This window comes from Streptococcus sp. 27098_8_73 (assembly GCF_041432495.1).
In the GTDB taxonomy this organism is placed as follows: domain Bacteria; phylum Bacillota; class Bacilli; order Lactobacillales; family Streptococcaceae; genus Streptococcus.
Genome location: NZ_JAPVZT010000001.1, coordinates 56,277 through 113,947, shown reverse-complemented (window position 1 = coordinate 113,947; position 57,671 = coordinate 56,277). Strand labels below are relative to the sequence as shown.

The window sequence follows — 57,671 nt, the reverse complement described above, 5'->3', positions numbered from 1 at the left end:
GCATAGCAAAATCAAAGGTATCCACTGAACGATCAATATCATTCATTGTTCCGATGATGTAGACATTCTCAGGAATATAAAACTTGTCATCAGTCTCATGTAAATTAGAATACTGGGTAGAAACACTCCCCATTTCACCACGATAACCTGGGTCAATAGAGAAAAAGAGTTCACCAAAAATCTTAGAAATCTCCCCACGATTGATTTCATCGATGATGAATACGAATTTCTTGTCTGTGTCAATCGTTGGAGATATATAATCGCATAATCCATAACTTTCTTTCATATGATCCAAAACAATTTTTTGATAAGTTTCGTACTTTAAATTAGTATCTTCACCCTTGTACAAAAGATACACTTTTTCTTTGGTAGCAACAGGAGAATCAAACTTCACATTCCCTTGACTGTTTAAACTGGCTGGAACCGAACTACGAGGGAAGAAGTATTGTCCTTGCTTTTCATTGATAGCATCCGTTAATTTACCCCACGTTTCCTCAAAATTATCTTGTCCACCAGTTTTCTGAGCTTCTTTCGCTCTCTGACAGAACTTCTTAAAAATACCATCTTGTAATCTAAACTCAATAGCTCTATCCACATTTGAAACTGGTCTCAGCCCCTCTACAAAATCTGTATAGTCATAAGACGGGTGAAACTGTACAAAGCCGATTTGGTCTTCGTTGCTACCCGTTATTTCTTTGGCAATTTCTTTAGCAAGATAGGTTTTACCTGTACCAGGAGCGCCACGGAGAATAATATTTTTGGATGAAAGTAATATATTTTTATATTTATCAATATTTTCTGGCATTTTTATCTCCTTCTCCTTAGAGCCCTCACCTTCAATAAATAAATACGATTTATTTATATAGGGTAAAATTTCATTAAACTTTTCTTCACTAGTAATCACATATTCAGCATCTAGTGTCCAACGATGAGTAGCTGGTTTCTTGTCAAACTTCGATAATTCTGATTTATTCAGGCACTTTGATATGATACCTATTTTAATTCCTTCTTTTTGAAAATGAATTTCTATAAAATTTTGTAATTTTCCATTTGAGTTCTTTTTTACCTGAAAAGATGTATAACTCTTTGTTTCATTCTTTTGAGCATCTGGAAATTCTTTATTCATTCTTTTTAGAAACTCTTCTTTTTTCATCATATAGACTGTATTTCCTTTTCTTTAACGTTATAGCCATAAGACGATTTAACTATTAATATATTCTATATCATAGCATAATTATAGGAAAAATAAAAGAAATTATAAACTAAAAAGCCCAGTGTAAAGAGGAAATCCCTCTCCCACACTGAGCTTATTTTTATCTTAGTAATATTCACCCTGACGGTAATCCCATGAGTTAAAGGTATCTGACAGGTGCATCATGATTTTGTCGATGTCCAAGCCTTTGCGGATGACCACTGGTGCTGGTGAGATGGAACGTTGCCCACCTTGTTCTGGAATCAGTTTTCCATCTTTATCCACCATAGAGACCATAACGCCTTGCTCGTAGCGAGTTTCAATGGTCTTGTCTGGCTGGATAGAGGCTACATAGTCATCTGCTTCAATAACCAAATCAACAGCATTTTCGATGCGCTCTCCAATTCCTTCTACCTTGCCGCGGTTTCCTTTACCGGATGGGTTGGCTGAGGAAGCATAGACCATCTTACCTTCTTCCCAAAGCTTAGCTGCCAGCTGCTCGCCCGCCTTACCAAACTTAATAACAAAACAGCTAGTGCCACGAACATCTGTCATCAACTCTTCCCGACCGTCGCCATAGGCTTTGAGCTTTTCAAAAGCTTCCGGCTTCCATGGAAGGATACAGCCCAAGAGGATGTCTTCATCCCAATGCTTTTGGTAAAAAGCTTCAATTTCCGGATTGAGTTGTGCTAAAGCGCGAAGCTCATCCATACTGCCACAGAGGACAACACCTGGCTTATTACGGTTACGTGCCTTAGCTTCGAACTTACGCTCCAAGCCAGCTTTATCGCTGGTCATGATGATGTAACCCACCTTGGTCGGGCAAACGATGCAGCCGCCATCGCCTTTCAAGATGTCATAGCCTTCTTGTGAAAGAGTTCCGTTCCATTGAATGTGTTTTGTCATAAGTTTCTTCCTTTTCTATTAAATTAAGATTTATTTTACCATATATTTTTATCGGAGACAAGATTTTTTCAGAATTTTCTCAATATATCGAAAATAATTTTACTGCCAATAAGATGGACGATTTTTTTCATATTCTGCGATCAAATCCTCATACTGCAAGGTAATACCGATGTCATCCAGACCGTTGAGGAGCTTGTGCTTCCATTCTCCATCAATGTCAAAGGAGAATTCTCCCACCGGTGAAAAAATCTTCTGCTGCTCCAAATCCACCGTCACTTCATCCGTCGGCTTCAGATTAGCTAAGGCTTGCCGCACTTCCAGTGGCTGGACGATAGGCAGCATACCGTTATTCAGCTCGTTATTGTAGTGAATATCCCCGAAAGATCCGGCAATGACTACCTTGAAGCCATAGTCAGCCAAGGCCCAGGCGGCGTGCTCCCGAGAGGAACCCGCTCCGAAATTATCCCCTGAAATTAGAATAGTCGCCTTGCGGTACTCTGGTCTATTAAAAACGAAATCAGGATCTTCGGTGTACTGATTGTCCAGATAGCGCCATGCGTACATGAGATACTTGCCAAAGCCTTTTTTATCAATCAACTTGAGAAACTGCTTGGGCAAAATTTGGTCCGTATCAATATTATCGTTCATGAGGGGGACTGTTGTCCCTGTGTAGATTGTAAATTTTTCCATAAAACTTCCTTACTGGACCTCCGGTAGTTGGCGTACGTCTACGAAGTGCCCGGCAATAGCTGCCGCTGCTGCCATGGCAGGACTGCAAAGATGGGTTTTAGCACCAAATCCCTGACGATCCTCAAAATTCCGATTACTGGTCGAGGCACAGTGAACTCCGTCTGGCACCTTGTCTGGATTCATCCCCAGACACATGGAACAACCCGGATCGCGCCACTCAAAGCCTGCATCCATGAAAATTTTATCCAGTCCCATCTTTTCAGCAGCCCGCTTGACCGGACGAGAGCCTGGTACGACGATAGCTGTTAGATTGGGAGCAATGTGCTTACCAGCGACGAACTTAGCTGCCAGCTGCAAATCGCTGAGTCTGGCATTGGTACAGGATCCGATAAAGATATAACCTAGGTCAATATCTTCTGCTTTCTTACCCGGAGAGAGGTCCATGTAATTATAGGCCCGCTCGTCGTTCATATCGCGAATTTCTGGGAAAGCCGCGCCAAACTCTACTCCCATAGAAGGATTGGTTCCCCAAGTTACCATAGGTGCCAACTGGGAAACATCCATCTCAATGACCTTATCATAGACAGCATCAGAATCACTGACCAGAGTCTTCCAATCAGCCACTGCCGCCTCAAAGTCCTTGGGAGCGCCCGGCCGTCCTTGAACGTAATCATAGGTCTTCTGGTCGGGATTCATAATGCCCATCTTGGAGCCAAACTCAATGGACATATTGCAGATAGTCATGCGCTCTTCCATGGTCAAATGATCAATGGCATCACCAGTATATTCGACCACATAGCCAACACCCGCAGCTACACCGTATTTGGCAATCAGAGCGAGGATAAAATCCTTGGAATAGACACCTTTAGGTGGCACTCCGGTAAATTTGACCAACATTTTCTTAGGCTTGACCTGCCAAATGGTCTGCGTGGCAAAAACGTGCTCTACCTCTGAAGTACCGATTCCAAAAGCAATGGCACCAAAAGCACCGTGAGTGGCCGTGTGACTGTCACCGCAGACGATGAATTTGCCCGGCTGAGTCTTGCCCGTTTCCGGTCCAACCATATGGACAATCCCCTGCAGTTCCGATCCGTGAGCCGCATGCTCGATGCCAAAATCCTTGACATTCTCAGAAAGCTTATCTATCTGAGCCTTGGAAATCACATCCCGAATATCATAAATATTGACCGTAGGAACATTATGGTCAAAAGTTCCAAAGGTCAAGTCCGGTCGTCTAACCTTGCGACCTGCATCTCGAAGTCCTTGAAAAGCCTGAGGGCTGGTTACTTCATGAATATAATGCTGATCCACATACATAAGCTGGGGTTGACCTTCTTGGCCTGTTATTACGTGTCTTTCCCAAATCTTATCAAAAATTGATTTTCCAGCCATACTAGCTTCTCCATATGTAATACAAAATTCCAATTTCCACTATTATTCCGCCAATCCAAGCCAGCCAGAAATACCATTTTCTGGTCTTGTGATGAAAGAGGCGACCACCTAAGAAAGCGCCCAAACCTCCGGCTGCCAATGCTGACAATAGCAAGGTATTCTCTGGAATGCGGTATTGATTTTTCTTAGCCTTTCGCTTATCCCAGCCATAAAGCAGGAAAACGATAAGGTTCCATAGCAGGCAAATACCCGTTAATATACATTTCATAAGTTATTGATAATGGCCTCCGTCATTTGAGCTGTCCCTGCCTGACCACCCAGATCTCGGGTTAGAATCCCTTGAGCCAAAGTCTTCTCAACCGCTGCTTCAATCGCTTCTGCCGCTTCTAGCTCTGAAAAACTATCTCGCAGCATCATGGCTACAGAAAGGATCATACTGATAGGATTGGCAATGCCTTGCCCTGCAATATCTGGAGCAGAACCATGGATAGGTTCGTAAAGACTAGGCCCAGCTGCCGAATGGCTGGCCGATGGCATAACTCCCAGCGTCCCTGACAAGACACTGGACTCGTCTGAGAGAATATCGCCGAAGAGATTTTCCGTTACAACAACATCAAACTTAGCAGGATTGGTGATCATGAGCATAGCAGCGCTATCTACCAGTTGGTGCTCTAAGGTCACATCTGGATAATCCTTGGCCACCTCATCCGCTACTCTACGCCAGAGTTTGGATGTCGCTAGCACATTTTGCTTATCAATACTGGTCACGCGCTTTCTGCGACCATGCGCAATGTCAAAGGCTTTACGGACAATTCGCTCCACCTCTTCATAGCTGTAGTCGTTAATATCCCGAGCAGATCTGTCCTCCAAAATATGCTCACCAAAGTAAATCCCGCCAGTCAGCTCACGCACGACCACGAAATCCACACCAGCAATTCGCTCCGCCTTCAAAGGCGACAAATGCTTCAAAGCATCGAAAATCTTAACTGGGCGGATATTGGCATAGAGTTCAAGTTCCTTGCGCAGAGCGAGCAATCCTTGCTCAGGACGAACTGGAGCATTATCATACTGGGGACTGCCGATAGCTGCTAGGAGAATAGCATCCGCCTCCTTGGCCGCTTCTAGAGTTGACTGAGGCAGAGGATGACCTTCCGCATCGATACCAGCACCCCCAAAAGCCTTCTCCGTGATATGATACCTAAAACCGAACTTGTCCGCAACAGCAGCAAGTACATGGAGACCGGCTTCCATGATTTCTGGGCCGATACCGTCACCCGCCAGAGCTACAATTTCTTTTATCATAGTCGCTTCCTTCTAATTATTTGCAGGCAGATCGCGGTAAGATACCTGATGGCCGATTTCACCTGCATTTTCCTTTTGCACAAAGGTATTGGCATGGATATAGGCAATGGCGCTGGCCTTAAGAACATCAAAGTCAATACCAGAGGAGTTGAAAATCGTATCTGTATCTGTATTTTCAACAGCTACCAAAACACGAGCCTGAGAGTCAATACCGTCCGTCACGGCCTCAATATTATATGCTAAAAGTTGAACTGACTGGTTAAAGAATTGGTCGATGGCGTTAAAGATGGCTTCGACACTTCCCTTGCCTTCTGCCACACAGTTGACTGTCTCGCCGTCGCCATTAACCAGCTGCACATCTGCTGTGATGGTATGATCGTCATTGGTCGTCAGCTGCAGATCATTAAAGTGGAAGCCTTCAGGATTTTCGACGGTTGTTCCGGCAATCAGAGCCCGAATATCAGCGTCTGTGACTTCATTTTTCTTATCAGCCAAGACCTTAAACTTAGCAAAGAGATCATTGATTTCAGATTCCGCAAAGTCCAGAGCCAGTTCTTTGAGTTTTTCGACAAAGGCATGGCGGCCAGACAGTTTGCCAAGCGGCAGTGAATTGCTCTTGACTCCAACCAGCTCAGGTGTGATGATTTCATAGGTCAGTGGATTCTTAAGAACGCCATCCTGATGGATACCGGACTCATGAGAGAAGGCATTGCCACCAACAACCGCCTTGTTCTTAGGCACTGGAATACCTGAGAAGCGGGACACCAACTCAGAAGTGTTGATGGTTTCATTAAGGACAATGTCTGTCTCAACTTGGTAATAATCCTTGCGAATTTCCAAGGCAACCGCTACTTCTTCCAACGCAGCATTACCAGCACGCTCACCAATACCATTAATAGTGCCCTCCACCCGTCTAGCTCCGTATTTGACTGCAGACAGGCTGTTGGCTACTGCCATTCCCAAATCATCGTGACAGTGAGGACTGTAGATAATCTCACGATCCGTTTGGACATTGTCAATCAGATACTTGAAGATATTGCCAAATTCTTCTGGCGTGGTAAAGCCGACTGTGTCTGGAATGTTGATGTAGCTAGCACCTGCATCAACTGCTGTCTGGACAACTTGAAGCAGAAAATCCAGCTCGGTCCGTGTTGCGTCCTCAGGTGAAAACTCGACAATCTCAAACTTGGAGCGAGCATAGGAAACGTGCTCCTTAATGGCTTCTAAAATCTCTTCCTTGGACTTTTTCAGCTTGAACTCTCTGTGGATGGGACTGGTCGCAATGAAAACGTGAATCTGCGGATGTTTGGCATCCTTGAGTGCCTCGTAGCAAGCATCGATGTCAGACTTAACCGAACGCGCCAAGCCAGTGACAGAAGCTTTAGTGATGACTTTAGCAATCTCTTGCACTGCCGCAAATGAATCTGGACTAGCAGCTGGGAAACCAGCTTCAATAGCGGAAATTCCCCATTTTTCTAGTTGTTTAGCAATGGCAACCTTTTCCTTAATAGAAAAATTCACTCCCGGTGTCTGCTCACCATCCCGAAGGCTGGTATCAAGAAACTCAACTTTTTGCATAGACTTTCCTCTTTCTTTATCGTTTAAAATAGCTATAAAAATCAATGAGAGATACAACTATGAAATGAACTTTTAGTTCGCTATTCTCAGTATATCCTAGCAAAGATTTTCGTGAAGAATAAAATAAAAACATCTCGCTGGAAACCAAGCGAGATGTTGATTTACTCCCGCTTGGTAAGCCAAACAGGACTAATGCTTTCGCACTAGCCCGAGTAACGCAACAACAAAGCAAAGTTTGAAAATTGAGTTGACTTCATGTTTGACTGACTCCTTTTGAAATGTTATTGATTAGTATTTTAGCACAGTATCATTCAGCTGTCAACAGATAATTCGTTATTTTCTGAAAATTTTTAATATACTGGATTATTTTGTGGCTTTATTACTATAAATGCGAGAAAGAAAAAGAAGCAGGTCAACTCCTTCTTCTAGTATTATATTATTTCTCTCATTTCTCTTCTTTTAATAATTTACTAATCATGCTTCGTCTTTATCTTCGTACATACTGAACCAAGCGGAACATCATGAAGGTAAATAGAATTCCTGCAACGATCCAAATGGTTCGTAAGGCGTAAAATTGGAGCAGGTAGGTAGAAATAATGGCTCCGATGACAAAGCTTCCTAACAAAGCAACAAAGAAAACGCCCTCTTTCAAGTATGGTTTTTCCTGTGTTCGAACAAAATTTCCAAAAGCCACCATCGTTTTCTTGATATTTCCTGTCATAAAGGAATTATTGTAGACTATGCCATCTACTTCGCCAAAAGCTGTCGCAACGACCCCCATACAGAAAGCAATCGGAGGAACGATCAGCATATTTGGCACAGTACTTGGCATAAAACCTACCAGAGTACAGATGAGCACCATTGGTGAAATGCTACTTACTCGCCATATTGACTGCTCAAAAAAAGGTCGAAAAATTGTTATCAGAAAAATTCCCAACATAAAGGCTAACATGGTAGCTAGTTTGACTTCAATCTCTCCAGTCTTATGATGAATCAGCTCAACGGACAAAAAGACGACGTTTCCTGTCTGGCCAGCAACCAATGTACCCCCGCGTTCCATAAAAGTGTAAGCATCCACAAAACCTGCGCAAAAGGTCAGCAAACAGGCAAAAAACTTTGATCGAGAATGGAATTCCCTTTTGACGAACTTTCTCATAATTTACCCAAAAAGTCCAGTGTAACACCAGACTTCCTTTCTATCCTTCTCTAGCTTCCTCCAAAATCTTTTCAATTTTGGTGGTAATCAAATCAATCGCCACTTTATTAGAAGCGCCCTCTGGAATAATGACATCCGCATAGCGCTTGGTTGGCTCGATAAACTGATGGTACATAGGCTTGACGACACCCAGATACTGCTCAATGACACTATCCAAACTGCGTCCGCGCTCTTCCATGTCCCGCTTAATCCGACGAATGATCCGCACATCATCATCAGTATCGACGAAAATCTTGATGTCCATCAAATCGCGGAGGCGTTGATCTTCCAAGACCAAAATTCCCTCTACAATGAAGACATCCTGCGGTTCCTGACGATAGGTTTTATTGCTGCGCGTGTGCTCCGTATAGTCATAGGTCGGGATGTCCACTGGACGGCCAGCCAAAAGCTCCTTGATCTGCTCAATCATGAGGTCTGTATCAAAAGCAAAAGGATGATCATAGTTGGTCTTAACCCGCTCCTCAAAGGTCAAATGAGACTGATCCTTGTAGTAAGAATCATGTTCAATCATGGAAATCTTTTCATTAGGAAAATGATCTAAAATCGCCCGAGATACACTGGTTTTTCCCCCACCAGATCCACCTGTAACACCGATAATAATAGGTCTGTTTTGCATTGTTTTCTCCATTACTTGTTATCTTATCTATTTTACCTTAATTCATGATATAATGAAAGGGTGAATCAAGAAAAATTCAGGAAAATCATTTTAAAGGAGAAAGTATGTTACAACTCGGAATCATCGGTACGGGAACCATTTCCCATGAGTTTATCAAGGCAGCCCAACTGAGTGGTGAGTATCAGTTAACCGCTGTTTACTCGCGCACCTTGAGTTCTGCGGAGCGTTTTGCACAAGATTATAAAAACGTCGCACTCTATACAGATATGATTGAATTCTTATCTGCCGGCCTAGATGTGGTTTACATCGCTAGTCCCAATAGCCTCCACTTCAACCATGCCAAGGTAGCCATTTTGGCTCGAAAACATGTCATCGTTGAAAAGCCGGCTGTATCAAGGCCTGAAGAATGGCAAGAATTGGTCAAGCTGGCAGCTGAGCATCAGGTTTATATCTTTGAGGCAGCCAGAAACTACTACGAAGCAGCTTTTGCAGTCATTCGTGACTTTCTAAAGGACAAGAAAATCTGGGGAGCTAATTTCACCTATGCTAAATACTCCTCCAAGATGGGAGCCCTACTGAGTGGACAAGAACCCAATGTTTTTTCTGCTAAATTCTCAGGCGGTGCTCTAATGGATCTGGGTGTTTATACGCTTTATGCAGCTGTCCGTCTGTTTGGTGCTCCACAAAGCGTTTGCTATACAGCTCAACAACTGCCAAATAGCGTTGACCTCAACGGTTCAGGCAGTCTGATTTATCCTGATTTTCAGGTTCGTATCCAAGCTGGAAAAAACATTCATAGCCAGCTGCCAGCTGAAATCTACACGGACCAAGGCACTCTGACCTTAGATGGTATCGAGTTTATCCGCTCTGCCATTTTCCAAAAGCTGACTGGAGAGACGGAAAGTCTAGCTATCCACCAAGCAGAGCACCAAATGCTGGAAGAGGCTCAGGCTTTTGCTCGTGTGCTTAAAGGCGGCCAAGAAGAGCTTTATAGCGACTACCTGCAGGCTGCTACTGCTGTGCATGAGTGTCTGTTTGCCATGAGAAAAGATGTTGGCATTAGATTTGAGGTTGATCATGATTAAAGAAACATTTCCAACAGTCTGGCAGGAACAGCTAAATCAGCTCGGTTTTGCTGAACTGACTGCCATCCAAGAAAAAATATTCCAGCCTATTTCTCAGGGAGAGTCGGTGCTAGGCATCAGTCCGACCGGTACGGGCAAGACATTGGCCTATCTCTTTCCTAGCTTATTGAAATTGAAGCCTAAAAAAGCGCAGCAGCTTTTAATTTTAGCTCCAAATACAGAGCTGGCGGGACAGATTTTTGATGTTTGTAAGTCTTGGGCGGAGCCTTTGGGCTTGAGCAGTCAACTCCTACTCTCTGGTAATAGCCAGAAAAGGCAGATTGAGCGGCTCAAAAAAGGGCCGGAGATCCTAATTGGTACACCTGGTCGGATTTTTGAGCTCATTAAGCTCAAGAAAATCAAGATGATGAGTGTTGACACTATTATCCTAGATGAATTTGATCAACTTCTCAGTGATTCCCAGTATGCGTTTGTTGATAAGATTCTGCATTATGCACCGCGTGACCACCAGCTGATTTACATGAGTGCTACAGCTAAATTTGACCAAGAGAAGATCGCTGAAAATACTCTGCGCATCAGCATTGACGACCAGACTTTGGACAATATCCAGCACTTCTATATGCAGGTGGAAAAGCGTGACAAGGTTGAACTCTTGCGCAAGCTATCCAATGTAGAAGAATTTCGTGGACTAGTTTTTTTCAACAGCTTGTCAGATTTGGGCAGCGCCGAAGAAAAGCTTCAGTATCGAGGAGCTAGTGCGGTCTCTCTAGCCAGCGATGTCAATGTAAAATTCCGCAAGGTCATTCTTGAGAAATTTAAAGATTACGATATCACACTCTTACTGGCGACTGACATAGTTGCACGTGGCATTGATATTGATTCTCTAGAGTGCGTAGTCAACTACGAAGTGCCGCGCGATCTGGAAACCTACACCCACCGTTCTGGCCGAACGGGTCGCATGGGCAAGGAAGGCTATGTCATCACCTTCATCAGCCACCCAGAAGAATTAAAAGCTCTCAAAAAATATGCCTCTGTCCGCGAAATCATCTTGAAAAAACAAGAACTGTATGTGTGTCCTTAAGCGAGAATTACGGTAATCAATATTCTTATTTGATGATGGCAAAGCAAAAAGCATTGGAAATATTAAATTTCCAATGCTTTTTTTAATTTCTGCTGTAATAAATCTGATGTGGTTGAAGCTGATTTTCTAATAGTTCATCAACTGTCACCAGAGTATAGCCGTTGTTCTTCAGATAGTCAAGGACGCTTGGCAGGGCATCGATGGACGTCTGATGAATATCATGCATGAGGATAATAGATCCCGGCTGGGTCTTCACGATCTCCTGCATAATAGCCTTTGTATTACGTGTTTTCCAATCGAGACTGTCCACGCTCCACATAATAAAGGACTGATCTACAGCATTTTGAACCGTAGAGTTGATGGCTCCGTAAGGCGGTCTTGTGATCATAGGTCGGATACCAGTCGCCTTATAAATGGCTTCCTGAGTGTCTAAGATTTCCTTTTTGGATTGATTCAGAGGTAACTTGGTCAAATCCGGATGGCTCCATGTATGGATTCCGAGCTGATGGCCTTCATCAAGGACACGTTTAGCCAGTTCTGGATTGGCAGCAACATTTTGTCCCACCATAAAGAAGGTTGCCTTAGCATTGTAGCGTTTCAGAATTTCCAAGGCCTGAGGAGTCGTTTTACTGTCGGGACCGTCATCAAAGGTCAGGGCAACCATTTTCTCATGCCGCTTGGTTTCATACTGCTGGTAAGCTTCCAAATCAGCTCCCTGCAAATATTCTGGACGGATTAGGTCATAAAAACTAGACAGAGGCACTGTCAAGCTCGTCACACCGTTGATTTCTTTGGGCAGATGAATGGAAAATAAACTATCCTCGTAATGAAAATTCCACTGGCTCAGCTCTATTTCACGTAGAACATTCAAAGCTGCTGTTTGCTGACTTTCCTCCACCTGTCTAAAGGTCAGCTGACTGGTCAACTCCTTCAGGAAAATTTCCTTGGCAGCTTCTGGATTTTGAAACAGCTTGTCCAAAGTGACCGCTGCGCCTTCCTGATTGATATAAGTCGAGGCTACTTCTCTTGCCTCTTCAGACTTGATGTCTCTTTTTGAGATGCTGTAATTTTTTCGCTGAATGACTACTTCCTTGGTATTGGCCAGACTAGTAGACTTCTCCTCCGTATAGTAAAAGGTCAAAGCCGTCAAGTTTTCCTTCTGCTTTTTGTTATCAGAAATGCTCTGACTGTCCTGCAAGATTTTATCTTTGACACTTTGAAGCGGTTGCCCCTTCATCAGAGGATAAAAAGCTGCCACATAATGGCTGCCAATCCTACCAGCCTGCTTTTCGGTATTGTCATCATGCTCTTGCTCTTCCTTGGCAATCACTTCTGTAACCTTTTTCTGGAACTCCCTTTCCTGAAACATTTCATGGATTCGCAGTCCACCAAAAATAAGAAGTCCTAAAAGAAGCAGATTCAGAAGACTGAGAACCAGTCTATATTTTCGTCTACGCTTCCTTCCATGTTGTCTTTTCATCTATTATCCCCTAAACTATTGTCCTAAAATAATTTTAATGTTAAAAAACTTGTATCTTACAAGTGCTAAAATACAAGTTTAATTATTTTTTAAAGACTTCTTTCTCGAATCACTTCGACCTTGTAACCATCAGGATCTTTGATGAAATAATAATTTGGTGGGTTTCCAGGCAGACCTTTGGGCTCGGTCACTTCGTAGCCCTTGGCAGCATGCTCAGCGTGCAAACCTTCCAAATCAGGTGTGCTAAGAGCAATATGAGCAAAGCCGTCACCGATTACATAAGGTCCGTGGTCGTAATTATAAGTCAATTCAAGCTCATAATCATCGCCATCCAAACCAAGATAAACAATTGTAAAAGCATGCTCTGGAAAGTCCTTACGGCGCAATTCCTTAAAACCAAATGCATCTTCATAAAAGGCAATCGAAGCCTCTAAATTTTCCACTCGTAAACAAGTATGCAACATTTTTGATGTCATAGTTTTACCTCTCTCATTTCTTTCTTTTATTATACCGCAAAAGCAGTCAAATTTGAAATAATATGAAAAGTTTTTCAGCTTTTGCTGATTCGTTTTCTAATATCTGACCTAAGAGGAACTTTGATTTCAAAGATGGTTCCACGCGGTTTGTTGTCTTTGACTGTGATGGTTCCTTTTAAGGCGTCGACGATTTGTTTCGCCAAGGAAAGTCCTAGTCCAAATCCACCTTTTTGACGAGTCCGTGCCTTATCCACCCGATAAAAACGATCGAAGACTTTTTTCTTGTCATCGCCCGCAATCCCTGGGCCATTGTCAGAAATCCGCAAGGTCAAGCTCCGATCATTGGCGGAGGCTACAAAGTAGATCTCTCCATCTTCCTCTGTGTATTTGATGGCATTATCAAAAAGGATGGTCATGACCTGCTTGAGCAAGACCTTGTCTGTCGTGATTGATTTTGAAACAAGATTTTTGAAATCAAAGACCTTGTCGCTCTCCTCTGCAATAATAGCATAGTTAGAAAAAGCTGTTGTGAAGAAGTCTGGCGTGACCTCACCGTATTCTGGCTTGATACCGTCATCGCGCCGAGCTAGGTTGAGTAAGTTGGTGGTCAACAGACGCATATTTCGCACTTCCTCTAAACTAGATGCGATGCTCTCACTAGACTCCATAATCGTGGCTTCAGGCTTGCGGAAGAGAGATTCCAGACGATTTTGCAGAACGGCCAGAGGCGTCCGCAATTCGTGGCTGGCATTTTCAACAAAAGACTTCTGCTTTTGCATGCTGTCCAAGAGAGGCTTGACACTCATCCGCGCCAGATAGATACTGGCAATCAAGGAAATACCCCAGAAACTAATCATGACAATAGCAATCAGCTTTTCATGCTTTTCGCTAGTCTGCTCCAGTTGGCTGATACTGGTCATGACAACCGCGTACTTGACATTTTCAATTTCATCATTTGGATCAATGTCAAACATGTAGGCTCTATAACTCTCAACCTGTCCATAGCTATTAGTTAGTTGTATTTGCTTGATCTGATTAAGAAAGCGTTTGTTAAATTTAATCGCATCAAAGTTTAAAAAACTATTTTTTGCCGATACATTCTGATAATCATCATTCAAAAGAATGGCTGAGGTATTGGCACTGACATTGACCCTGCCCGGTTCCTCAATCTTGATATCATGAGCTTGCACAGACTCTGAATCTTTGTGCTCTGAATCCTTGTTCTCTGGCTCTTGGTATTGCCGCCCCGTCGTCCGATAGGCTAGATTGGCTACCCAGGCGGGATTTTGACTGAGACTTTTGAGATTATCGTCAACGGTCGTGTAAAGGCTGGAGCGCATGACTTGGATAATAATGAGCGTCATGGCCGAGAAAATCAGGGTGAACACACCAAAATAGCGAATGAAATAAGAAAAATCATCCGCATATAAGGTTTTTTTGAGTTTATTCAGCATTCTTTAAAATGTAACCGACACTGCGAAGAGTTTGAAGATTATTCGCAAAAGCCGTTCCTTTCAATTTTTTCCGAATCTTAGATACATAGACTTCCACCACAGAAATCGTTGTATCGCTATCAAAGCCCCACAAACGATCGAAAATCTGAGTCTTGGGCAAAATGACATTTTGATTCTGAAGGAAGTATACCAACAAATCAAACTCTTTACCCAGTAGCTCAACTTCCTTTCCATCTACCAAGGTCGAATTGGTCGAAAGATTGACCGTCACATCGCCATAGGAAAGGGTATTTTCATTAAACTTACCAGAGCGTTTGAGCAAGGCCTGAATCCGCATTTTCAGCTCTTCCAGATAAAATGGCTTAGTCAGGTAATCGTCAGCACCGAGCTCAAAACCATGGCCTTTATCATCGATACTTTCCTTGGCAGTCATGATGAGGACAGGAGTGCTCACCCCTTTTTCACGCAATTCTTTGAGTACTTGGAAGCCGTCCTTTTCAGGAAGCATCAAGTCCAGTAGAATCAGGTCATACACGCCGCTTTCTGCTTCGTATAAACCTTCTTCGCCATCAAAGACCTGCATAACATCTGCAAAATCATCTAAAAAATCAAATACTGAATTTGACAGACCGAGGTCATCCTCCACTAATAGAATCTTAATCATCCTGTTCCTCCCTTTCTAGAAAAAGCTTATGCTGTGTAGTTTAAATAGAGTCATGGCAAACACTTCTCATTCTATCTCAACCTATCTTTTTCTATTATATCATGACTTGTCGAAAATGCTTTAAGAATTTGTTGTTTTCGAGTTATTTTCGCTATTCTTATCATCTTTTGTTGTGCCGTCAGCGTTTGAAGGCTTCTTTTTTGATTGATTTCCTTCTTGGGGTCCTCCTGCCTGACCATTTCCTTGTGGTGGCTGACCTCCACCTCCAGGACCGCCTTGGCCATCTTGACCGTTTTGTCCCCCCATCTGCGGTGGCATGCCATTTTCATTTCCCTGTCCCTGACCTTGAGGAGGTTGTCCGCCTTGACCTGGCATCCTGCCATCTTGCTTGTTTTGCTGAGGCATAGTGGCTTGCACTGAGCTCTGTTGCGGGCTTTTCTGGGTCAAAGCACCAATTCCATAGCCACCAATTGCTCCGACAGCTAAGGAGGCACTAGCTACTGCTGTCATCCACCATTTGGTACTCTTTTTAACTACAATCATTTTTTCCATATCCATTAAAGTTTTCCTCTTTCTACATTTTATATTTTCATGGATTTTAACACTATGAAGCAATATAAAGTTTGATTACACAAGTTCACATCTTTTCACGTGTTAGGGTTATTATAGGGAGTTTTGCTTAAACGGGACTGAATTTTTTCTTAAAGAAGACTGAAACTATGGGACTCTAAACAACAAAAAAGACCAGATGTTATAATCTGATCTTTTCATTAGGCTAAACTGATGCCTTGATTGCTGTCTCAACTGCTGCTTTTTCACGATCAATCAAGTCAACACGCGCTGCGATTTCTTTGATTCCCATGCTGATGTTACGGCTGATAGCCATATCGTCCAGCTGCGGCTCAAAGAAGGCCTTATATTCTGCTAGTCTTTCTGCTGTCTTGAAGGCATTAGCTGGATAAATGACGAATTTGTCGAAGCTCATGTCGCCACCCAGAGCAGCCTTAATCCAATCCCAATTCTCACGCGCCCAAGTCCAAGAAGTAGCTTGAGTAAATTGGTGATTTAAGAGAGGGAAATACCAGCTCATGGCCAAATCTTGTGGTTTCACGATATCCTTGTTTTTCAAAGATTCCAAGATACGAGCAAGTGTCTCTGCGTCCTCAGTGTAAGCCAAAGCAGATGCCAATTGGCGTTTGAAGCTACCGTCAACTGTTGAAACATAATCATTCAAGTATTGGTCGGCCAATTCTTTGCTCTCATAATGCTTGATTTGGTTGATGAGAATATGCAAGCGAATAGCTGCAGGCAATTTCTCCAAGTTCTCTTGATGAGCAGCAAAAATGCGACTTGCTTCTTGACTTGTTGTTTGATCGTCAGCTGCAATCAGACTTCCTACAACAATCTGACGAACCAACTCATCTTCATCACTTTCGCCTTCTTTTGCTTCAAAGCCCAGACGATCAAAGTTGAATTTGCTAAGTTTAACTACCAATTCATGATAGGCTTTCTCGCACTCGCTTCCTTCGTCCACAAACAGCTTAAGACCATTCAAAACGGCTTTAACTCCTGAAACAACCAAATAAGAGGTTTCTTCTGTTAGTTTTTCAATAACTGGAACCAAATCAGCAAATGAAATGCTGCCTGCTTCAGCCAAGAGACGGCGCTCTTGCACTACTTGAAGCTTGCTGGTGCTATCCAAGTCTGTAATGGTATCTAAAATCTGCTCAAGCAAGACACCTTGATAGTCCGTGATATAGTGGGCTGTATTTTCAGTATTAAAGCGCAGGGCACCTTGGTTTTGAGCAGCCAAGGCAGAGTAATTTGGAATTTCCAGGGTTTCTGTCTCCAGCGTATCTGGCAAACCTTTCCAATTACTATTTAAAGGCAAGACCCAAGTGCGTTTCTTATCTTCGTGCTCTCCGATAAAGAATTGTTTTTGAGAGAGTTTGAGGGTATCGTTTTCTACTGTAGCTATCAAAACAGGGTAGCCTGGCTGTTCCAACCAAGAGTCCATAAAGGCTGCTACATCGCGACCAGAAGCAGCTCCCAAGGCGTTCCAAAGGTCACGACCGATAGTATTTCCATACTGGTGTTTAGCAAAGTAAGCGTTCAATCCTTTAGCAAAGGCCTCATCACCCAACCAACGACGAAGCATGTGCATAAGGCGGCTTCCTTTAGCGTAAACGATAGCCGGATCAAACAAAGTATTGATTTCGTCAGGGTGCTTCACTTCCACATGGACAGATTGAACTCCGTCTGTCGCATCTCGTTTAAGCGCCAAAGGAACACCTGTTGTTTGGAAATTCTCAAAGATATTCCAGCTTGGTTCAATCACATTAACACAGACGTATTCCATCATGTTGGCAAAACTTTCATTGAGCCAGAGGTCATCCCACCACTTCATAGTGACCAAATTACCAAACCATTGGTGAGCCAACTCATGAGCAACGACAAGTGCTACATCTTGACGGCTGGATACCGTAGAATTTTCATCTACTAAGAGGTAAATCTCACGGTAGGTCACCAGTCCCCAGTTTTCCATAGCCCCAGATGAAAAGTCCGGCAGGGCTACGTGCAGTGACTGAGGAATCGGATATTTGACACCGTAATATTCTTCGTAAAATTCAATCGAGCGAACCGCAATGTCCAAAGCAAACTCTAAGTTGCTGGCTGGATGAGCCTTGGTTGCATAAACACCGACCAAAGTGCCGTTTTTAGTTTTAGCAGTAATGCCTTGCATATCCCCAGCAGCAAAGGCCAAGAGATAGGAAGACATGCGAGGCGTTCTTTCAAACTTCCAAATGCCAGTCGCTTTCCGGTTTTCAACGTCGATTTCAGGCATATTAGACAAAGCTAGTTCGCCTTCTGCTTGGTCAAATTTCAAAGCCAAATCAAAAGTCGCTTTAGCTTCTGGCTCATCTACACTTGGAAAGGCTTCGCGCGCAAAATGGCTTTCAAACTGCGTAGAAATGATCTCTTTTTTCACTCCATCTACTGTATAGTAAGATGGGTAAATTCCTGTCATATTATCTGTAATCTTACCTGTATAGGTCAAGGTTATTTCCACAGGACCTGCTGATGCCAATTCAACGTAAAGAGCTTCATTATCATTATCAAGAGTGAAGGGGCGAGCTTGTCCAGCCACTTCTACGGCCTCGATCGTCAAATCCTTTTGGTGTAAAGAAATTTTCTCAGCTTTAGCTTCACCGGTAATGGTGACTTTCCCTGAGAAAGTCTTATCCGCACGATTTAAATCCAAAAAGAGATCATAGTGCTCTGGAACAAAAGTATCAATAAAATGTGCAACTGCTTGCATGTTTTTCTCCTCATCTAATTGAAGGGGCTGGTAATAAACCAACCTCCATTCATGATTCATCTCTTACTATTTTACCATATTTAGTGACTTTATACTCATCCTAACTGACTCAAAATCGATTTTTACTTTCAAACATAAAGTAATCATTTTAAAGCCATCCTGTCACTAGCTTTTCTCTTCCTCAAAACAAAAAAGACAAGCTTAGCCTGTCTGATGGATTCGTCCGAAGGAAAAGTGAAGCCATGATTACCTTGTTTCTTTCTTCAGTTCGTTCAATTTTTTATTGTACAAGCGATTTTCTTCTTGACAGGCTTCATTCAGTCGATCTTCGTAACGCCTTATTTTCCGCTCGAAATCTTCTCGATTTTCCTCAATTTGGTGTAATATATAAGATGAATCAGCAGGCGAACTGTGACGACAGAATGATATAACCCAATTGCTCATTTCTTCCGAAAAATTTCTAGCCTCCCGTTTCATATCGTGATAATCCCATTCCAATTCACTGGCTTTTCTACGAAATGCTAGATGTTCATCATCTAATTGTGCTATCCGCTTTTTTGTATCCATAATTCCTCCTACAGAATTGGACTCATCAAATTAGGCGTTGAGACTTCATTTAAGACATTTTTGATAGATTCGGCTGCTAATCCTGAAAAAGCACCTTCCAAATCGGCAGGAACTTGAACTGATGAGAATGATTTCATTGTCTCAGCCTATACTTATCATTTTCTTCTGATATGAGTTGGTCGAAGAAAGAGTTGCTGCTTCTATTTCAGCATTCCAAGCTAGCTCAAAACTCAACTCAGATAGTAAACCCTCTATCTCTCCACCAGAAAGGTTATGAGCCAGCGTATACGCTGCTGATCGTAGTTCTGTTATATGCTGAGAGACACCTTCCTTGGCATTTGCAAGTTTATCTTTGATCGCCTGCTCATATACTTCAGCTTGTAACTGAGCCGTTTGCGCACTTGTACGAACAAGTTCCTCTCTCAAGCTAATCATTTGACTGCCTGTAGTCGTTTTCAAAGAAGCGTGCAGTTCATCAATGCGTCGTCTCTTTAGAGTGAGTAATTCTTGCTTAGAAGGTTCTGGAGCAAAGTCTCCATATTCCTTTAAATACTCACGAACATAGTATTCAGGAGTCACCTTGTCCATCTCTAAACCATAATTTGCGATTGCTACATTTACTTTATACGTTTTTGCTTTATATTCAGCAATCTTTCGAACCTGTTTTTCTGTCATGCCAGTAGCGAATCGATTTCTTTTATAATACCATTCAACATCTAAACTATTCCCCTTCATTTTAGGAGTTCGTGGTGAATGTCCGTCTTCTCCTTCAACCACCTCAAATTTCATTGTTTTTCCATAGGGAACATCTCCTCCTTGCATATCATAGTTAACAATATCCCCCCGACTATCTCTATAAATGGTTGCATACTTATCGAGATAATCCATTTCTTCTTTAGAAAAATTGTTAGTTTGTACAGCTCTCTTGGCGGCAAAGTCCATAAAATTTGTCACTTTAATCGGACTCTCTTGTTGAAGAGAATATTTTGCGGCTGTCTTGGCAGTTCCTGGTCCAGCTTGGCTATGACCAGACATGTTAGAAATAAATCCATCTTCAGATTTGATTCTTCTGGATGTTTCTAGATAGAATTCATCAATATCCTTTGTCTGAGCCGTTAATCCAAATATAGTTGAGACACCAGCATTATAGAAAGACTCTCCAACATGAGTATTAATTCCTCCCGGTGTCTGAGTTCCAGCCACAATAATCGTCGTTTGAGTATAGTCATACTGTTCTTTTCCTACAACAGGGGCGACAGCTATAGCTTGAGTAGTTGAATTGATTTTATATATCAAATAATACTCTTTGCCATCATCTGTAGTAAACGTACTTTTCTCTGCGACATCTCTTATAGTAGTAAGAGACTTTTTTTGTAATTCTTGAATACTCTTATCATTTAGCGCCATTTCAAATAATTCCCTTTTCGAATTTCTACATTGTAAACAACTTCTGCATTAGGACTTCCACTTTTACTCTTCTTTACATCTTTCAATTGGCCATTCTGGATAAGCACCTCAATATTCTTATCCAATTTGGGAAGGGAAGACAATTTAGCGAATTCAGGCAAATGTTTATGATTAGACACTTCTACTGTTGTATTTTCATCAATCCTCAGGTCAATGGCTTCTTCACCAGTCGCTCCATCAAATCCTAGAAGCAAATCCCACGAATCACCATAGGCAGCATAGGTAGTCTCCCCTATTTTTTTCCCTAAATAAGTTTTATTTCCATTTGAATCAGTTATAGCTGCTATTATACTGGCACCAAACATTGTCTGTCCATCCCCACCTTGAACAAAAATTGGTGAAAACTCTATTTTACTGACTCCTGAATAGTGCTCCTTGATATAAGTTGCCAACTGTTCTTCCAACAATCGAAATCCGCGTTTGTAAAGTTTTACTCCTTTATCATCTAAAACGTCACTAACATTATAGGGCGAGTTCTGGTGCTCAATCCATTTTGTCATACAGTATCCCCCTCCTGAAACTAAGATAATTAATACAGCTATAATTGCAAGTTGTTTTTTATTCATTAACTGTCACCTTTATATCTAAATGAAAACGAATCCATTATTATGTTTATAGTATATCACAATATAATATTTCTTGCCGATTTTTTCTGTCATATTATCCATAAACAGAAACCTCCCCATTTAATCAAAGATTATTTCCATTCTGAGTAGCTCCCTCTTTTAATTTATAAGTTGTAGTCTATTTCAGCATTCGGACTTCCTACATCTGATTCCTTAACATCTTTTAGCCTTACTAAATGTTATTAATATAAACAATGTTATTCTGTCAACGCCATTCCAAATAGTCTCCTTTCTTAATTTCTGTATTATAGGCAACTTCTGCTTCTAGGCTGCCTTTTTCACTTTTAACCACATCTTTTAGTTGTCCATCTTTAACAAGTGCTTCAATATTTTCATCCATTGCGGGGTTGATTGTTAATTTAGCTTTTGGAGGCAAACTTTTGTAATTCGTTATATCAAGAAATTTACCATCTACATCAATTTCAATCACTTCCTCATCAAAACCATTAAAATCTAACCGTAGATCTCCTAAAAGACCGTAGCTTGCATATCCATGCTTACCAACTTTTCGCCCTAAATAAGCCTTATTCCCATGATTGTCATAAATTACGGGAACGATATTAGCATCGAACATAGTCTGCCCATCCCCACCTTGCACAAAAATTGGTGAAAACTCTATTTTACTGACTCCTGAATAGCGCTCTTTGATATATGTTGACAACTGTTCTTCCAACAAACGAAATCCGCGTTTGTAAAGTTTTACTCCTTTATCGTCTAAAACGTCACTAACATTATACGGTGATTTTTGATGTTCAATCCATTTTGTCATACAGTATCCCCCTCCTAAAACTAGAACGAACAAAATTGCCAGAACGACAATAATATTTTTTCTCATAATTATACCTCCATTATAGTATGCTATAAAACAAGGCTTTCAGCTATCACTTTCCTACATTGTAGCATAATTTTTAGCATTATCCTCCATTTCTTTTTCAATCATTTCAACCAAAAGGGGAGTACTTAGGTCATATCGATAAATTATCTTTTTGTTTTAGACTTTTTAATCCATTGAAATCCCAATTTGTCTGTTATCTACATGAAGTCTAAATATCTATCTTTTAAATTCGTCTCATCTCACCTTTTCTCCTCCCAAAACAAAAGAGACAAGCTTAGCCTGTCTCTTTAACATATATTATAATTCAATAATTTTACCCGTTTCAAAGTAAACGACCCATTCGCAGATGTTTTTGGCATAATCGCCGATACGTTCCAAGAAAGAAATAACCTGGAAGTAATCACGACCTGTAACGATAGCTTCAGGATTTTTCTTGATTTCTTCCGTAGCCAGGTCACGAATGCTATCAAAATAATGGTTGATTTTTTCATCCATGGCTGCTACCTCATAGGCTTGATCTACAGAACCATTCAGGTAGAGATCAAGGGCAGCTTCAACGAAATTTTTCACATCGCGACCCATCTTTTTAATTTCTTCCTCAACAGCTGGAATACGCTGCTCGCCCTTCATACGAATGGCTGCTTTTGCAATGGATACCGCATGGTCTCCCATACGCTCTAAGTCTGAAACAGCCTTGAGAACAGTCAAGACAGTGCGAAGGTCTTGAGAAACAGGTTGTTGGAGGGCAATCATTTCAAATGATTTCTTTTCCAATTTCACTTCATATTCATTTACTTCTGCATCATCTTCGATGACTTCCTTTGCCAAGTCACGGTCATGTGTGACAAAAGCACGCACGGTGCGGTTGATTTGTGAGAGCACTTCTTGTCCCATTGCGTAGAACTGATTGTGCAATTTCTCCAAATCTTCTTCAAATTGAGATCGTAACATCATTCAACTCCTTATCCAAATTTTCCTGTAATATAATCTTCTGTTTCCTTATTTTGTGGGTTGAGGAACATCTCCTTAGTATCATTAAACTCCATCAAATCACCATCCAAGAAGAAGCCCGTTTTATCCGAAAGCCGAGAAGCCTGCTGCATGGAGCGAGTTACCAAGAGCATGGTATAGGTGTCCTTAAGTCCATAGAGAGTTTCCTCAATCTTACCCGCAGAGATTGGATCTAGCGCTGACGTTGGCTCATCCAAGAGGATAATTTTCGGACTGGTAGCTAAAACGCGTGCTACACAAATCCGCTGTTGCTGACCACCCGAGAGGCCGATAGCCGAATCATGTAAACGGTCTTTCACTTCGTCCCAAATAGAAGCCCCAATCAAGGAACGCTCCACCGCTTCATCTAAAACTTGTTTATCCTTGACACCGTTGATGCGCAGTCCATAGACAACATTTTCATAAATGGTCATTGGGAAGGGATTAGGCTGCTGGAAGACCATGCCAATTTCCTTACGCAACTCCACCGTATCTGTCCGAGGACTGTAGATATTGTGGCCGTTATAGATGACTGTGCCTGTCGTAGTGACTTCTGGATTCAAATCTCCCATACGGTTGATAGCCTTGAGCAAGGTAGATTTCCCTGAACCTGATGGTCCAATCAAGGCAGTAATTTCATTAGGCATAAAGTCCAAGGAGACACTATTGAGTGCTTTCTTTTTATTATAATAAACCGACAAGTCCTTGACTTGCAAAATAGGTTCTGTCATAAATTCATTCCTTTAGTTTCTTCACCTCTAACCAAAATGACCAGAAACATAGTCATTGGTCGACTGCAGTTTGGCATTTTGGAAGATATTGGCAGTCTTGTCGTACTCAATCAAATCTCCTAGATAAAAGAAGCCGGTGTAGTCACTGGCCCGGGCAGCCTGCTGCATATTGTGAGTTACGATGATGATCGTATAGTCCTTTTTGAGCTCAAACATAGTCTCTTCCAGCTGCATGGTCGCAATCGGATCCAGCGCAGAAGCCGGCTCGTCCATAAGCAAGATATCTGGCTTGACCGAAATAGCTCGGGCAATACAGAGTCGCTGCTGCTGGCCGCCTGACAAAGTCAAGGCTGACTTATGAAGATCATCCTTGACTTGGTCCCAAAGTGCGGCTTGTTTGAGCGAAGTTTCAACAAGTTCATCCAAAATATTTTTATCTTTTACACCAGCACGTTCATGGGCAAAGGTAATGTTGCGATAAATAGACTTAGCAAATGGATTAGGCCGTTGAAAGACCATGCCGATGTGCTTACGCATCTCGTAAACGTTGATATCAGGACGATTGACGTCTATTCCTTGGTAAAGAATTTGCCCTGTTACCTTGGCAATATCAATCGTGTCATTCATACGGTTGAGACTGCGGAGATAGGTCGATTTCCCTGAGCCAGACGGACCAATCAGAGCTGTGATTTTATTCTTTTCAAACTGCATATCAATGCCCTTGATGGATTCTTTTTTACCGTAGTAAACATGCAAATCCTTGGTCGAAAGGGCTACCTTTTCTTCAGGAAAAGTAATGATATGTTTTTCATTCCAATTATATTCTGTCATTGCTTCTCCTTTATGCAGAGGTTAATTTCTTGTGCAAGTAGGAACCGAGTTTGCGGGCTCCAAAGTTGAAAATCAAGATAAAAATCAGAAGCACCGCTGCTGATCCTGCTGACACCACAGTGCCATCAGGAATGGTTCCCTCACTATTGACCTTCCAGATATGGACAGCAAGTGTCTCCGCCTGCCGGAAAATCGAAATCGGGCTGGTAATGCTGAAAATGTTCCAGTTAGACCAATCCAGAGCTGGCGCGGATTGACCCGCAGTGTAGATCAAGGCAGCTGCTTCACCGAAAATCCGACCAGAAGCAAGGACAATCCCTGTCACAATCCCTGGCAGAGCCTCTGGAATGACCACATGCAGCACTGTTTCCCAGCGGGAAATTCCCAGAGCCAGTCCTGCTTCACGCTGTGTATGGTGAACGTGGCGTAAGCTATCCTCGACGTTACGAGTCATCTGAGGCAGATTGAAGACAGTCAGCGCCAAGGCACCAGAGATGATAGAAAAGCCATATTCAAACTGGACAACAAAGATCAAATAGCCAAAGAGCCCGACTACTACCGAAGGCAGTGAAGACAGAATTTCAATACAGGTACGGACAAAGTTGGTTACTGGGCCTTTCTTAGCATACTCTGACAGATAAACCCCAGCCCCCATAGAAAGAGGAACAGAGATAATCAGAGTAATCACCAGCAGGAAGAAGGAATTGTATAGCTGTATCCCAATACCGCCGCCAGCTTGGTAAGAAGAGGATTTTCCTGTCAAGAAAGACCAGGAAACATGCGGCAGACCTCTAACTAAGATATAGAGTATGAGAGAGGCAAGGATGGCAACAATGATACTCGCTATTGTGTAGAGAACACCTGTCGCCAATTTATCTAATTTCTTAGCGTGCATAGTTTTTCTTACCTCTTTCTTTTGTAATCAGTTTAATGACACTGTTAAAGGCCAAGCTCATCATCAAGAGTACCAGAGCCAGAGACCAGAGAACGTTATTATCCACTGTTCCCATAACGGTATTTCCGATTCCCATGGTCAAAACGGAAGTCAGTGTAGCTGCCGGTGTTGTCAAAGAGGTTGGAATCACCGCAGAGTTACCGACAACCATTTGAATGGCCAAGGCTTCACCGAAGGCACGTGCCATTCCAAAGACCACAGCTGTAAAGATACCAGAGCGAGCAGCCTTGAGCGTTACCCGCCAAATGGTCTGCCAGCGCGTAGCCCCCATAGCCAGACTTGCTTCACGGTAGTGACGTGGCACAGCACGCAGACTGTCCGTCGTCATAAAGGTTACTGTCGGCAAAATCATGACAAAGAGCACAAAAATACCAGACAAAATCCCAAATCCGGTACCACCAAAAACAGTCCGAACAAAGGGAACCACAACCTGCAAGCCGATAAATCCGTACACAACAGACGGAATCCCGACCAAGAGCTCGATCGCAGGCTGAAGAATCTTAGCTCCTTTAGGCGATACTTCAGTCATAAAGACGGCTGCTCCAATAGCAAAGGGAGTTGCAATCAATGCTGACAGAATGGTAACGATAAAGGAACCCAAAATCATCGGCAGGGCACCGAATTCCTTACCTGACGGATTCCAAGTGGAGCCAAATAAAAATTCAAATACATTAACTCCGTTGACAAAGAAGGTCGACAGCCCTTTTTGTGCTACGAAGATTAAAATCATGGCTACAATCAGGACGATTAAAGCCAGGCAGGCAAAGGTGATATATTTACCAAATTTTTCCAGACGAGAGTTTTTCGAAGGGGATAGTAATTTTTTTGCTAATTCTTCATTTCTCATTTGCTATCTCCTTTTAAGCTCGTAACGTTTCCATCAGCATCCTTGCTAACCTGCATTTCCTTGATGGAAATATAGCCCATTCCTGAGACGATTCCATCTTGAACTTCATCTGACAGCATGTAGTCCAGAAACTCTGCTGCCAAGCCCTTAGGCTGACCAAGAGTGTACATATGCTCGTACGACCATAGTGGCCAAGCATTGGTCGCAACATTCTTAGCCGTTGGCTCGTAGCCATTAAGCTTCAAAGTCTTGACAGAATCATCCACGTAAGCAAAGGCCAGATAAGAAATGGCTCCCGGTGTTTGAGAAACAATGGACTTAACCATCCCATTTGAATCCTGCTCCTGACTTTGAACGGCTGATTTACCATTCATGATGACACTGTCAAACGTAGCTCGAGAACCAGAGCTTGCCGCACGGTTGATGATGGAAATCTCTAGATTTTTCCCACCCAGCTGCTTCCAGTTGGTCACTTCACCAGTAAAAATCTTCTGCAGCTGCTCCGCCGTTAAATTATCGACAGATACTTCTTTATTGACAATCACGGCAATTCCAGCAACTGCTACTTTGTGGTCAACAAGGGCTGAAGCATCAATCCCTTCTTTTTCCTCAGCAAATACATCTGAGTTGCCAATTTCGACCGCACCAGACTGAACCTGAGACAAGCCCGTACCTGATCCGCCACCTTGAACATTGACCGTTTTTCCAATATTGGCTGAACCAAACTCATCTGCTGCAGCTTCAACGAGCGGCTGAAGGGCTGTCGAACCAACGGCAGTCATGGACTCCCCTCGGTCAATCCAGCTGGAACAGGCTGATAGGCTGACTGCAAATAGCACTAGAACCGCTGACAAAATCAGCTTATATTTTTTCTTTACCATTTTTTTCCTCGAAATCTTGAGAATGATAGTGGAATGTCTATTTGAAAGAAACTGAAAATCCCACTATATCCACTATAACATAGAAAGAGGGCTTTGCCTAGTCTTTTGAACGAAAGCGAAGCCCCTTTGGGAAATAATTTTTCAAGGTATTCCCAGTAATTTTTGCAAAACCCAAACCGTTTCCTTGGGCAAGCACTTGATACCAGCCATTTGGATAGTTTTGAGAAAGTTGAACCGTCTCGCCTGCTACATATTTGCTAAAGGCCTCGTCATCAATCTCAAGGACTGAGACGACTTCACTCGGCCTCAAAGCCAGCCCTAAGGCAAAGCTCGGTTCAAAGCGATTTTTCTTAAATTCTCCTAGATGCAGGCCATTGCGAGCGATTTTCAGCTTGGACATGTCTGGCAGTCCAGCTGGCAGCAGATAAAGATTGTCCCCAAAAGTATCTAAATGTCCTTCTAGCTCAATGTTTAGATGCTTTTTCTGGAAATCTTGCCAGAGTTTTCTCTGCTCTGCTGTCAATTTATTTTTGGTCACCTTGATTTTTTTAGCAGACTGACTGCCTGTAAAACGAAATTTCGCTACAAATTGCCCTTCACCTTTGAAATGGTGGGGATACATACGAGCTGTTTCTGGGAAATCAATCCCTGCTACCATGCCATTGATTTTTGGTATTTCCAGCAATTCCAAGGGAAAATTCTCTAAAAGCCAAGCAACAACTTCTTCATTTTCTTCTGGCGCCCAAGTGCAAGTTGAATAAACCAACTGCCCGCCTGTCGCCAACATCTTGACAGCGTCCTCTAAAATTTCTCGTTGCAAACGCGCGCACCGGGCAGGATATTCCAGACTCCAATACTGGATAGCATCTGGCTGCTTGCGAAACATTCCTTCGCCAGAGCAAGGAGCATCCAGAACAATGAGATCAAAATAGCCCTGAAAGACCTTAGCCAATCGATCCGCAGATTCGTTGGTGACAAGGACATTTCGCGCTCCAAAACGCTCTATATTTTCTACCAAAATTTTACTGCGTTTGGCATTGATTTCGTTAGAAACCAGGACACCTGTATTTTCTAGATAAGAGAGTAGATGAGTAGATTTTCCTCCTGGTGCGGCAGCTAAGTCCAGAACTTTCATGCCCTTTTGTGGTGCTGCAACTTGGGCAACCATTTGGGCAGCTGGCTCCTGAGAATAAACTAGGCCCGTGACATGTTCTACCGACTTCCCAGACACTTTCCCGTAATATCCCCAGTCTGTATTCGGGATAGCATTCACAAAATCTTTCTGATTTTCTTTTAAAGGATTGCTGCGAAAGGCTGAAATCGGATCTTGTTCAAAAGTCGCAAAAAAAGCCTCTGCTTCCTTCCCCAAGAGCTCCTCATACTTTTCCTTAAAACCTACTGGAAAGTCCATACTAGCCTTTTCCCTTTCGTAAATACTCTTGTAATTCGTCTAACTTACACTTTGGTGCAATCATAATCGGCTCCTGAGTCTGAAAATTCGGCTGTTCGCCATCAAGAGTCTGAATGACGAAGCCTAGTTTGTCAGCCATCACATAGGCCGCCGCATAGTCCCAAGGCCAATTATAAGAGAAATAGGCAACTAAACCACCAGCCAAGGTCTTAGCAAAACTAATCCCAGCACTGCCATAGACACGCACTCCCAAGCAATCACGAGCCAAGTCAGCTAGTCCCCAGTGATTATGCTCCAGCATACTAGCATTTGAAGCTATAAGATATTGCTGTAAGGGCTTATCGGTAAAAACAGTCAACTTTCTGTCATTGCAGTAAACATCAAAAGCCCCGCCTCCGTGAAAAAGCTGGTCTCTTGTCACATCGTAAATCAATCCAAACTTGCCCTGCCCATTTTCAAAATAAGCTAACATAATAGCAAAATCAGCCCGCTGGGTAATGAAATTATTGGTACCATCAATGGGATCAATCACCCAGACATTACCATCCGCGATGTCGTGTCGCAGGTCATTTTCCTCAGCCAAAATCGCGTCGTTCGGATACTGAGCTAAAATTTTCTCAACCAAATCATCTTGGATGAAGCGGTCCATTTGAGTCACCAAGTCAGTCGGGCTGCTCTTTTGTAGGACATCTAAGTCATCATAGAGATGGTCTCTTAAAAAAGCACCTGCCTGATAAACTATTTCTTTCGCAAAATGAAATTTATTTTCCAAGAGAAATCATTCCTTTCCCTTTCCTTTTTGCCTCCTGAACAGCGCGATAAAGAGAATAGCCACTGACCGTCTCAAACTCACGGCCGAGTCGCTTCTCTTCTCCCTTACTGGGAACAACTTTTTTGAAGACTGCATAGGACTGGAGCAGTTTCTCCGCTTGAATCTTCTGTTCATAGGCTTGCTCTACATCATTAAAAAAAGAAAGCACTGAAGCAAGCTCTTCAGTGCTCCACGATAAGTCTAGTGGGTAACTATAATTTTTTTCCATATTTTAAATATCAGCACGCATAGTTGCGGCTCTGAGTTCTTCTTTCCGATAGCCTCTAGGCAAGAAAGCACGAATTTCATCTTCATTGAAGCCGATTTGCATTCGTTTACCATCGAGGATAATTGGGCGACGCAAAAGACTAGGATTTTCCTCAATCAGCTTAATAAGTGTTGAAATCGATAAATCCTCTACGTCTAAATCTAGTTTTTGAAAAATTTTTGAGCGGGTTGAGATGATGTCATCAGTGCCATTTTCTGTCAATGAAAGAATGTGTTGCAATTCTGGAGCAGACAGAGGGCTCGTCATGATATTATGCTCCGTAAATGGAACTTCATGACCAATCAACCAAGCACGCGCCTTGCGACAGGAAGTGCAGCTAGGCGATAAAAATAATGTAATCATGCTGTTCTCTTCTTATTTTTATATAGTAACTAACTCTATTATACTAAATTTTATCTCTCTTGACTAGATATTTTTGAGAATCGGCTCGAAATACTAAGAAAAATATTAAAAACTGACATTTATTCCGAACGTTCCCAATTTCTTGCCACTTCTTCATCACTCTTTAATTGAGTCACTAGCTCCTCGATACCATCAAATTTAACCATATCACGAATCTTATCCAGCCAGATAATCCGAATCGTATCGCCATAGATTTCCTCCGCAAAGTCAAATAGATTGGCTTCAAAACGAAGCTCATCTCCTTCAAAGGTCACATTTTTGCCAACGCTAGCCATGCCACGAAAAATCTTGCCATTGTGCTCAACATCTACCACATAGACACCATCTGCTGGCAAAATCACGCGATCCAATGGTGCTAGATTGGCCGTTGGATAGCCAATGGTACGCCCTCTAGCATTGCCATGAACCACAATGCCACGAGTAGAGAGAGGATAGCCTAATAGCTGATGCGCCTTGGCAACATCACCATTTTGAATGGTCTCTCTAATCCGAGTAGAAGAGATTTTTTCATCATCTTGATTGACCGATGAGACGATGACAATCCGACCATCGAAATAGTCTGCAAGCTCCTCTGCCTTTCTCTTGTCAGATCCAAAATGGTAATCAAAACCTGCCACAACTGCCTTTGCTTTAAGCGCAGAAACGTACTTATCAAAAAATTCTCGGGCTGTATTTTTAGAAAAATGACTAGTAAAGTCAATCAAGTAAAGGTAGTCCACACCCAAATTTTCTAAGTGAGCAGCTCGTTCCTCCGGATAATTCAAATGCAACATCAACTCTGGCTGATAACGGACAAAAGCTAATTTTGGTGACTCAGGAAAGGTCAGTACCGCAATCTTCAGTCCTTGCTCATCCGCTATCTTCCTAGCTTCCTTAAAAAGTGTCTGATGTCCCTTATGCAGGCCGTCAAAATAGCCCAGAACCAAGACTGTATCTTCTTCCTGATTTATCTCTAATTCATTATTAATTCGTCTTATTTTCATCATTTTTCTATTTTACTATGTATCCGCTTTTTTTACAACAAATTAAATCTAAGAAAAAGAACTTCTAACACTCCAAAAAAACACCTTGCTATTTCTAACAAGGTGTCTCTATCTATATCGCAAAAACTATGAAACAACATTGGTTACTGACGATCATCATAGCCGTTTGGATGACTGGAATGCCATTTCCAAGCAGTTTCGATAATGGTTTCAATATTGTCAAATTTGGGCTGCCAGCCCAGAACTTTTCGTGCTTTCTCAGAGGAAGCAATCAGCGTATCCGGGTCCCCTGGGCGTCGCTCTGCTATTTCCAAAGGAATAGGATGACCTGTCACTTTTCGGGCTGCTTCTACAATCTGCAGGTTGGAAAAACCAGTTGAAGAGCCAAGGTTAAAGACATCTGAAGGCTGTCCAGCACGCAGATGCTCGACAGCTAGAATATGGGCGTCAGCCAAGTCGAAAGGATGGACATAATCGCGTACATTGGTCCCGTCCGGAGTATCGTAATCATCCCCAAAGACGGCAATCTTCTCGCGCTTGCCCTGAGCCACCTGAAGCACAATAGGCAAGAGATGGGTTTCAGGCCCGTGATCCTCACCAATTGAGCCGTCGGGCTTGGCACCAGCTACATTGAAATAACGCAGAGCTACAAACTTGATGCCATAGGCCTGGTCTGCCCAGCGCATAATGGTCTCCATCATAAGCTTACTCTCACCATAAGGATTAATCGGCTTTTGCGGAGTCGTTTCCAGAATCGGAATTTCCTCAGGAATACCGTAAGTTGCAGCAGTTGATGAAAAGACAATATTTTTAACACCGCATTCCTGCATGACCTCCAAAAGAGAAATCATACCGGCTGTGTTATTGTCAAAATACTTGAGCGGATCAACCATAGACTCTGCGACCAGTGAAAAAGCAGCAAAGTGAATAACTGCATCGATGGATGGATGTTTGGCAAAAACGCCACGCATAAAGTCCTTATCCGCCAAATCCCCCTCATAAAAGACTGCTTGAGGACGGACGGCTGCGCGATGGCCAGTCACCAAATTATCGACGACGACTACCTCTTCCTTACCTGCTTCTACCAAACGGTCTACCATGTGCGAGCCGATATAGCCAGCTCCACCTAATACTAAAATTGCCATGTTTCTCTCTTTCTCATCTTGATTTATACTTTAACTATTTTATCAAAAATAAGGACAAATGAAAACTCTTGCTGCAATTATTCTTCCAAACCAACAGATTGGATGAAACGCATGAAAGCCTCCTTGCCCTCCTCTGTTCGCTTGTAAACTCCCGCGTCTTCCAGCACACGGCTGAAAATTTGTCCAACCGATGCCTTAACTACTCCTTCCACCGTCTCAGCGGTAACATATGGATTCTGGTCTTTGAGTTGATTGGCCCACTCCTGATGATAGGCCACGACCTGACAGTCTTCTCCTAGCAGAAACAGCTCCACCTGCTTGAGCTCTTCCTTGAGCCGAGGCGGCAGAATAGCCAGTCCCATAATCTCAATCAGACCGATATTTTCTTTCTTAATATGCTGCACATCACTATGAGGATGGTAAATGCCATCTGGATATTCTGGGGAAGTTTGATTGTCCCGCAAGACCAAGTCTAGCTCAAAACATTCATCTTTCCTGCGAGCAATCGGTGTGATGGTATGGTGAGGCTCACCCTCAGACTCTGCCAACACCTGCACACTTGGGTCAGAATAAGTCCGCCAAGCTTGCAAGATCTTGTCAGCCAACTCAATCAACTGTTCCTTCTTCTCAGACTTCAGACGAATGACGGACATGGGCCACTTGATAATTCCTGCTTCCACCTCTTCAAAACCGCTAAAAGTAAAGCTGCAATCCAGCTCTGCCATTTCCATAGGGAAGGTATAACTTCCGCCCTGATAGTGGTCGTGGGTCAGGATAGAGCCACCGACAATAGGCAGGTCAGCATTTGAACCAGCGAAATAACCCGGAAAGGTCTCAACGATGCCCAGCAGGCGCTCAAAGGTCAGCCGACTGATGGCCATAGGAAGGTGCTGACTGTGCAGAAAGATGCAATGTTCATTAAAGTAGGCATAGGGCGAATACTGGAAGCCCCACTCCTGTCCAGCCAAGTCAAATCGAATAATCCGATGGTTGGCGCGGGCTGGGTGATCCAAGCGGCCTTGGTAGCCTTCATTTTCCATGCAAAGCTGGCAGGCTGGATAATGGCTATTCTTAGCCTTTTTAGCTGCCGCAATTTCCTTGGGATCCTTTTCTGGCTTAGAGAGATTGATGGTGATTTCCAAATCTCCGTATTCAGTTGGCGCTTTGAAAGCAATGTTTTTAGCAATGGCCTTGAGTTTGATGTAGTCGTTCTTTTTACTAAGCTGGTAAAAATCAGCCACAGCTTGCTCGGGACTTGAGGCATAAGAAGTCCAGAAGTCCTGATTGAGCTGGCTAGGGGCAGGAGTAATCAAGTCCATGAGCTCAGCTCCCAGTATATCCTGCTCAGCCAGAGTATCACCAATCTTCCCATTCTTGACAGCCATAGCTACCAAGTCATCCTTCAGGTCAATTAGCTGCTTAGCTTTCGTCTCCTGCTCTGCCACTGTCTCTCCAACCAGAGCCATGACACGATTGCTCAGATAGATGGTGTCCATTTCCTCGAAACTGCTATTGTCAATCACTGCTGACACAAAAGCATCCAGTAACTTCTTGGACATAGTTCTTCCTTTCTCTTGTTAGTAAAGAGAGTGGGACAGAAATCGGTAATTCGTTAGAATTCGATTTCGTCGTACCACCTCCGCACAGTTGAGTAGGACTGTAAAAGCTGATGAAATCAGCGTAGTAGAGCCCACTCAACCACTGCGTCTTGCTCGACAATCCAAAGACAATTGAGAGGATAGGACTTTTGTCCCAGACTCAAGTTCCTTTTCTGCCATTTAGTCCAGCACTCGGCTTCCGCCAGCTACTTCTGCAATGTAAAAGCTAGGGGCATAGCCGACGACTTCTTGATACTTGCGACCAACATTTTCTTTGAAAGACTCCACCGCATCCTTAGCAACTAAAGCAATGGCGCAGCCACCGAAGCCTGCTCCGGTCATACGAGCCCCTAGAACACCTTCTTGCTCCCAGGCCGTATGAACCAAGGTGTCTAGCTCTAGACCAGTCACTTCATAGTCATGTTCTAAAGAAACATGAGACGCATTCATGAGACGACCAAACTTTTCAAGATCTCCTGCCTGCAAAGCTGCTCTAGCTTGCAAAGTGCGTTGATTTTCCAAAACAGCATGGCGAGCTCGTTTGAGACGATTTTCGTCCTCTATCAGATAGCTATACTCGTCAAAGGACCACTCGTCCAACTCACCCAAGGTTGCGATAGATAGCTTGCGATTCAGTTCTTCAACAGCTTTTTCACACTCCGCCCGACGCTCATTGTACTTAGAATCCGCCAACTCACGCCGCTTGTTGGTATTCATAATCACTACAACATTATCCTTCAAATCAAGTGGCACCAAGTCATACTCCAAGGTATTGGTGTCTAGGTAAATAGCCCGCTGGTCAGCGCCCATTCCGATAGCAAACTGGTCCATAATACCAGAATTAACCCCGATAAATTCATTCTCAGTTAATTTACCAATTTTCACTAGGTCCAGACGTTCCAACTGCAAATCAAAGAGTTTCTCAGCAATGACACCCGTCAAAAGCTCTAGCGATGCAGAAGATGATAAGCCAGAACCATTTGGAATATTTCCATAAACATAGATATCCATGCCTCGGTCAATTGTATAGCCTGCCTCCTGCAGAAAATGCAGAACTCCTTTCGGATAGTTGGTCCAGTTATGCTCAGGCTCAAAGTGCAGGTTTTCCAGCGGCACTTCAATAATCCCTTTTTCTTCAAAATTCTCTGAGAAGAATCGCAAGAGCTGGTCGTCCCGCTTGCGAGCCGCTCCATAAGTTCCTAGAGAAATGGCTGCAGGAAAGACATGGCCGCCGTTATAGTCCGTATGCTCGCCGATCAGATTGATCCGACCGGGTGAAAAGAAAGTGTGGTCCGCTTCTACTCCAAAAATTTTGGCAAAATCTGCGCGGATTTGCTTTACTGAAATGACATTTGACATAAACTAAACTCCTTTAAAATGATGATCGATATTGTAATCGTTTTCTTAATTTCATTATAACTGTTTCTGAGTAAAACTTCAATAAATTTAGTAAAATTTTACTAATTTCATAGATATTTTTTGTAAAAATCCAAACAGTAATCTGTCTGGATTATTTTATAAGGAGCAATAGATTAGAAAATATTGTCTTCAGTCTCAACATCAAAGTAATGCGCCTTGTTTAGGTCGAAGCCTAGTTTGATACTGCTTCCGGTATTCATATGATCACGTGCATCAACTTTGGCAACAAACTCACTGCCACCAACCGCACAGTAGAGGTGAGACTCCGCTCCAAGCAACTCAGAAACAGAAATCTTCGCAGTTAGGACCGACTCAGGGAAGGTTTCCAGAAAGGCTGGTTCCATGTTGATATCTTCCGGACGAATACCCAGAATAACTTTCTTGCCTTGATAGCCTTTTTCTTTGAGCCCCTTAAGGCTGCCTTCTGGTACCTTGAGGCTAAAGTCACCGTTCAGTCCGACCAGGCGATTGCCTTCTACAGTTACTTCGAAGAAGTTCATAGCTGGGCTACCAATGAAGCCAGCAACAAACTTATTTGCCGGATGTTTGTAGACTTCCTGCGGCGTACCAATCTGCTCCACCCGTCCAATCGTTCCAGTCCCAGCAGGGTTCTTGGTCGCTGACATGATAACGATACGATCCGCCAAGGTCATAGCTTCAGTCTGGTCGTGGGTAACATAGATAGTTGTTGCACCGATACGGCGGTGAATCTTGGCAATCTCCGCCCGCATAGAAACACGCAGCTTCGCATCCAAGTTAGACAAAGGCTCATCCATAAGGAAAACCTTTGCATCCCGAACAATAGCGCGTCCCATTGCTACCCGCTGACGCTAACCACCAGACAAATCAGCTGGCTTACGTTGCAAGAATTCCTTCAAGCCTAGGATTTCTGCTGCTTCATTGACTCGTTTTTCAATATCTTCCTTGCTGTACTTGCGCAGCTTGAGACCAAAAGCCATGTTGTCGTAGACAGTCATGTGCGGATAAAGGGCATAGTTCTGGAAGACCATAGCGATGTCACGGTCTTTTGGTGCCACATCATTGACCACTTTACCATCAATCGACGCTGTTCCTTCTGTGATATCCTCCAAGCCTGCAATCATACGCAGAGTAGTTGATTTTCCACAACCAGACGGACCAACAAATACGATAAATTCCTTGTCCTTGATATCTAGATTGAAGTCTTCCACTGAATAGTGGTCGCTGTTGGGATATTTTTTATAGATATTTTTCAGATTTAATTCTACCATTCTTCTTCTCTTTTCTTATCTCTATTCAAAAGTGATAGCTTGGCCATTTTCACTCGCGCTATATGTCAATTCTTTGAGGTTAATAACTACTTGAGCAGTGACTGACTTATCTGCATTGCTACGGACAATCCGGAGGCTATTTTCATCCAATAGATTCACTTCAATAGTGCCATCTAGGTCAAAGGCAGTAGACTGGTTGCGGTAACGGAAAAGCTTGAGCAAGGCTTGCACAACTGGACGCTTGATTTCTTCAGCAATCTCCTCATTACTGTAATAATGACGGTTGATATTGCGGCCTTCCTTAGTGTTTTCTAGCAGCTCAAGGTCATTTTTCCCAGCTAAGAAACCAACATAATAGACCTGTGGAATCCCTGGAGCAAAAGCCTGAATCAGACGACTAATGAAGTACTTCTTGTCGTCATCGCCCAGGGCTGAGTAGTAAGTCGAGTTAATCTGGTAAATGTCCAGATTATTATACTCAGCTGAGGAATACTTACGCTTGACATTGGCCCCGACCTTATATAATTCATTGGTCGCAAAGTCAATTTCTTCATCAGTCAGAATATCCTTAACATCAACAACCCCAATACCATCGTGAGTGTCCAGTGTTGTGAATTGCTTCATAGGACTCATTTCAAGCCACTTGACTAGACGCTCTGCTTTACCACTGTATAGAGAATAAAGAGTTACCATCGGTAGCGCAAAATCATAGACAAAGTAGCCATGCTCTGCAATCTTGAACTGTATAGAATAATGCTCATGAATTTCTGGTAAAATATCCGTCCCAAAATCAGCCGCTTGCTGCTGGACTTTTTCTAAGAGATCCCAGATTTCTGGCTCAACAAAGAAATCATTGGTATCTAACTTTTTGACTGCATAGGCAAATGCATCTAAACGAATCAGATCACAGCCATGCTCTGACAGTTGACGCAATGTTTTCTTGATAAAATCATTAGTTACCTGACTGCGAACATCTAGATCAATCTGCTCTTCACCAAAGGTGTTCCACAGATACTCGGTGCTTCCATCTGCAAAGACGATTTCCTGCTTAGGTGCCCGATCCTTACGCTTATAAATCAAATCAACATCAGCTTGCGTCGGACGATTTTCTGGCCAAAACTTATCCCAGCTGAGAAAGAGGTCACGATACTCACTCTGATCCTTCTTTTCCTGAAAATCCTTATAATACTTGGACTGGCGTGAGATGTGGTTGATCATAAAGTCAAACATGAGATAATATTTCTCGCCCAGCTTTTCTACATCCTCCCAGTCACCAAAGGCTGGATCAACCTCTTCATAGTCTACTGGGGCAAACCCCCGGTCACCAGTTGATGGGAAGAAAGGAAGCAAATGCACTCCTCCAACCGCATCGCCAAAATGCTTTTCTAAATTGTCATATAAATCTTTTAAATTCTCCCCCAGGCTGTCTGAGTAAGTAATCAGCATGGTCTTATTTTGAATAGCCATAGTCTTCTCCTCTAAAATCTTGTCTTCTATATCTTTTCCTAGCGGTTTTAGGTTTTCTATTTATTAGCTCTGTGCGAAAAACACGAATCTTCCAAGAGGCTGAAGCTTCATTTTCAGATTCCCTATTTTTCTACAACCGTTACTAATTCAGTAGTTTACGGATGTGGTTGCCTTTGTATGCACTGTGAGCTTTTTACAGTCTTTGTATCTTGAGCTTACTTCACAGCCCCGTTGCTCATTCCAGCAATAATGTTGCGCTGGAAGATGAGATAAACGATAGTAATGGTAATAATCCCAACAACATAAGAAGCAAAGCTCGGTCCATAATCATTAAAGTATTGACCTGTGTAGTTATATTGGAAGAGTGGCAGAGTCCACATCTTGGAATCTTTATTGAGTACCAAGAGAGGAAGCATGAAGTCATTCCAGAACCAGAGGGCATTGATAATCATGGTTGTCGCATGCATGGGTTTCATCATAGGAAAGATAATCTTGAAATAAGTTGTAAACTTTCCAGCACCGTCAATTTCTGCCGCTTCATCCAGACTGTCTGGAATGGAAATCTTAATGTAGCCTACATAGAGAAAGAGAGTCTGTGGAACAGCGTAAGCCAGATAGAGGATAATTAATCCCCAAGTGTTAGCTAGTCCTAGCTTACTCATCATAACTGTAATAGGAATCATGATAACTTGAAAAGGAACGAAAATCCCTAAAATCAAAAGCGTATACATAATACCAAAAGCTTTTCTCTTAGACATATTACGAGCGATAGAGTAAGCAGCCATGGGAATAAAAATCATGACAACAGCCAAAGATAGAACCGTGATTACAATTGAATTCCAATAATAGCCTCCGATACCATCAGCCAAAAGGCGTTGAAAATTTTCTAAAGTCGGTTGAGTCGGAAATCCGAAAAAATTATTAACGATGTCTTTGGTAGACTTAAAGGAACTGAATATCGTTGCTAAGAGTGGAATTAAAATGATAATAGATCCCAGTGTTAGCAAGATATATTTACTAAAATTAGCTTTTCTTTCTGCATTTTTCATCGGGCTTCTCCTCTTAGATTTCAAATTTCTTAGATACTCTCAACTGGATAATAGAAATAACCGCAATCAAGAGAAACAAGATAACAGCAATGGCATTGGCATAACCAAATTGATTGCTCTTAAAAGCATAGTTGTATACCAGAAGTCCTAGAGAGGTGGTCGCATTATTCGGACCTCCGCCTGTCATGGCAAAGACCTGGTCAAACGCTGTCAAACCACCTTTTAGAGCCAAGATAAAGACCATGGAAACACTTGGTAGGAGATAAGGAAGTTCCACCTTCCAAAAAATTTGTTTGCTGCTAGCTCCATCAATTCGAGCTGCTTCTGTAATCTCAGTCGGGATAGACTGAAGACCAGCTAAGAAGATGATAATAGGCATGGCTACCCCTTGCCAAAGCAAGACGAAGATTGCTGCAAAGATTGCGCCGCCATTCGTTCCTAGAAGGCTGGTTTTAAGAAATTCAATTCCTAAGGAATTCCCTAAAGCTGGCAATCCGTAGTTGAAAAGTTGCTTAAAGATAAGAGCCACGGTCAATCCAGATAGGACAGCGGGGAAGAAAAACCAAGCTCGAAAGAAAGTCTTCCCCTTTATCTTCGAGTTGAGAGCTCGGGCTATCCAGATCCCCAGCATAATCTCACCAACCACCATACAAATAGTAATGATAAATGTAAAGCCTATCGCGTTCATAAACTTAGGATCGCTCATGAGGAGCATAAAGTTATTGAGTCCGACAAACTTATAATTATAGGTCAAACCAGTCCAGTTTGTCAGGCTGTAGAAGGCACCTTGAAACATGGGCACATAGAAGAATACAGCCTGTAGTACAAGGGGAACAAGGACAAAGAGCCAGCCCCAATATTTCTCAATCAATTTTTTCATAGTAGATCTACTCCTACTCTACGTCTGCTTTCATCGGATTGAAGAAGGCATTTAGTGCTTTCGCCATATCCTCTTTGTTTCCAGTTGTAATATAGTTCCCGGTCAAGGTATAAAAATCACTTTCACTGGTCCAGTCTTGAGCTAGCCAAACGAGGTGTCGGTCTGTAAATGCTAGTTCAGCAAGACCGGCTAGCGGTGCATCTGACCCAGCTTCCTTGACACCTTCAATAGCTGTTGGTGAGCCGTCCACATCATAATATTTCTGCATAACTTCTGGACGTGACATATATTCAACAAAAGCATTGGCTTCTTTCTTGTGCTTACTACTTGACGAGATAGACCAAGCTAGGTCTCCTGCTCCAATGGTCAAGCTTTGTCCTTTTTGCTTTCCAGGGAAAGGGAACGTTCCAACATTAAACTTAGGATCTTGCGCATTGATTGCTGTGATAGCCCAAGAACCATTTGGAGTCATCAGGGCATCGCCTCTAGCAAAGGCACCGACAACATCAGTATAGCCTGCTCCCTGCCAGTTGGTTTGCATGGCACCTTTTTTGCGGAATAAATCTAACAGCCTGAAATCATCTTTAAGCACTGAATCTGAAGACTTGATGGCATTTGGTTTGGAAAAACGTAGGTAATCATTCGCTTCCTTACCGCCACCTGTAGAAGTGGCAAGAGCCAACTGATGATAACCATTCAAGGTCCAAGTATCTGCTCCTGCAATGGCAAAAGGTGTTTCCCCTTTTGCTATAATCGTATCAACTAATTCCTCAAATTCCTCCCAAGTCTCTGGAACTTTCAATCCCAGTTCTTTAAATTTATCCTTGTTGTAATAGATACCATAAGCATTAGCAGTATAAGGGATATTGTAAATCTTTCCATCTATCGCATATTTATCTGCGTAATGATTCTTAACTCGCTTAATATAGTCTTTGTCAGATAAATCTTCAAAGTACCCAGCCTTAGCCCATTCTTGCAATTCAATAGACTGGGGATAGATATTGACAACATCAGGAACATCTCCAGCCAGAACGCGAGTTTTGAGTACTTCCCCAGCGTTAGGGACATTCACCACTTTCACATGCACATTCGGATTTTCTTTTTCAAAGTCTTTTGCAATCTCACGAAGGGTATCAACCATTTCACCCTTCTGATTGAAATACTCAATCGTTACCTTACCATCTGCCGACTCCCCTTGGCTACTGCAAGCTGACAACCCCAAAAGGGACAGTCCTGTAATAGCAGCTAAGCTCATCTTTTTATACCATTTCATGGTCTAGCCTCCGTATTTTTTAATAAAATGCAACTGTCTGCTGAGATAATCTCCCTGCGGAAGATTCATAGTGATACCAGCATACATGAGTTCTGCACCTGAGTAAACTGCGCCATTTTCCTGCAGCTCATAAAGTCCTTCTTCCTCTAAGTCTTTTAGTTTCAAGGTTGTTTCAACTGATAAGACTCGGACATAGGTTACAATCGTTTGATTTCCATAGTTAAATTGAACCGCTGCTTCATTGGAGCCAATATCTGGATTGATTAGCCTATACTGACGCCCTAACTGGACCACTGGCCGTAATTCTTTATACAACTTCACCTGGTCTGCAATCGCAGCTTTCTCTTCATCTGATAGACTAGTCAAATCAAGCTCATACCCCAGATTTCCCATCATAGCCACATGGCCCCGAGTTGCCAGCGGAATAATTCGTCCCATCTGATGATTAGGCACTACCGACACATGGGCACCCATTGAAATAGTCGGATAAAGATAAGAAGACCCATATTGGATTGGCAAACGAGCTATGGCATCAGTATTGTCACTAGCCCAGACTTGAGGGAAATACCTCATCATACCAAGATCATTTCGTCCACCACCACCTGAGCAGGACTCAAATAAAACATTCTCATATTTCTCTGTCAAATATTTTACAATTTCATAAAGCCCCAAGATATACTTATGCGACTGCATTTTGGTCGCCAGATAGTTAGTGCCATTCCCAAGATTGGTAATATTACGATTCATATCCCATTTTATGTAGTCAATATCGTGCTGACTTAACAGCTGATCCAGTGTTTCTTTGATATAGGCTACCACATCTGGATTAGCATAATCCAATACGAGTTGATTGCGAGAGTAGGTATGACCCCGATTAGGTACTTGAATAGCCCAGTCTGGATGTGCTCGATAAAGCTGACTGTCTACGGAAATCATTTCTGGCTCAACCCATAAACCAAATTGCAATCCTCTGCTATGAACTTCTGCTATGAGCTCTGTCAAACTGCCACCTAGCTTATCTTCATTGACAAACCAGTCGCCCAGAGCCCGATTGTCATCAAAACGGTTGCCAAACCAGCCATCATCGAGAACAAAGAGCTCAATACCAACTTTCTGTGCCTCATCTGCTAACTCTAGCAACTTTTCTTTTTTGAAATCAAAGTAAGTTGCTTCCCAGTTATTGATTAAAATTGGCCGCTCTCGCTTCGCAAATGCTTTAGGAATGATATGCTCTTGAACAAAAGCTTGGCTCTCATGACTAAGACCAGTCAAACCTTGAGCCGAATAATTCAACAGAGCAACAGGACTATAGAAAGTCTGCCCCGCTTCCAGTTTCCAAGCAAAGTTATCTTCATTGATACCAATACCTAGCCGAACTTCATTCAACTGATTTTGCTGAATCCAAGCTTCAAAGTTTCCGCTATAAAGGAGCTGAATTGCCCAAACTTGACCAGCCTCTTCCGTCGTTTCACTATCACAAAGGATAAGGCTTGGAGTCTGCGCGTGACCAGAAGCTCCTCGGTTGGAAGCTATTTTGAAAATTCCTTGTTCTAGCTTGTGACGACGAACTGTTTTCTCCCTAGCATAAGCTCCCTGTAAACTAATCACATCATAGGACCCTGCCGGTAAATCTGCCATTAAGCTCAAGTTCTTATGTATGACTGCTGTCTCTCTACCGATATTTTCCAGATTAGTAAAGGTTGCAATGGTATTGCTATCTTCAAAAGCTGTGTAATAGAGAGTGAGGCGTAAGTGAGATACTGCATCCTCTAAAATAAAGGCCAGTGTTTCAGCATCTTCTGTACTGTGAGGACTAGGCAGTCCTGGAACTTCCAAACCTCCCTTAATCAGCTGACTCTCAACAAACCGAAAATCTGTTACTTCATTATTAGCATGTTGGACTTGCAGAGAAGGTTGCCGAAAGTCTCCTAAACCATGCTGACCCAAAACCTGCCGCTGGGTATCTAAGCTAAAACTCCGCTCATTCGATCTCGGATTACCAGAAAAAGCATGATCTCGCTCAAATACTGTATTGGAAAAATGATAGGATTCGATTTTTCTGCCTAAGTGTTTAAGCAAAAGGTAGCCATCCCTTTCCTCAATGATAAGACTGGAATTTTTTGTATTGATGTAGAATAGATGCTTGTCTATTTTGATTGTCATTTTTGAACCTCCATATTTACTAATATTTTACCTTTTGAAATCGCTTCCTAAAATAGAATTATGTTAGGAAAATATGGTAAAATGTTAGGTAACAATAAAAATTACAATATCATTTCTAAAGTATGGAGATGTAAAAAGTATGCTTATATTTTCAGAATACCAGACGGGAACAATTGATTTATTATTAGACTTTTACGGCTATGAGGATTGCTAACCAAACTATTCTTTCGGGCCTGCTATTCGTGACGGATTCGTCCTTCATTTTATTACAAAAGGCAAAGGAGTCTTTCACTATAAAGGGGAACAAATTTTCCTGAAAGCTGGAGATTTATTCCTACTAAAACCAAACGAACTAACTTACTATAAGGCAGATTCTGAAGATCCTTGGTCCTATTATTGGCTCGGAATTAGTGGAACAAAGGTTTCAGATTATTTTAACTTATCAGAAATTGGCAAAACAGGTTTTCTAAGAAATTCAAGTACTACTCCTACTGATAGTTTAGGAAAGTTTATTATAGATATTATTCAAGAGGCTGAACATTCCCAATCCACCATGCTAAGTCATTTACAACTTCTCGCCATGCTCTATGAACTGCTATTTAAATTGGGGAAGCTCGCACCAAACCAACAGCTCCTAAAACAACAGAATTCCACTTATCAGTTATATTTAGATACTAAACGTATTCTAGAAACTCGCTATCCACTTGAACAACTGAGCATCCAAGGTATTGCTAATGAACTAAATGTCAATCGCAGCTATTTGACAACCATTTTTAAAGAATACAATGGACTCTCTCCCAAAGAGTATCTGCATTATATTCGTATGCATCGAGGAAAACAACTTCTAGAAACTACTACTCAACCAATTAAATTTATTGCCTATTCGGTTGGTTTTTCTGACCCGCTTTATTTTTCAAAAACTTTCAAAAAATATTTCAACTGTTCACCAAGCCAAATGCGAAATATTTACTAAATTCATCTTTGTTATTTACTTGTTTTTGAGGTATAATAGCTCATATAAGACAATAGGAGAACAAAATGGCTACGATTAAGGATATTGCCCAGGCTGCTGGGGTCTCTCCCGCTACAGTCTCTCGCGTACTCAACTACGACCCAGCCATGTCAGTCAGTGATAGCACTCGTAAAAAGATTTTTGATATCGCTGAGCAGCTGAACTATAAAAAATCAAGAAAAAGGAAGCCAAGTAAGGCTCAGGCCTACCGTATTGGGCTCATTGAATGGTACACTGAGCAGGAAGAGCTCGATGACCTTTACTACTACTCCATTCGTTTGGGCATTGAAAAAAAGGCCCAGGAATTGGGCTATGAGATTCAAAGAGTGTTTCAAAACGATTCTCTTGAGCTATTGAAAGACATTGATGGCTTGATTGCCATCGGTAAATTCAGTCCAGCCCAAATCCAGCAGCTAGAGCAGTACAGCAACCACTTAGTTTTTGTCGACAGTGATACGCTTAATGCAGGCCACAGCTGTGTGACGGTTGATTTTGAGAATGCTGTACAGAAGGTTCTTGAGCACTTCATAAATGCTGGTTTTGACCAAATTGGCATGATTGCTGGACAGGAAAGAACCTCTGACCAGGCTAGCGTTATCAGTGACCCTCGTTTAGCGAGTTTTAAGCAGCATCTGTCTGAAAAAGGAATCTTCCAAGCTGACTTGGTTAAGGTAGGCAGTTTTTCTTCGGAATCAGGCTATCAGATGATGACTGAGCTTCTTAGCGAGCACAAGGACCAGCTGCCACCCGCCTTCTTCATCTCTAGCGATGCTTTGGCTATCGGTGCCTTGCGGGCTCTGCAAGAACACGGAATCCAAGTTCCCCAAGATGTCAGCATTATTTCATTTAATGATACGTCTATTGCTAAGTACATCTATCCCAGTCTCAGTACGGTCACCGTTTTTACAGAAGAAATGGGCAAGCAGGCTCTGCACATTCTGAATCAAATTTTAACATCCGAAGAGGACTCCATTCCCTATATGGTCAAACTTTCTACCAAACTGACCATTCGAGAAAGCAGTATTTAATAGAAAAAATTATGAAAACATACGAAAAACTATTTACCATTCTCAGCCAAGCTGACGATTATGTCAATGGAGAAAGTCTGGCCCAGACATTGGGTATTTCCAGAACTTCCATTTGGAAGGCCATTCAACGCTTGGAAAAAGAAGGAATCCAGATTGATTCCATTAAAAACCGTGGCTATAGGCTCAAAGCAGGAGATTTACTAATCCCAGAAATCATTGAAAAAGAGGCGCCCATCAAAGTTTCCTTCAACCCCAACTGTCAATCTACTCAGATAGATGCCAAAGCAGGTCTAGAAGCAGGTGGCGAAGCAAATACCCTCTATCTAGCTGCTGCTCAATCCGCTGGTCGCGGTCGCTTCGGCCGAGACTTTTTCTCTCCAAAACAGGGCGGCTTTTACATGTCCCTTCATCTCAAGCCCAACCTATCTTTTGATCAAATCCCTGCCTATACTCTCCTGACAGCCGGAGCCATCTATCAAGCTGTAAAAAATCTAACCCTCATAGACATAGATATCAAGTGGGTCAACGATATTTACTACAAGGATAAAAAAATCGCAGGCATTTTAACCGAGGCCATTACTTCCGTCGAGACAGGCTTAGTAACAGATATTATTATCGGGGTCGGGTTTAATTTTTGCGTTAGCGATTTTCCAAAAGAATTGCAATCTAAGGCTGGATCACTCTTTACAGAGCGAGCTCCTATCAGCAGAAATGAGCTGATTGCTGAAATCTGGAGATGTTTCTACGAAAGCGATCCCCAAGACCTGCTCTATCTTTACAAAAAGCACTCTCTAGTCCTCGGTCGCCAAGTGAGCTTCCAGCAAAATAATCAAACCTATAAGGGAATTGCTAGCGATATCTCGGACAGTGGCCAACTTCTAGTCCAGTTGGAGAACGGCCAAAATATCTGGCTCAACAGCGGGGAAATTTCACTAACTAGCTGGTAGTCTACCTAATTGGCATTCAAAAAGCACTTGATGTTTCGTTTCAAGTGCTTTTCTGTATAGTCTTTCTTCCAGTGTGATGTCGCTATTTAATCCCCAATGCAATCCGAGCATACCGACTCATCTTTTCCACTGTCCAAGCGGGATACCAAACCAACTTAACATCAGTTTTAGTAACCTCTGGTACATCTGACATGGCATCATAGATCTGGTCAGTCAGAAGATCCGCCAGAGGGCATCCCATGGTTGTCAGGGTCATATCGATTTCCGTTTCCCCATTGGTCTCGTCAAAACGGATTTCATAGATTAAACCTAGATTGACAATATCAATCCCCAGCTCTGGGTCAATGACTTGCTCCAAGCTCTCTAAAATCCGCGTTTTAATCTTTTCAACCTCTTCAGGGCTGTATTTTTTTTCTGACATGCATATCCTCCTTATAGATATGACAAAAATTCAAGTTAACTTGAGGGGCTTTGTTTTCAGCTAGGTTTTCAGTCTTGACGCTTCCTGCTGAAAGATTTCTGCTCCTCGTTGCTCTTCATTTCTTAATCTTCGATAAAGTCTCTGAGTGGTTTGCTGCGGCTTGGATGGCGGAGTTTACGCAGGGCTTTGGCTTCAATCTGACGAATCCGCTCACGAGTCACATTGAAGACCTTGCCGACATCTTCCAGCGTCCGCATTTTTCCATCGTCCAGACCAAAGCGCAGACGCAAGACATTTTCCTCGCGGTCTGTCAGCGTATCTAGGACTTCATCCAACTGCTCACGAAGGACGACACGAGTTGTATAGTCTACTGGATTCTCAATCACTTCGTCTTCGATAAAGTCTCCTAGATGGCTATCGTCCTCTTCACCGATAGGTGTTTCCAGAGAAACTGGCTCTTGAGCAATCTTGAGAATCTCACGAACCTTGTCCGGCGTCATATCCATACGCTCAGCAATTTGCTCTGGTGTTGGGTCTTGACCCAATTCCTGCAAGAGATTGCGTTGCTCACGGACCAACTTGTTAATGGTTTCCACCATATGGACTGGAATCCGAATAGTCCGAGCTTGGTCAGCGATCGCACGGGTAATGGCCTGACGAATCCACCAAGTCGCATAAGTTGAAAACTTAAATCCTTTAGTGTAGTCAAACTTATCAACGGCTTTCATCAGTCCCATATTTCCTTCTTGAATCAAATCAAGGAACTGCATACCACGGCCAACATAGCGCTTAGCAATGGAAACAACCAGACGAAGGTTGGCCTCAGCTAGACGCTGCTTGGCTTCCAAGTCTCCCTGCTCTACCAAAATCGCCAGCTCTTGTTCTTCTTCATTGCTAAGAAGCGGCACAACCCCGATTTCCTTCAGATACATGCGGACTGGGTCATTGACCTTGGCTGAATTGCTGCCTAAGAGCTCTTCATCGGTCAGTTCTACTTCTTCCTCTTCAGTATTCAAGACACGCGCGCTAGGATTTCCTTCCTTATCCGTGATAGAAATTCCCGCATCCTGAATGCGTTGCAGCAAATCCTCAATCCCATCAGCGTCCAAAGTGAAAGGAATGACCAGCTGGTCATTGATTTCATCGTCTGTCGCTACACCTGTCTGCTTATGATTGCGGATAAATTCTGCAATTTGAACGTCTAATGTTGTTACTTCTTTTTGTTTTGTAGCCATACCTACTCCATTCTTCTTTTTTGTGCGATTAAGCGCTCCACCTCTAATATAGCGGCATTCTCATCTCCAGTATGCAAAGCTTCTCGAATCTTTTTGCTAATCAGCTGATTATTCTTACGAAGCAATTCGCGTTCCCTGGTCAGCTCAACTTCTGCTAACTCTCCGTCTTCCATCTCCTCTGGCAAATCTTCCTCCAACATCCGATACCAAAGTTGCTGGACTCTTTCCGGTAAGCTAGATAAATCCTGCGAAGTCACTTCACCATTGGCCAGTAAAAGCTCGTATAACTCCTGCAGTTCCGCCGTATCAAAGGCAAAATCTGTGCGAAGCCGATAGCTATTTAAAACCAGCGGATTGTGTACCATACGATAGAGGATATGGATTTCTGCCTTTATCAGCCGTGATAGCTGTTTAGACAGCGGAAGATCTACCAGTACAGGTCTTCTTAGAGATTCTGACTGCTGTCCGCTTCGACTACTTCGCTCAGCCAAACGACTGTTGTTAACCGTGTTCTCTACCTGCTGGTAATCAAAATCCGGCAGCAACTCAGCCAACATATAAATATAGGAATTCTGAGCTGTAATAGATTGCGTCTGAGCAATAATAGGCGCCATTCGCTCCACAAATTCAATCTGAGCCTGCAAATTTTCAATATTATCCGGTTTGAGATAGCGTAAAAGGAACTCTACATCACTAATTCGCGTTTTAGTCAGAAATTGTCGCAATTCCTCGGCAGAATTTTTAGCAATAAATTCATCCGGATCCATATTGTCAGGAAAGGACACAATCTCTACCGACATATCCCGTAACTCTTCTAAGGCCTTGGCTGTCGCAGCCTGACCAGCCCTGTCTCCATCATAAGTCAGAATAATTTTTTTGCAATACTTACGCAGATGCTGGACATGCTCAGGCGTCAGAGCTGTTCCCATCGACGCGACTGCATTTTCAACTCCAGCCCGATAAGCCGCGATCACGTCCATAAAGCCTTCCATCAGATAGACTTCATGGCTCTTTTTAATCACTGGCTTGGCCTTATCCAGATGATAAAGCTCATAGCTTTTATTAAAAATAGGGGTGCTGCGACTATTCTTATACTTGGCAGTCTGTGAACCAGCCTCCGAATCTTGCCAGATTCGACCAGAAAAGGCGACAACCTGCCCCTTGTCATTGGTCAAGGGAAACATAATCCGGTTCTGAAAGGCATCATAGACCAGATTATTCTCTGCCAGATTAAAAAGACCCGAGTTCATGATAGTGGACTCATCAAACTTACCAGCCATGCTCTTATGGAGATAGTTGCCTTCATTAGGAGCCAAGCCGATTTGAAAATGCTTAATGACTTCATCTGTCAGCCCACGATTGTAGAGATAAGCGCGCGCTTCTTCTCCTATCTTGGTCGTCATCAGAACTGCATGGTAGAACTTCGCTGCCTCTGTATGAATATCGTAGAGCGCCTGATGCGGATGAGACTGTCTCGGTCGATCTGCGCCAGCTCTCTCCATCCCTAAGGAAATGCCTGCTCTGTCTGCGACAATCTGAACAGCATCCATAAAGGATACGCCTCGGTAGTCCTCAATAAACTTGAAAACATCACCCGACTTGCCACAGCCAAAACAGTGATAGAACTGTTTGTCCTCTACAACGTTGAAAGAGGGCGTCTTTTCGCCATGAAAGGGACAAAGTCCCAAAAAGTTTCTGCCAGCCTTGGTCAAGGCTACTGTTTCTCCTATGACATCGACGATATTGACACTATTTTTTATTTCAGAAATCATTTCATTATCCAATAGACAATACCTCCAATTCATCACAGAATATCACTCTATATTTTATAATAATTTGACGCAAATGTAAAACATTTGATAGGCAAATGACTTGAAATAATTGCTACTTTAAGCTATAATATAATCTCAAATATTAAATTATTTTTTAAAAGGAAAAGAAAATGTTAAAGGATCTTAAAGAATTTTTGCTACGCGGTAACGTGATTGACTTGGCAGTCGGGGTTATCATTGCGAATGCTTTCGGAGCAATCGTCAACTCATTGATTACTGACGTTATCACTCCCCTCTTCCTCAACCCAATTTTGAAGGCTGCAAAATTAGAGCAAATTTCTCAATTGAAATGGAATGGAGTAGCTTATGGTAACTTCTTGAGCGCCGTGATTAACTTCTTGGTAGTCGGTACTGTTCTCTTCTTCATCGTTAAGTCTGCTGAAAAAGCACAAAGCCTTGCTAAAAAGAACGAAGAAGCTGCTGAAGAAGCACCAGCTGGACCAACAGAACTTGAAGTTCTGCAAGAAATCAAGAGCTTGCTTGAAAAACAAAACTAATATCCAAACAGAGGCTGGGACAAAAGTCCTAGCCTCTCAATTGTATTTGGATTGTCGAGCAAGACGCAGTGGTTGAGTGGACTCTACCACGCTGATTTCATCAGCTTTTACAGCCCTACTCAACTGCGCGGAGGTGGGACGACGAAATCGGTCATTCTAACGAATGACCGATTTCTGTCCCACTCTCTGTTTTGTTATACGCTTTTCATCCAAAAGAAAAAACAGCCGAATAGGCTGCTTCCTCATTCTATTGATTAGAATTTTTTACGTTTACGAGCTGCTTCTGATTTACGTTTACGTTTTACAGAAGGTTTTTCATAGAATTCACGTTTGCGTGTTTCTTGAAGAGTACCAGCTTTAGTAACCGCACGTTTGAAACGACGAAGAGCATCGTCAAGAGATTCATTCTTACGTACTACTGTTTTTGACATTTTTTTCACTCCCTTCAAGTCCAAGATCTATTCTATTCTACACGCAAAATTGATAAATGTCAAGGAAAAAACTGCCATAAACTTATATTATCTTCACTTTCTTTTTCAAAAGAGACAACGTATTAGAATGGACATCATAATAGCGAAAAAGAAATTTATTTTACCCCTGTTCAGAAACAACTTTTATTCCTTTATCATTTACAATAACGGCTTGTGAATTGTTTATTCGCATTAAGTCGAGCTGATTTTTATACATTTCAAAGGTCTTCTGACTACTATCAGTAAAAGGCTCCTCACCATAATGTGGAAGGATATAAAAATTCACTTCACCCAATCCTGCTGTATCAAATAACTCTGTCGCTACCGTCTTGTCGTCCATGAGTTTATTGTAGTCAATATCCTTGGCTGTAATAATAGCCCCTGCTGATTCTCCTATATAAACCAACCCATCTCGTATTTGTTCTTTGATAAGAGGTAGGAGTTGCTTTTTATTTAATTCTTGCAATAAATAAAATGTATTTCCGCCTGAGACATAAATAATCTTGCTTTGGAAAATTTTTGCCTGTGCAGTTTCTCGATCACAAGAAGCAATATCTAGAACCTTTATCTCAAAGCCTAAATCTATGAATGTTTGCCGAGCCTCATCGATATAGGCAGTATAGTCCTCTTTGTTCCCAGCGGTAGGAATAAATAAAACCTTTTTTTCTAGATTCTTTTCCTTTGCATAATCACTAAAAAGATTTTTGACACCAGCAAAATATGAACATAAAAATAATTGTTTCATGATTGTACCTCCATTAGTTTTTAACGATTTTATAAAGGATCCACGATCCCTTTCTTTGACTAGTTACGAGCTCAAAGCCTATCGATAACAAGAATCGTTTAAATACTTCTTCTCTTTGAAATTTCGATAAAAAATAAGATAGCTTGTTATATTCACAAGCTAGTAAGAGCATCCCGTCTGATTTGAGTATCCTTCGAAGCTCTATAAAAGAAGCATCTAGGTCCTGCCAATGAAAATGTGTTTGAAAAGCTGTAATCAAATCAAAACTTTCATCAGAAAAGCCTGTCTCTCTAACGTCTCTTCGTTCAAAATTTAGATTGACCATTCCTATCTGTTTGGCTTGAGCTATTGCAGTATCTGAAATGTCGATTCCAGTTACAGTACTTCGCGGAAAGGTTTCTTTCAGTAGGATGGTTGAACGACCATTCCCAACTCCTACATCTAAGATTACAGGGTAAAATGTCCTATCCAGATGACGAATTGCCCATACAAACATGGGGATATAGGCTCGATTCCACAATTTCATCATTCGTTTTCCTAGAAAACCTGAAGGGTTCTTTGATTGCTGAATTAAAGAATGAAACATGAGTAATAAAAGTATGATAGAAATGATGATTATTATATGAAGCACTCTTCAATCCTCCACTTCTGGATAGCTACATTATACCATTTTTAGAGAGATTACAGCTAAATCAATCAACAAAACACTTGCATCCCAAAAGATAACTTTTGGGATGCAAGTCATTCAAAACGACTGTCTTTTACCTTACAAGGTTTTTCGTTTTTTGGCTTCTTTCGAGAAGGAAATATTCTTAATCTTCTCATAGCGTAAGAAGCGTTGAATGAGGCGCTGGTCGCTTACATCTGGTTTCAAATCAACCACGTAGTCCAACTTGATAAACTTATTGTCAACTGACTGGACAGAGGTCAACTCAAAGCTTTTACAGGCTGTTTCAAAGATTGCTTCAAAAAGGACTTCATAGTCTAATTCAGCTGGAAACTGAATTTGGACATAACGTCTGGTTTGACTAACCGAACTAAATCCCATCTTTTCTTTGATCAATTGCAACTGGAATAAAGTTTCTTCGTCCTCAACCTCTGTCCCCCAACGTTGCAACATCTTTTTGAAACGGATATAAGAATAGGCATATTTGCCTAGGTTAAATGCACAACCAAGCAGCCAAATGGTAAAGAATATTTCAAACCAAGGTAGACCTAGAAAAGCCTCCTAGAGATTTGCCCGGCTAGCTTTTTCAGCTACTTGAGAAACAGCTTGTCCTCCACTTGTATGGCCAGCTCTAACAGTTGTCTGAATAGTCGCTCCAGTACTCAGCTGAATCAAACCAGAACCAAACTAAGGACGGAATGGGAATAAAAAGCTCAACAAGATTAAAAACCATATAAAATACTTGACCTTGACTGAAATCTTGGTCTTAAGGGCTGCAAAAAGAAGGCTCAAAAACAGAACCAAGATCGAGGTTGAGAAACTGGTTAAGAGGAAAGACAAAAGGAACTGTTTCATGGATACTACCTCATCTTACTCTTTCTGATTCAGCAAATTACGCAGCTCATCCAGTTCATTTTCTGAAAAAGAATTAGATGAAAAGAGAGTCTTGACAAAGCCTCCCATGGAATGTCCGCTGTAGCGCTTCAAAAAGTCTGATGTTTCTACCTCTAGGTACTCATCTTCCGAAATTAAGGCCGTATACTGCCTTTCACGCCCCTTGCGAACACTTTCTAAAAAGCCTTTTTCCGTTAAGCGAGCTAAGACAGTTAACAGAGTCTGGGGTTTCCAATGGTTATCTTTCCCCAGTTTTTCCATAATTTGGGCAGATGTTGTTGGATTTGGCAGGTGCCAAATAATCTTTAAGATGGCAAATTCACCATCTGGTAAACGTTTAATTGAATGATTCATTATATTTCCATCCTTTCTAAAGTCTCTTCCTAATTTTATTCTACACATGTCTAATAAAAAAGTCAATCATTATATAAAAAAAGAGAGTGGAACAGAAATCGGTAATTCGTTAGAATTCGATTTCGTCGTCCCACCTCCGCAAAGTTGAGTAGGGCTGTAAAAGCTGATGAAATCAGCGTAGTAGAGCCCACTCAACCACTGCATCTTGCTCGACAATCCAAAGACAATTGAGAGGCTAGGACTTTTGTCCCAGACTCCTGTTTAGAAAAATAAACTCAGCAAAGTCAACATTGCCAAACCACCCTGCTTGAACAGGATTTTCGGATCACTAGTCACTGCACCGTAAGCAGCTACCAAGATGATATAAACCATAAAAATCCCCAGCCAAACTGGACTAGGCTGCACAAAAGCCGCAATCAAGACCAAAACAGCTATCAGCCCGTTGTAAACTCCTTGGTTTTTGAAAAGTGTATTGACCGACTGCTGCTCCAACTCCTCTTGAGGCATACCAAAGACCCGTGCTGTCGTAGCTGAGGTCGTTGCGATGGTCTCCAGGTACATAATATAGAAAAATTCCAAGGCAACCAAGCTTGCCAAAATCAGTGTAAAAACAGACATTTTCTTCTCCTTATAGTAATTTATGATGAAAAAAAGTATAACATATAGCAAGAAAAAGCGCTAAAATTTAGTTCCAATAAAATGGACGAAGTGTATTAAAATGTTTTAGATTGCATTTTTAAAATAGGCGTAGCAAAACTCAGCATTTTCTGATTAGATGTGATACAATATTTTTGAAAAATGGAGGTAAATTATGTTAACCTATGATTTAATTGTCATCGGCTTTGGTAAGGCCGGTAAAACATTGGCGGCCAAAATGGCGGCCCAAGGAAAAAAAGTTGCTTTGATTGAGCGAAGCAAGGCTATGTACGGGGGAACCTGTATCAATATCGCCTGCATCCCAACCAAGACCCTGCTTGTTGCAGCTGAAAAAGGCCTGGCTTTCGACCAAGTCATGGCTGAGAAGAATGCTGTAACCAGCCGTCTCAATGGGAAGAACTACGCAGCAGTCAGTGGAGCTGGTGTTGACATCATCGATGCGGAAGCTCATTTCCTTTCCAATAAGGTCATCGAAATCACAGCTGGCGATGAGAAAGAGGAACTGACTGCTGAAACTATTGTCATCAATACTGGTGCTGTTTCCAATGTCCTGCCAATTCCAGGACTGACTGAGACCGAACACGTCTATGACTCAACTGGCATTCAAAATCTGAAGGAACTTCCTAAACGCTTGGGAGTTCTGGGTGGCGGTAACATTGGCCTAGAATTTGCTGGACTCTACAACAAATTAGGCAGTCAAGTAACTGTACTGGATGCTGCACCTGTCTTTCTCCCTCGAGTAGAGCCTTCTATCGCTGCTCTAGCTAAGCAATACATGGAAGAAGACGGAATCCAACTCCTGCAAAATGTGCAAACCAAGCAGATTAAAAATCATGGTGATGAAGTTGTGGTTGTGACAGAGGATGGAGAATTCCGCTTTGATGCCCTGCTCTATGCTACCGGTCGTAAGCCGAATGTTGAGCCACTGCAGTTGGAAAACACTGATATCGAGCTGACAGAGCGCGGAGCTATCAAGGTCAACAAACACTTGGAAACATCTGTACCCGGCGTTTTCGCAGCGGGCGATGTCAATGGCGGTCTGCAGTTCACTTATATCTCACTGGATGACTTCCGCATCCTTTATAGCTATCTGGCTGGCGACGGCAGCTACACACTGGAAGACCGTAAGAACGTACCTACCAGCATGTTCATCACACCGCCTTTAGCTCAAATCGGATTGACTGAAAAGGAAGCCCAAGAGCAAGGACTGCCGATTGCAGTGAAGGAGATTCCTGTCGCAGCAATGCCTCGTGGACATGTCAATGCAGACTTACGCGGTGCCTTCAAGGCTGTTGTCAACACAGAGACCAAGGAAATCGTCGGAGCAACTATCTTCTCAGCAGGGGCTCAGGAAATTATCAATATCCTGACTGTAGCTATGGATAATAACATCCCTTACACCTACTTGAGCAAACAAATCTTCACCCACCCAACGTTGGCTGAAAACCTCAATGATTTATTTGCTATCTAATCTTAAGCCCCTGATGGGGCTTTTACAATCCCTACAAAAATTTAACTACATTTCAACCTCTTTTTGTGGTACAATAATGCTAGTTTATTTTAAAAAGATTGAGGAAAATTATGTCTGAACTGTATGATATTACGATTGTCGGTGGCGGTCCAGTTGGTCTATTCGCTGCATTTTACGCCCACTTGCGCCAAGCCAAGGTGAAAATTATTGATTCCTTGCCTCAGCTGGGCGGCCAGCCAGCCATTCTCTATCCAGAGAAGAAGATTCTGGATGTGCCAGGCTTTACCAATCTAAGTGGCGAAGAGTTGACTCAACGTCTGATTGAGCAGCTGGAAACTTTCCAGACTGAGATTTGCCTCAATGAAACGGTGCTGGATATCGTCAAATCTGATGATGGCTTCACCATTACGACTTCTCAAGCCCAGCATCGGACCAAAACCATCATCATCGCAATGGGGGGCGGTGCTTTCAAACCGAGGGCTTTGGAGCTAGACGATGCTGAAAGCTACAGCAACCTTCACTATCACGTTTCAAACATCAGCCAGTACGCTGGCAAAAAGGTTGTTGTTCTGGGAGGCGGCGATTCGGCTGTTGACTGGGCACTAGCTTTTGAAAAAATCGCAGAAACTAGTCTGGTTCATCGTCGGGACAACTTCCGGGCTTTAGAGCATAGTGTGGAAGAACTCAAGGCTTCTAGTGTTGAGATTAAGACACCATTTGTACCTAGTCGATTGGTCAGTGAAAATGGCAAGATTACCCACTTGGAAATCAGCCAAGTCAAAGGAGAGGATAGTCAGCTTTTGCCTCTGGATCATCTCTTTGTCAACTACGGTTTTAAATCCTCTGTCGGTAATCTCAAAGATTGGGGCTTGGAGCTCAACCGTCACAAGATTTTAGTCAACAGCAAGCAAGAAACTTCTGTGCCAGGTATCTATGCGGCTGGAGACTGCTGTAGCTACGAGGGTAAGATTGACCTGATTGCGACTGGGCTGGGCGAAGCACCTACTGCTGTCAACAATGCCATTAACCATATCTATCCTGAGCAAAAAGTCCAACCCAAACATTCTACAAGCCTATAAAAAAACAGCTGCCGAGCTCAAGCTCAGCAGCTTTTATAATTCATCAGCTTTCCCAAATAACATTACACGCATCTACCATATCTTACAATATCTTTTAAAACCGCTATATTTTCAGCTTTGAAATAACTATCTTTACATTATTTTACGGTTATTTACAGCATTTTTGCCCCTTTTTTGCCCCTCTCAAATAGGGGAATCATGCTCTGTTTCCGTTAAAACGGACATTTTTTATATTTTCCATTATACCAGAAAATCCCCAATCTTTCGATCGGGGCTAGATGATTTATTGAGTCTTTATTTTTAAATTGATATTCGCAGTTTCCGCTGCTTTTTTATTTGAATGTTCCCCAAGCTGCACCGTAACGCTTGCCGTTTTGAGTAGGCCCTGTTGCTACATAGTTCCGTTTGCCGCTTCCACCGATGTAAGATACCCAGACGAAGCCGTTAGCATCCACGATTACCGTATCATACTTAAAGCTTTGTCCTTTGGCATACTGATCTACCACCTCTCCTGAGGTGTCAGGAGCACGGCGGACGTTGATGGCATCTACGGTCACGGTCATTGTGCCGTTTTCGGCATATTGATTTGAGTCTGATACGCTAGTAGTTTCACCAGCAGTTTCACCGTCCGACTGCTCCGGCGTGATAAAATGTGCCACTGTCTGGATGTAATCAGATGCGCTGTAATAATTGCGTACAGGATAGCGGGCTCCTGCATAGTTTTGCTCAATCACAACGAGTTGACCACCATTAACCGACTCTACAACCACAACGTGGCCGTATGGGTTCCAGTCTGTTCCCTCGATGGTTAAAATCTGACCACTCTGCAGAACTCCATCGCTAGCAACTGTCCAGCCGTTCGCTTCCCAATCATAGCTTGTTCCGATGTTAGCTGCGCAAATTGTATCTCCAATTGCACCACTAACATATCCTACACCAGCTCCCAATCCAACTGTACTGTCTGGATTGATGAGGGTTTCATAGTAGCTTGCTAGGGCGTAACATTCGCCATTTCCAACTGGAGTCCCAGACCCCACCAAA

54 protein-coding genes and 4 pseudogenes (2 of these 58 cut by a window edge) are annotated in these 57,671 nt (G+C 42.5%); 8 read left to right on the top strand and 50 right to left on the bottom strand.

Annotated features, from left to right (window positions below; all coding sequences use genetic code 11):
• The 9 genes from O3651_RS00620 to udk form a co-directional block, all read right to left on the bottom strand.
• Positions 1 to 1,156: the 5' portion of an AAA family ATPase gene (locus O3651_RS00620; protein ID WP_371609205.1), read on the bottom strand. It extends 383 nt beyond the left edge of the window; the window shows 1,156 of its 1,539 coding nt (coding positions 1–1,156); it begins with the start codon at positions 1,154 to 1,156; its stop codon lies beyond the left edge, outside the window.
• A gap of 162 nt (positions 1,157 to 1,318) precedes the next feature.
• The gene (locus O3651_RS00615; protein ID WP_005590290.1) at positions 1,319 to 2,098 is read right to left on the bottom strand and encodes an L-threonylcarbamoyladenylate synthase; all 780 of its coding nucleotides are present in this window, start codon (positions 2,096 to 2,098) and stop codon (positions 1,319 to 1,321) included.
• A 99-nt stretch (positions 2,099 to 2,197) separates the two neighbouring features.
• A complete protein-coding gene (leuD, locus tag O3651_RS00610) occupies positions 2,198 to 2,788 on the bottom strand; it encodes a 3-isopropylmalate dehydratase small subunit (RefSeq protein ID WP_148876990.1) in 591 nt (196 codons plus the stop codon).
• A gap of 9 nt (positions 2,789 to 2,797) precedes the next feature.
• Positions 2,798 to 4,180, bottom strand: coding sequence for a 3-isopropylmalate dehydratase large subunit (gene leuC / locus O3651_RS00605; RefSeq protein WP_371609204.1), 1,383 nt, complete (start codon positions 4,178 to 4,180; stop codon positions 2,798 to 2,800).
• A 1-nt stretch (position 4,181) separates the two neighbouring features.
• Complete coding sequence (locus O3651_RS00600; protein WP_187421543.1) at positions 4,182 to 4,448, bottom strand: DUF1294 domain-containing protein; 267 nt, start codon at positions 4,446 to 4,448, stop codon at positions 4,182 to 4,184.
• Positions 4,445 to 5,482: a 3-isopropylmalate dehydrogenase gene (gene leuB, locus O3651_RS00595; protein ID WP_371609203.1), complete on the bottom strand. Its 1,038-nt coding sequence runs from the start codon at positions 5,480 to 5,482 to the stop codon at positions 4,445 to 4,447. The genes O3651_RS00600 and leuB overlap by 4 nt, the downstream gene beginning before the upstream one ends.
• A 12-nt stretch (positions 5,483 to 5,494) precedes the next feature.
• Complete coding sequence (locus O3651_RS00590) at positions 5,495 to 7,060, bottom strand: 2-isopropylmalate synthase (protein ID WP_187421545.1); 1,566 nt, start codon at positions 7,058 to 7,060, stop codon at positions 5,495 to 5,497.
• A 487-nt stretch (positions 7,061 to 7,547) separates the two neighbouring features.
• On the bottom strand, positions 7,548 to 8,216 hold the full coding sequence (locus O3651_RS00585; RefSeq protein ID WP_125379515.1) for a YoaK family protein: 669 nt from the start codon (positions 8,214 to 8,216) through the stop codon (positions 7,548 to 7,550).
• Positions 8,217 to 8,256: 40 nt separating this feature from the next.
• Complete coding sequence (udk, locus tag O3651_RS00580; RefSeq protein ID WP_005591973.1) at positions 8,257 to 8,892, bottom strand: uridine kinase; 636 nt, start codon at positions 8,890 to 8,892, stop codon at positions 8,257 to 8,259.
• A gap of 104 nt (positions 8,893 to 8,996) precedes the next feature.
• On the opposite strand from udk, the gene O3651_RS00575 reads away from it, so the two are divergent.
• Entirely contained in the window at positions 8,997 to 9,977 is a 981-nt protein-coding gene (locus O3651_RS00575) for a Gfo/Idh/MocA family protein (RefSeq protein WP_371609202.1), read from the top strand.
• Positions 9,967 to 11,058, top strand: a complete 1,092-nt coding sequence (locus O3651_RS00570; RefSeq protein ID WP_371609315.1) for a DEAD/DEAH box helicase — start codon at positions 9,967 to 9,969, stop codon at positions 11,056 to 11,058. Before O3651_RS00575 ends, O3651_RS00570 begins: the two co-directional genes overlap by 11 nt.
• Positions 11,059 to 11,140: 82 nt before the next feature.
• Here the strand turns inward: O3651_RS00570 and O3651_RS00565 are convergent, their stop codons facing one another.
• From O3651_RS00565 to O3651_RS00420, 30 genes and pseudogenes are all read right to left on the bottom strand, one after another.
• Positions 11,141 to 12,538 (bottom strand): polysaccharide deacetylase family protein, encoded by a 1,398-nt coding sequence (locus O3651_RS00565; protein ID WP_148888199.1) that lies wholly within the window; start codon positions 12,536 to 12,538, stop codon positions 11,141 to 11,143.
• Between the two features lie 89 nt (positions 12,539 to 12,627).
• Positions 12,628 to 13,014 (bottom strand): VOC family protein, encoded by a 387-nt coding sequence (locus tag O3651_RS00560; protein ID WP_125381853.1) that lies wholly within the window; start codon positions 13,012 to 13,014, stop codon positions 12,628 to 12,630.
• 74 nt (positions 13,015 to 13,088) lie between these two features.
• Complete coding sequence (locus O3651_RS00555; RefSeq protein ID WP_125387875.1) at positions 13,089 to 14,468, bottom strand: sensor histidine kinase KdpD; 1,380 nt, start codon at positions 14,466 to 14,468, stop codon at positions 13,089 to 13,091.
• The gene (locus tag O3651_RS00550) at positions 14,458 to 15,132 is read right to left on the bottom strand and encodes a response regulator transcription factor (protein ID WP_045497279.1); all 675 of its coding nucleotides are present in this window, start codon (positions 15,130 to 15,132) and stop codon (positions 14,458 to 14,460) included. The genes O3651_RS00555 and O3651_RS00550 overlap by 11 nt, the downstream gene beginning before the upstream one ends.
• Before the next feature lie 120 nt (positions 15,133 to 15,252).
• Complete coding sequence (locus O3651_RS00545) at positions 15,253 to 15,690, bottom strand: hypothetical protein (protein ID WP_371609201.1); 438 nt, start codon at positions 15,688 to 15,690, stop codon at positions 15,253 to 15,255.
• Between the two features lie 217 nt (positions 15,691 to 15,907).
• Positions 15,908 to 18,451 carry a M1 family metallopeptidase gene (locus O3651_RS00540; RefSeq protein ID WP_371609200.1) on the bottom strand — a complete coding sequence of 848 codons (2,544 nt, stop codon included), beginning with the start codon at positions 18,449 to 18,451 and terminating at the stop codon, positions 15,908 to 15,910.
• Positions 18,452 to 18,697: 246 nt separating this feature from the next.
• On the bottom strand, positions 18,698 to 19,018 hold the full coding sequence (locus tag O3651_RS00535) for a hypothetical protein (protein ID WP_371609199.1): 321 nt from the start codon (positions 19,016 to 19,018) through the stop codon (positions 18,698 to 18,700).
• 141 nt (positions 19,019 to 19,159) lie between these two features.
• On the bottom strand, positions 19,160 to 20,425 hold the full coding sequence (locus O3651_RS00530) for a hypothetical protein (RefSeq protein WP_371609198.1): 1,266 nt from the start codon (positions 20,423 to 20,425) through the stop codon (positions 19,160 to 19,162).
• On the bottom strand, positions 20,416 to 21,051 hold the full coding sequence (locus O3651_RS00525; protein WP_371609197.1) for a hypothetical protein: 636 nt from the start codon (positions 21,049 to 21,051) through the stop codon (positions 20,416 to 20,418). Before O3651_RS00525 ends, O3651_RS00530 begins: the two co-directional genes overlap by 10 nt.
• Before the next feature lie 265 nt (positions 21,052 to 21,316).
• Entirely contained in the window at positions 21,317 to 21,880 is a 564-nt protein-coding gene (locus O3651_RS00520; protein ID WP_371609196.1) for a hypothetical protein, read from the bottom strand.
• A gap of 363 nt (positions 21,881 to 22,243) precedes the next feature.
• The gene (gene phoU, locus O3651_RS00515) at positions 22,244 to 22,897 is read right to left on the bottom strand and encodes a phosphate signaling complex protein PhoU (RefSeq protein ID WP_061422891.1); all 654 of its coding nucleotides are present in this window, start codon (positions 22,895 to 22,897) and stop codon (positions 22,244 to 22,246) included.
• Between the two features lie 11 nt (positions 22,898 to 22,908).
• Positions 22,909 to 23,667, bottom strand: a complete 759-nt coding sequence (gene pstB, locus O3651_RS00510; protein ID WP_371609195.1) for a phosphate ABC transporter ATP-binding protein PstB — start codon at positions 23,665 to 23,667, stop codon at positions 22,909 to 22,911.
• Between the two features lie 27 nt (positions 23,668 to 23,694).
• Complete coding sequence (gene pstB, locus O3651_RS00505; protein WP_371609194.1) at positions 23,695 to 24,498, bottom strand: phosphate ABC transporter ATP-binding protein PstB; 804 nt, start codon at positions 24,496 to 24,498, stop codon at positions 23,695 to 23,697.
• Positions 24,499 to 24,508: 10 nt separating this feature from the next.
• Positions 24,509 to 25,393: a phosphate ABC transporter permease PstA gene (pstA, locus tag O3651_RS00500; RefSeq protein WP_268731185.1), complete on the bottom strand. Its 885-nt coding sequence runs from the start codon at positions 25,391 to 25,393 to the stop codon at positions 24,509 to 24,511.
• Positions 25,383 to 26,300 (bottom strand): phosphate ABC transporter permease subunit PstC, encoded by a 918-nt coding sequence (gene pstC / locus O3651_RS00495; RefSeq protein WP_125372861.1) that lies wholly within the window; start codon positions 26,298 to 26,300, stop codon positions 25,383 to 25,385. The genes pstA and pstC overlap by 11 nt, the downstream gene beginning before the upstream one ends.
• Positions 26,297 to 27,181, bottom strand: a complete 885-nt coding sequence (locus tag O3651_RS00490) for a phosphate ABC transporter substrate-binding protein PstS family protein (protein ID WP_371609193.1) — start codon at positions 27,179 to 27,181, stop codon at positions 26,297 to 26,299. Before O3651_RS00490 ends, pstC begins: the two co-directional genes overlap by 4 nt.
• A gap of 97 nt (positions 27,182 to 27,278) precedes the next feature.
• Complete coding sequence (locus tag O3651_RS00485; RefSeq protein WP_371609192.1) at positions 27,279 to 28,592, bottom strand: RsmF rRNA methyltransferase first C-terminal domain-containing protein; 1,314 nt, start codon at positions 28,590 to 28,592, stop codon at positions 27,279 to 27,281.
• A gap of 1 nt (position 28,593) precedes the next feature.
• Complete coding sequence (locus O3651_RS00480) at positions 28,594 to 29,364, bottom strand: inositol monophosphatase family protein (protein WP_371609191.1); 771 nt, start codon at positions 29,362 to 29,364, stop codon at positions 28,594 to 28,596.
• A complete protein-coding gene (locus O3651_RS00475) occupies positions 29,354 to 29,632 on the bottom strand; it encodes a UPF0223 family protein (protein ID WP_005590249.1) in 279 nt (92 codons plus the stop codon). Before O3651_RS00475 ends, O3651_RS00480 begins: the two co-directional genes overlap by 11 nt.
• A 3-nt stretch (positions 29,633 to 29,635) precedes the next feature.
• Positions 29,636 to 30,034 (bottom strand): Spx/MgsR family RNA polymerase-binding regulatory protein, encoded by a 399-nt coding sequence (locus O3651_RS00470; RefSeq protein WP_005590248.1) that lies wholly within the window; start codon positions 30,032 to 30,034, stop codon positions 29,636 to 29,638.
• Positions 30,035 to 30,153: 119 nt separating this feature from the next.
• Positions 30,154 to 31,077 carry a bifunctional riboflavin kinase/FAD synthetase gene (locus O3651_RS00465; RefSeq protein WP_371609314.1) on the bottom strand — a complete coding sequence of 308 codons (924 nt, stop codon included), beginning with the start codon at positions 31,075 to 31,077 and terminating at the stop codon, positions 30,154 to 30,156.
• Positions 31,078 to 31,220: 143 nt separating this feature from the next.
• Positions 31,221 to 32,222, bottom strand: a complete 1,002-nt coding sequence (gene galE / locus O3651_RS00460; RefSeq protein WP_125387886.1) for a UDP-glucose 4-epimerase GalE — start codon at positions 32,220 to 32,222, stop codon at positions 31,221 to 31,223.
• Between the two features lie 77 nt (positions 32,223 to 32,299).
• The gene (galT, locus tag O3651_RS00455) at positions 32,300 to 33,781 is read right to left on the bottom strand and encodes a UDP-glucose--hexose-1-phosphate uridylyltransferase (RefSeq protein WP_371609190.1); all 1,482 of its coding nucleotides are present in this window, start codon (positions 33,779 to 33,781) and stop codon (positions 32,300 to 32,302) included.
• Positions 33,782 to 34,000: 219 nt separating this feature from the next.
• Entirely contained in the window at positions 34,001 to 35,179 is a 1,179-nt protein-coding gene (locus O3651_RS00450; RefSeq protein WP_371609189.1) for a galactokinase, read from the bottom strand.
• 173 nt (positions 35,180 to 35,352) lie between these two features.
• Positions 35,353 to 36,489 (bottom strand): annotated as a pseudogene (locus O3651_RS00445) (ABC transporter ATP-binding protein).
• Between the two features lie 21 nt (positions 36,490 to 36,510).
• Complete coding sequence (gene gtfA, locus O3651_RS00440) at positions 36,511 to 37,956, bottom strand: sucrose phosphorylase (RefSeq protein ID WP_371609188.1); 1,446 nt, start codon at positions 37,954 to 37,956, stop codon at positions 36,511 to 36,513.
• 215 nt (positions 37,957 to 38,171) lie between these two features.
• On the bottom strand, positions 38,172 to 39,005 hold the full coding sequence (locus O3651_RS00435) for a carbohydrate ABC transporter permease (protein ID WP_002912289.1): 834 nt from the start codon (positions 39,003 to 39,005) through the stop codon (positions 38,172 to 38,174).
• A gap of 13 nt (positions 39,006 to 39,018) precedes the next feature.
• A complete protein-coding gene (locus O3651_RS00430) occupies positions 39,019 to 39,885 on the bottom strand; it encodes a carbohydrate ABC transporter permease (RefSeq protein ID WP_371609187.1) in 867 nt (288 codons plus the stop codon).
• 13 nt (positions 39,886 to 39,898) lie between these two features.
• Positions 39,899 to 41,158 carry an extracellular solute-binding protein gene (locus O3651_RS00425; protein WP_125379541.1) on the bottom strand — a complete coding sequence of 420 codons (1,260 nt, stop codon included), beginning with the start codon at positions 41,156 to 41,158 and terminating at the stop codon, positions 39,899 to 39,901.
• Between the two features lie 3 nt (positions 41,159 to 41,161).
• The gene (locus O3651_RS00420; RefSeq protein ID WP_371609186.1) at positions 41,162 to 43,321 is read right to left on the bottom strand and encodes an alpha-galactosidase; all 2,160 of its coding nucleotides are present in this window, start codon (positions 43,319 to 43,321) and stop codon (positions 41,162 to 41,164) included.
• Between the two features lie 139 nt (positions 43,322 to 43,460).
• Here O3651_RS00420 and O3651_RS00415 point away from each other — a divergent pair.
• From O3651_RS00415 to birA, 3 genes and pseudogenes are all read left to right on the top strand, one after another.
• Positions 43,461 to 44,294: pseudogene (locus O3651_RS00415) on the top strand (AraC family ligand binding domain-containing protein).
• Positions 44,295 to 44,359: 65 nt separating this feature from the next.
• The gene (locus O3651_RS00410) at positions 44,360 to 45,361 is read left to right on the top strand and encodes a LacI family DNA-binding transcriptional regulator (protein WP_371609185.1); all 1,002 of its coding nucleotides are present in this window, start codon (positions 44,360 to 44,362) and stop codon (positions 45,359 to 45,361) included.
• Positions 45,362 to 45,372: 11 nt separating this feature from the next.
• The gene (gene birA, locus O3651_RS00405; protein WP_371609184.1) at positions 45,373 to 46,308 is read left to right on the top strand and encodes a bifunctional biotin--[acetyl-CoA-carboxylase] ligase/biotin operon repressor BirA; all 936 of its coding nucleotides are present in this window, start codon (positions 45,373 to 45,375) and stop codon (positions 46,306 to 46,308) included.
• A gap of 82 nt (positions 46,309 to 46,390) precedes the next feature.
• Here the strand turns inward: birA and O3651_RS00400 are convergent, their stop codons facing one another.
• The 3 genes from O3651_RS00400 to dnaG all read right to left on the bottom strand — a co-directional run bounded on the left by O3651_RS00400 (position 46,391) and on the right by dnaG (position 49,769).
• Positions 46,391 to 46,729, bottom strand: coding sequence for a metal-sulfur cluster assembly factor (locus O3651_RS00400; RefSeq protein ID WP_125371420.1), 339 nt, complete (start codon positions 46,727 to 46,729; stop codon positions 46,391 to 46,393).
• Between the two features lie 122 nt (positions 46,730 to 46,851).
• A complete protein-coding gene (gene rpoD, locus O3651_RS00395; RefSeq protein WP_005590235.1) occupies positions 46,852 to 47,964 on the bottom strand; it encodes an RNA polymerase sigma factor RpoD in 1,113 nt (370 codons plus the stop codon).
• 2 nt (positions 47,965 to 47,966) lie between these two features.
• The gene (gene dnaG / locus O3651_RS00390; protein ID WP_371609183.1) at positions 47,967 to 49,769 is read right to left on the bottom strand and encodes a DNA primase; all 1,803 of its coding nucleotides are present in this window, start codon (positions 49,767 to 49,769) and stop codon (positions 47,967 to 47,969) included.
• A 137-nt stretch (positions 49,770 to 49,906) separates the two neighbouring features.
• On the opposite strand from dnaG, the gene mscL reads away from it, so the two are divergent.
• Positions 49,907 to 50,293, top strand: a complete 387-nt coding sequence (gene mscL / locus O3651_RS00385) for a large conductance mechanosensitive channel protein MscL (protein WP_371609182.1) — start codon at positions 49,907 to 49,909, stop codon at positions 50,291 to 50,293.
• Between the two features lie 254 nt (positions 50,294 to 50,547).
• Here the strand turns inward: mscL and rpsU are convergent, their stop codons facing one another.
• The 7 genes and pseudogenes from rpsU to O3651_RS00350 all read right to left on the bottom strand — a co-directional run bounded on the left by rpsU (position 50,548) and on the right by O3651_RS00350 (position 54,041).
• A complete protein-coding gene (gene rpsU, locus O3651_RS00380; protein WP_000048054.1) occupies positions 50,548 to 50,724 on the bottom strand; it encodes a 30S ribosomal protein S21 in 177 nt (58 codons plus the stop codon).
• 160 nt (positions 50,725 to 50,884) lie between these two features.
• Entirely contained in the window at positions 50,885 to 51,508 is a 624-nt protein-coding gene (locus tag O3651_RS00375) for a Type 1 glutamine amidotransferase-like domain-containing protein (protein ID WP_371609181.1), read from the bottom strand.
• A 13-nt stretch (positions 51,509 to 51,521) separates the two neighbouring features.
• Positions 51,522 to 52,094 (bottom strand): class I SAM-dependent methyltransferase, encoded by a 573-nt coding sequence (locus O3651_RS00370; protein ID WP_371609313.1) that lies wholly within the window; start codon positions 52,092 to 52,094, stop codon positions 51,522 to 51,524.
• Positions 52,095 to 52,274: 180 nt separating this feature from the next.
• Positions 52,275 to 52,571 (bottom strand): annotated as a pseudogene (locus O3651_RS00365) (DUF4956 domain-containing protein); the annotation flags it as partial.
• Positions 52,568 to 53,030, bottom strand: a pseudogene (locus tag O3651_RS00360) (M56 family metallopeptidase); the annotation flags it as partial. The pseudogenes O3651_RS00360 and O3651_RS00365, both read right to left, overlap by 4 nt.
• Before the next feature lie 15 nt (positions 53,031 to 53,045).
• On the bottom strand, positions 53,046 to 53,423 hold the full coding sequence (locus tag O3651_RS00355; RefSeq protein ID WP_371609180.1) for a BlaI/MecI/CopY family transcriptional regulator: 378 nt from the start codon (positions 53,421 to 53,423) through the stop codon (positions 53,046 to 53,048).
• A gap of 261 nt (positions 53,424 to 53,684) precedes the next feature.
• Positions 53,685 to 54,041 carry a DUF1304 domain-containing protein gene (locus O3651_RS00350; RefSeq protein ID WP_061422917.1) on the bottom strand — a complete coding sequence of 119 codons (357 nt, stop codon included), beginning with the start codon at positions 54,039 to 54,041 and terminating at the stop codon, positions 53,685 to 53,687.
• Positions 54,042 to 54,234: 193 nt separating this feature from the next.
• Between O3651_RS00350 and O3651_RS00345 the strand changes: the two genes are divergently transcribed.
• On the top strand, positions 54,235 to 55,551 hold the full coding sequence (locus tag O3651_RS00345; protein WP_371609179.1) for an FAD-containing oxidoreductase: 1,317 nt from the start codon (positions 54,235 to 54,237) through the stop codon (positions 55,549 to 55,551).
• Positions 55,552 to 55,661: 110 nt separating this feature from the next.
• Positions 55,662 to 56,630, top strand: a complete 969-nt coding sequence (locus O3651_RS00340) for an NAD(P)/FAD-dependent oxidoreductase (RefSeq protein WP_371609178.1) — start codon at positions 55,662 to 55,664, stop codon at positions 56,628 to 56,630.
• 332 nt (positions 56,631 to 56,962) lie between these two features.
• On the opposite strand, the gene O3651_RS00335 is transcribed toward O3651_RS00340, so the two are convergent.
• Positions 56,963 to 57,671 carry the 3' portion of a PlySs2 family phage lysin gene (locus tag O3651_RS00335; RefSeq protein ID WP_371595628.1) on the bottom strand. It continues 38 nt past the right edge of the window, so only the last 709 of its 747 coding nucleotides appear in the window; the start codon falls outside the window, past its right edge; it ends in the stop codon at positions 56,963 to 56,965.

Bases quoted from the DNA above. Each gene is read 5' to 3' on its own strand.
- O3651_RS00450 (WP_371609189.1), bottom strand. From the start codon at position 35,179: ATGTCAAATGTCATTTCAGTAAAGCAAATCCGCGCAGATTTTGCCAAA.
- O3651_RS00525 (WP_371609197.1), bottom strand. From the start codon at position 21,051: ATGAATAAAAAACAACTTGCAATTATAGCTGTATTAATTATCTTAGTT.
- O3651_RS00520 (WP_371609196.1), bottom strand. From the start codon at position 21,880: ATGACAAAATGGATTGAACATCAAAAATCACCGTATAATGTTAGTGAC.
- pstC (WP_125372861.1), bottom strand. From the start codon at position 26,300: ATGAGAAATGAAGAATTAGCAAAAAAATTACTATCCCCTTCGAAAAAC.
- O3651_RS00465 (WP_371609314.1), bottom strand. From the start codon at position 31,077: ATGAAAATAAGACGAATTAATAATGAATTAGAGATAAATCAGGAAGAA.
- O3651_RS00340 (WP_371609178.1), top strand. From the start codon at position 55,662: ATGTCTGAACTGTATGATATTACGATTGTCGGTGGCGGTCCAGTTGGT.
- galE (WP_125387886.1), bottom strand. From the start codon at position 32,222: ATGGCAATTTTAGTATTAGGTGGAGCTGGCTATATCGGCTCGCACATG.
- pstB (WP_371609194.1), bottom strand. From the start codon at position 24,498: ATGACAGAATATAATTGGAATGAAAAACATATCATTACTTTTCCTGAA.
- O3651_RS00485 (WP_371609192.1), bottom strand. From the start codon at position 28,592: ATGGACTTTCCAGTAGGTTTTAAGGAAAAGTATGAGGAGCTCTTGGGG.
- dnaG (WP_371609183.1), bottom strand. From the start codon at position 49,769: ATGAATTGGAGGTATTGTCTATTGGATAATGAAATGATTTCTGAAATA.
- O3651_RS00590 (WP_187421545.1), bottom strand. From the start codon at position 7,060: ATGCAAAAAGTTGAGTTTCTTGATACCAGCCTTCGGGATGGTGAGCAG.
- pstA (WP_268731185.1), bottom strand. From the start codon at position 25,393: ATGCACGCTAAGAAATTAGATAAATTGGCGACAGGTGTTCTCTACACA.
- leuB (WP_371609203.1), bottom strand. From the start codon at position 5,482: ATGATAAAAGAAATTGTAGCTCTGGCGGGTGACGGTATCGGCCCAGAA.
- O3651_RS00410 (WP_371609185.1), top strand. From the start codon at position 44,360: ATGGCTACGATTAAGGATATTGCCCAGGCTGCTGGGGTCTCTCCCGCT.
- rpsU (WP_000048054.1), bottom strand. From the start codon at position 50,724: ATGTCAAAAACAGTAGTACGTAAGAATGAATCTCTTGACGATGCTCTT.
- O3651_RS00565 (WP_148888199.1), bottom strand. From the start codon at position 12,538: ATGAAAAGACAACATGGAAGGAAGCGTAGACGAAAATATAGACTGGTT.
- O3651_RS00370 (WP_371609313.1), bottom strand. From the start codon at position 52,094: ATGTTTCATTCTTTAATTCAGCAATCAAAGAACCCTTCAGGTTTTCTA.
- galT (WP_371609190.1), bottom strand. From the start codon at position 33,781: ATGTCCAAGAAGTTACTGGATGCTTTTGTGTCAGCAGTGATTGACAAT.
- O3651_RS00490 (WP_371609193.1), bottom strand. From the start codon at position 27,181: ATGGTAAAGAAAAAATATAAGCTGATTTTGTCAGCGGTTCTAGTGCTA.
- O3651_RS00400 (WP_125371420.1), bottom strand. From the start codon at position 46,729: ATGTCAGAAAAAAAATACAGCCCTGAAGAGGTTGAAAAGATTAAAACG.
- leuC (WP_371609204.1), bottom strand. From the start codon at position 4,180: ATGGCTGGAAAATCAATTTTTGATAAGATTTGGGAAAGACACGTAATA.
- leuD (WP_148876990.1), bottom strand. From the start codon at position 2,788: ATGGAAAAATTTACAATCTACACAGGGACAACAGTCCCCCTCATGAAC.
- phoU (WP_061422891.1), bottom strand. From the start codon at position 22,897: ATGTTACGATCTCAATTTGAAGAAGATTTGGAGAAATTGCACAATCAG.
- O3651_RS00435 (WP_002912289.1), bottom strand. From the start codon at position 39,005: ATGAAAAATGCAGAAAGAAAAGCTAATTTTAGTAAATATATCTTGCTA.
- birA (WP_371609184.1), top strand. From the start codon at position 45,373: ATGAAAACATACGAAAAACTATTTACCATTCTCAGCCAAGCTGACGAT.
- O3651_RS00530 (WP_371609198.1), bottom strand. From the start codon at position 20,425: ATGGCGCTAAATGATAAGAGTATTCAAGAATTACAAAAAAAGTCTCTT.
- O3651_RS00615 (WP_005590290.1), bottom strand. From the start codon at position 2,098: ATGACAAAACACATTCAATGGAACGGAACTCTTTCACAAGAAGGCTAT.
- O3651_RS00600 (WP_187421543.1), bottom strand. From the start codon at position 4,448: ATGAAATGTATATTAACGGGTATTTGCCTGCTATGGAACCTTATCGTT.
- O3651_RS00350 (WP_061422917.1), bottom strand. From the start codon at position 54,041: ATGTCTGTTTTTACACTGATTTTGGCAAGCTTGGTTGCCTTGGAATTT.
- O3651_RS00550 (WP_045497279.1), bottom strand. From the start codon at position 15,132: ATGATTAAGATTCTATTAGTGGAGGATGACCTCGGTCTGTCAAATTCA.
- O3651_RS00470 (WP_005590248.1), bottom strand. From the start codon at position 30,034: ATGATTACATTATTTTTATCGCCTAGCTGCACTTCCTGTCGCAAGGCG.
- pstB (WP_371609195.1), bottom strand. From the start codon at position 23,667: ATGACAGAACCTATTTTGCAAGTCAAGGACTTGTCGGTTTATTATAAT.
- O3651_RS00545 (WP_371609201.1), bottom strand. From the start codon at position 15,690: ATGGATATGGAAAAAATGATTGTAGTTAAAAAGAGTACCAAATGGTGG.
- O3651_RS00345 (WP_371609179.1), top strand. From the start codon at position 54,235: ATGTTAACCTATGATTTAATTGTCATCGGCTTTGGTAAGGCCGGTAAA.
- O3651_RS00425 (WP_125379541.1), bottom strand. From the start codon at position 41,158: ATGAAATGGTATAAAAAGATGAGCTTAGCTGCTATTACAGGACTGTCC.
- gtfA (WP_371609188.1), bottom strand. From the start codon at position 37,956: ATGGCTATTCAAAATAAGACCATGCTGATTACTTACTCAGACAGCCTG.
- mscL (WP_371609182.1), top strand. From the start codon at position 49,907: ATGTTAAAGGATCTTAAAGAATTTTTGCTACGCGGTAACGTGATTGAC.
- O3651_RS00420 (WP_371609186.1), bottom strand. From the start codon at position 43,321: ATGACAATCAAAATAGACAAGCATCTATTCTACATCAATACAAAAAAT.
- udk (WP_005591973.1), bottom strand. From the start codon at position 8,892: ATGCAAAACAGACCTATTATTATCGGTGTTACAGGTGGATCTGGTGGG.
- O3651_RS00535 (WP_371609199.1), bottom strand. From the start codon at position 19,018: ATGGATACAAAAAAGCGGATAGCACAATTAGATGATGAACATCTAGCA.
- O3651_RS00430 (WP_371609187.1), bottom strand. From the start codon at position 39,885: ATGAAAAAATTGATTGAGAAATATTGGGGCTGGCTCTTTGTCCTTGTT.
- O3651_RS00560 (WP_125381853.1), bottom strand. From the start codon at position 13,014: ATGACATCAAAAATGTTGCATACTTGTTTACGAGTGGAAAATTTAGAG.
- O3651_RS00575 (WP_371609202.1), top strand. From the start codon at position 8,997: ATGTTACAACTCGGAATCATCGGTACGGGAACCATTTCCCATGAGTTT.
- O3651_RS00555 (WP_125387875.1), bottom strand. From the start codon at position 14,468: ATGCTGAATAAACTCAAAAAAACCTTATATGCGGATGATTTTTCTTAT.
- O3651_RS00585 (WP_125379515.1), bottom strand. From the start codon at position 8,216: ATGAGAAAGTTCGTCAAAAGGGAATTCCATTCTCGATCAAAGTTTTTT.
- O3651_RS00540 (WP_371609200.1), bottom strand. From the start codon at position 18,451: ATGCAAGCAGTTGCACATTTTATTGATACTTTTGTTCCAGAGCACTAT.
- rpoD (WP_005590235.1), bottom strand. From the start codon at position 47,964: ATGGCTACAAAACAAAAAGAAGTAACAACATTAGACGTTCAAATTGCA.
- O3651_RS00475 (WP_005590249.1), bottom strand. From the start codon at position 29,632: ATGGAAAAAAATTATAGTTACCCACTAGACTTATCGTGGAGCACTGAA.
- O3651_RS00355 (WP_371609180.1), bottom strand. From the start codon at position 53,423: ATGAATCATTCAATTAAACGTTTACCAGATGGTGAATTTGCCATCTTA.
- O3651_RS00375 (WP_371609181.1), bottom strand. From the start codon at position 51,508: ATGAAACAATTATTTTTATGTTCATATTTTGCTGGTGTCAAAAATCTT.